The sequence below is a fragment of the Acetobacter estunensis genome, assembly GCF_011516945.1.
Classification (GTDB): Bacteria; Pseudomonadota; Alphaproteobacteria; order Acetobacterales; family Acetobacteraceae; genus Acetobacter; species Acetobacter estunensis.
The window spans coordinates 1-57671 of sequence record NZ_WOTH01000014.1; the positions used below are offsets into that span (position 1 = coordinate 1).

45 protein-coding genes, 1 tRNA gene and 1 pseudogene (1 of these 47 running past the window's edge) are annotated in these 57671 nt (G+C 61.3%); 24 read left to right on the top strand and 23 right to left on the bottom strand.

Annotated features, from left to right (window positions below; all coding sequences use genetic code 11):
- Window positions 1-456 precede the first annotated feature (456 nt).
- Window positions 457-1236 (bottom strand): AraC family transcriptional regulator, encoded by a 780-nt coding sequence (locus tag GOB87_RS08390; protein ID WP_166315138.1) that lies wholly within the window; start codon window positions 1234-1236, stop codon window positions 457-459.
- A 275-nt stretch (window positions 1237-1511) separates the two neighbouring features.
- A tRNA-His gene (locus GOB87_RS08395) sits at window positions 1512-1587 on the bottom strand.
- Window positions 1588-1800: 213 nt separating this feature from the next.
- Between GOB87_RS08395 and GOB87_RS08400 the strand changes: the two genes are divergently transcribed.
- Together GOB87_RS08400 and GOB87_RS16775 are read left to right on the top strand one after the other, a co-directional pair.
- Window positions 1801-4173 (top strand): TonB-dependent receptor, encoded by a 2373-nt coding sequence (locus GOB87_RS08400; protein WP_166315141.1) that lies wholly within the window; start codon window positions 1801-1803, stop codon window positions 4171-4173.
- Window positions 4174-4431: 258 nt separating this feature from the next.
- Window positions 4432-4725: pseudogene (locus tag GOB87_RS16775) on the top strand (tetratricopeptide repeat protein); the annotation flags it as partial.
- A 252-nt stretch (window positions 4726-4977) separates the two neighbouring features.
- Here GOB87_RS16775 and GOB87_RS08410 read toward each other — a convergent pair.
- The gene (locus GOB87_RS08410) at window positions 4978-6213 is read right to left on the bottom strand and encodes an aminotransferase (RefSeq protein WP_242006251.1); all 1236 of its coding nucleotides are present in this window, start codon (window positions 6211-6213) and stop codon (window positions 4978-4980) included.
- 245 nt (window positions 6214-6458) lie between these two features.
- On the opposite strand from GOB87_RS08410, the gene GOB87_RS08415 reads away from it, so the two are divergent.
- The 3 genes from GOB87_RS08415 to GOB87_RS08425 all read left to right on the top strand — a co-directional run bounded on the left by GOB87_RS08415 (window position 6459) and on the right by GOB87_RS08425 (window position 9225).
- Window positions 6459-6797, top strand: coding sequence for a P-II family nitrogen regulator (locus GOB87_RS08415; RefSeq protein ID WP_166315144.1), 339 nt, complete (start codon window positions 6459-6461; stop codon window positions 6795-6797).
- 113 nt (window positions 6798-6910) lie between these two features.
- Window positions 6911-8353 carry a type I glutamate--ammonia ligase gene (gene glnA, locus GOB87_RS08420; protein ID WP_166315294.1) on the top strand — a complete coding sequence of 481 codons (1443 nt, stop codon included), beginning with the start codon at window positions 6911-6913 and terminating at the stop codon, window positions 8351-8353.
- A 113-nt stretch (window positions 8354-8466) separates the two neighbouring features.
- A complete protein-coding gene (locus tag GOB87_RS08425; protein WP_242006252.1) occupies window positions 8467-9225 on the top strand; it encodes a DNA/RNA non-specific endonuclease in 759 nt (252 codons plus the stop codon).
- 60 nt (window positions 9226-9285) lie between these two features.
- Here GOB87_RS08425 and GOB87_RS08430 read toward each other — a convergent pair whose 3' ends face one another.
- From GOB87_RS08430 to GOB87_RS08450, 5 genes are all read right to left on the bottom strand, one after another.
- Window positions 9286-10212 carry a hemolysin family protein gene (locus tag GOB87_RS08430; protein WP_166315150.1) on the bottom strand — a complete coding sequence of 309 codons (927 nt, stop codon included), beginning with the start codon at window positions 10210-10212 and terminating at the stop codon, window positions 9286-9288.
- Window positions 10209-10694 (bottom strand): rRNA maturation RNase YbeY, encoded by a 486-nt coding sequence (ybeY, locus tag GOB87_RS08435; protein WP_166315296.1) that lies wholly within the window; start codon window positions 10692-10694, stop codon window positions 10209-10211. Before ybeY ends, GOB87_RS08430 begins: the two co-directional genes overlap by 4 nt.
- A gap of 82 nt (window positions 10695-10776) precedes the next feature.
- Window positions 10777-11916, bottom strand: a complete 1140-nt coding sequence (locus GOB87_RS08440) for a PhoH family protein (RefSeq protein WP_166315153.1) — start codon at window positions 11914-11916, stop codon at window positions 10777-10779.
- Window positions 11913-13253, bottom strand: a complete 1341-nt coding sequence (gene miaB / locus GOB87_RS08445) for a tRNA (N6-isopentenyl adenosine(37)-C2)-methylthiotransferase MiaB (protein WP_166315299.1) — start codon at window positions 13251-13253, stop codon at window positions 11913-11915. The genes GOB87_RS08440 and miaB overlap by 4 nt, the downstream gene beginning before the upstream one ends.
- 273 nt (window positions 13254-13526) lie before the next feature.
- Window positions 13527-14612: a lysophospholipid acyltransferase family protein gene (locus GOB87_RS08450; protein WP_166315156.1), complete on the bottom strand. Its 1086-nt coding sequence runs from the start codon at window positions 14610-14612 to the stop codon at window positions 13527-13529.
- A gap of 276 nt (window positions 14613-14888) precedes the next feature.
- Here GOB87_RS08450 and GOB87_RS08455 point away from each other — a divergent pair, with 276 nt between their 5' ends.
- Window positions 14889-16841: an autotransporter assembly complex protein TamA gene (locus GOB87_RS08455; protein ID WP_166315302.1), complete on the top strand. Its 1953-nt coding sequence runs from the start codon at window positions 14889-14891 to the stop codon at window positions 16839-16841.
- Window positions 16841-21043, top strand: coding sequence for a translocation/assembly module TamB domain-containing protein (locus tag GOB87_RS08460; protein ID WP_166315159.1), 4203 nt, complete (start codon window positions 16841-16843; stop codon window positions 21041-21043). Before GOB87_RS08455 ends, GOB87_RS08460 begins: the two co-directional genes overlap by 1 nt.
- On the opposite strand, the gene GOB87_RS08465 is transcribed toward GOB87_RS08460, so the two are convergent.
- The 6 genes from GOB87_RS08465 to GOB87_RS08490 all read right to left on the bottom strand — a co-directional run bounded on the left by GOB87_RS08465 (window position 21044) and on the right by GOB87_RS08490 (window position 27740).
- Window positions 21044-21538, bottom strand: a complete 495-nt coding sequence (locus GOB87_RS08465; protein ID WP_166315162.1) for an RNA pyrophosphohydrolase — start codon at window positions 21536-21538, stop codon at window positions 21044-21046.
- 25 nt (window positions 21539-21563) lie between these two features.
- Entirely contained in the window at window positions 21564-22856 is a 1293-nt protein-coding gene (locus GOB87_RS08470; RefSeq protein ID WP_166315165.1) for a divergent polysaccharide deacetylase family protein, read from the bottom strand.
- A gap of 4 nt (window positions 22857-22860) precedes the next feature.
- Window positions 22861-24318, bottom strand: coding sequence for a S41 family peptidase (locus GOB87_RS08475; protein ID WP_166315168.1), 1458 nt, complete (start codon window positions 24316-24318; stop codon window positions 22861-22863).
- A gap of 185 nt (window positions 24319-24503) precedes the next feature.
- On the bottom strand, window positions 24504-25856 hold the full coding sequence (locus tag GOB87_RS08480) for a murein hydrolase activator EnvC family protein (RefSeq protein ID WP_242006259.1): 1353 nt from the start codon (window positions 25854-25856) through the stop codon (window positions 24504-24506).
- 52 nt (window positions 25857-25908) lie between these two features.
- The gene (gpmI, locus tag GOB87_RS08485; RefSeq protein ID WP_166315174.1) at window positions 25909-27444 is read right to left on the bottom strand and encodes a 2,3-bisphosphoglycerate-independent phosphoglycerate mutase; all 1536 of its coding nucleotides are present in this window, start codon (window positions 27442-27444) and stop codon (window positions 25909-25911) included.
- Window positions 27445-27542: 98 nt separating this feature from the next.
- Complete coding sequence (locus GOB87_RS08490; RefSeq protein WP_166315177.1) at window positions 27543-27740, bottom strand: hypothetical protein; 198 nt, start codon at window positions 27738-27740, stop codon at window positions 27543-27545.
- 189 nt (window positions 27741-27929) lie between these two features.
- Here GOB87_RS08490 and msrB point away from each other — a divergent pair, with 189 nt between their 5' ends.
- Both msrB and upp read left to right on the top strand, forming a co-directional pair.
- Window positions 27930-28337 (top strand): peptide-methionine (R)-S-oxide reductase MsrB, encoded by a 408-nt coding sequence (msrB, locus tag GOB87_RS08495; protein ID WP_166315180.1) that lies wholly within the window; start codon window positions 27930-27932, stop codon window positions 28335-28337.
- A 28-nt stretch (window positions 28338-28365) separates the two neighbouring features.
- Window positions 28366-29013 carry a uracil phosphoribosyltransferase gene (gene upp, locus GOB87_RS08500; RefSeq protein WP_166315183.1) on the top strand — a complete coding sequence of 216 codons (648 nt, stop codon included), beginning with the start codon at window positions 28366-28368 and terminating at the stop codon, window positions 29011-29013.
- Between the two features lie 55 nt (window positions 29014-29068).
- Here the strand turns inward: upp and GOB87_RS08505 are convergent, their stop codons facing one another.
- From GOB87_RS08505 to carA, 8 genes are all read right to left on the bottom strand, one after another.
- On the bottom strand, window positions 29069-29491 hold the full coding sequence (locus tag GOB87_RS08505) for a flagellar biosynthesis regulator FlaF (protein WP_166315186.1): 423 nt from the start codon (window positions 29489-29491) through the stop codon (window positions 29069-29071).
- A 53-nt stretch (window positions 29492-29544) separates the two neighbouring features.
- The gene (locus tag GOB87_RS08510) at window positions 29545-31176 is read right to left on the bottom strand and encodes a flagellin N-terminal helical domain-containing protein (RefSeq protein WP_166315189.1); all 1632 of its coding nucleotides are present in this window, start codon (window positions 31174-31176) and stop codon (window positions 29545-29547) included.
- 74 nt (window positions 31177-31250) lie between these two features.
- Window positions 31251-31682, bottom strand: coding sequence for a flagellar biosynthesis repressor FlbT (locus GOB87_RS08515; protein ID WP_166315192.1), 432 nt, complete (start codon window positions 31680-31682; stop codon window positions 31251-31253).
- Between the two features lie 104 nt (window positions 31683-31786).
- Window positions 31787-32983 (bottom strand): threonine ammonia-lyase, encoded by a 1197-nt coding sequence (locus GOB87_RS08520; protein WP_166315195.1) that lies wholly within the window; start codon window positions 32981-32983, stop codon window positions 31787-31789.
- Between the two features lie 10 nt (window positions 32984-32993).
- Entirely contained in the window at window positions 32994-33467 is a 474-nt protein-coding gene (greA, locus tag GOB87_RS08525) for a transcription elongation factor GreA (protein ID WP_166315198.1), read from the bottom strand.
- A gap of 120 nt (window positions 33468-33587) precedes the next feature.
- Window positions 33588-36842, bottom strand: a complete 3255-nt coding sequence (gene carB, locus GOB87_RS08530) for a carbamoyl-phosphate synthase large subunit (protein ID WP_166315201.1) — start codon at window positions 36840-36842, stop codon at window positions 33588-33590.
- A gap of 2 nt (window positions 36843-36844) precedes the next feature.
- Window positions 36845-38050, bottom strand: coding sequence for an ATP-binding protein (locus GOB87_RS08535; RefSeq protein ID WP_166315204.1), 1206 nt, complete (start codon window positions 38048-38050; stop codon window positions 36845-36847).
- A 10-nt stretch (window positions 38051-38060) separates the two neighbouring features.
- Window positions 38061-39479: a glutamine-hydrolyzing carbamoyl-phosphate synthase small subunit gene (gene carA, locus GOB87_RS08540; RefSeq protein ID WP_166315207.1), complete on the bottom strand. Its 1419-nt coding sequence runs from the start codon at window positions 39477-39479 to the stop codon at window positions 38061-38063.
- Between the two features lie 129 nt (window positions 39480-39608).
- Between carA and GOB87_RS08545 the strand changes: the two genes are divergently transcribed.
- The 8 genes from GOB87_RS08545 (at window position 39609) to GOB87_RS08580 (ending at window position 47628) form a co-directional block, all read left to right on the top strand.
- Window positions 39609-40082, top strand: a complete 474-nt coding sequence (locus tag GOB87_RS08545) for a GatB/YqeY domain-containing protein (RefSeq protein ID WP_166315210.1) — start codon at window positions 39609-39611, stop codon at window positions 40080-40082.
- Window positions 40083-40097: 15 nt separating this feature from the next.
- Entirely contained in the window at window positions 40098-41954 is a 1857-nt protein-coding gene (dnaG, locus tag GOB87_RS08550) for a DNA primase (protein WP_166315213.1), read from the top strand.
- A 147-nt stretch (window positions 41955-42101) separates the two neighbouring features.
- Window positions 42102-44108, top strand: a complete 2007-nt coding sequence (rpoD, locus tag GOB87_RS08555; RefSeq protein WP_166315216.1) for an RNA polymerase sigma factor RpoD — start codon at window positions 42102-42104, stop codon at window positions 44106-44108.
- 4 nt (window positions 44109-44112) lie between these two features.
- Window positions 44113-44670, top strand: a complete 558-nt coding sequence (locus tag GOB87_RS08560; protein ID WP_166315219.1) for a GNAT family N-acetyltransferase — start codon at window positions 44113-44115, stop codon at window positions 44668-44670.
- 160 nt (window positions 44671-44830) lie between these two features.
- Window positions 44831-45325 carry a 30S ribosomal protein S6 gene (gene rpsF, locus GOB87_RS08565; protein ID WP_166315222.1) on the top strand — a complete coding sequence of 165 codons (495 nt, stop codon included), beginning with the start codon at window positions 44831-44833 and terminating at the stop codon, window positions 45323-45325.
- Between the two features lie 5 nt (window positions 45326-45330).
- Entirely contained in the window at window positions 45331-45606 is a 276-nt protein-coding gene (gene rpsR, locus GOB87_RS08570; protein ID WP_166315225.1) for a 30S ribosomal protein S18, read from the top strand.
- A gap of 14 nt (window positions 45607-45620) precedes the next feature.
- Window positions 45621-46217 carry a 50S ribosomal protein L9 gene (gene rplI, locus GOB87_RS08575; RefSeq protein ID WP_166315228.1) on the top strand — a complete coding sequence of 199 codons (597 nt, stop codon included), beginning with the start codon at window positions 45621-45623 and terminating at the stop codon, window positions 46215-46217.
- A gap of 133 nt (window positions 46218-46350) precedes the next feature.
- A complete protein-coding gene (locus GOB87_RS08580) occupies window positions 46351-47628 on the top strand; it encodes an SAM-dependent methyltransferase (RefSeq protein WP_242006254.1) in 1278 nt (425 codons plus the stop codon).
- Between the two features lie 3 nt (window positions 47629-47631).
- Here the strand turns inward: GOB87_RS08580 and ubiG are convergent, their stop codons facing one another.
- On the bottom strand, window positions 47632-48435 hold the full coding sequence (ubiG, locus tag GOB87_RS08585; protein WP_166315231.1) for a bifunctional 2-polyprenyl-6-hydroxyphenol methylase/3-demethylubiquinol 3-O-methyltransferase UbiG: 804 nt from the start codon (window positions 48433-48435) through the stop codon (window positions 47632-47634).
- Window positions 48436-48710: 275 nt separating this feature from the next.
- Between ubiG and GOB87_RS08590 the strand changes: the two genes are divergently transcribed.
- The 7 genes from GOB87_RS08590 to GOB87_RS08620 all read left to right on the top strand — a co-directional run.
- Entirely contained in the window at window positions 48711-49964 is a 1254-nt protein-coding gene (locus tag GOB87_RS08590; protein WP_242006255.1) for an aspartate kinase, read from the top strand.
- A gap of 12 nt (window positions 49965-49976) precedes the next feature.
- Window positions 49977-51050 (top strand): NAD(P)H-dependent flavin oxidoreductase, encoded by a 1074-nt coding sequence (locus GOB87_RS08595; protein ID WP_166315234.1) that lies wholly within the window; start codon window positions 49977-49979, stop codon window positions 51048-51050.
- A gap of 2 nt (window positions 51051-51052) precedes the next feature.
- A complete protein-coding gene (locus GOB87_RS08600) occupies window positions 51053-52357 on the top strand; it encodes a helix-turn-helix domain-containing protein (protein WP_264805039.1) in 1305 nt (434 codons plus the stop codon).
- Window positions 52358-52531: 174 nt separating this feature from the next.
- On the top strand, window positions 52532-53692 hold the full coding sequence (gene ispG / locus GOB87_RS08605) for a flavodoxin-dependent (E)-4-hydroxy-3-methylbut-2-enyl-diphosphate synthase (protein ID WP_166315237.1): 1161 nt from the start codon (window positions 52532-52534) through the stop codon (window positions 53690-53692).
- Window positions 53693-53760: 68 nt separating this feature from the next.
- Window positions 53761-55020, top strand: coding sequence for a histidine--tRNA ligase (gene hisS, locus GOB87_RS08610; RefSeq protein WP_166315240.1), 1260 nt, complete (start codon window positions 53761-53763; stop codon window positions 55018-55020).
- Window positions 55017-56075, top strand: coding sequence for a peptide chain release factor 1 (prfA, locus tag GOB87_RS08615; RefSeq protein WP_166315243.1), 1059 nt, complete (start codon window positions 55017-55019; stop codon window positions 56073-56075). Before hisS ends, prfA begins: the two co-directional genes overlap by 4 nt.
- A 56-nt stretch (window positions 56076-56131) precedes the next feature.
- On the top strand, window positions 56132-57671 hold the 5' portion of the coding sequence (locus GOB87_RS08620) for a diguanylate cyclase domain-containing protein (RefSeq protein ID WP_166315246.1). The gene runs 1424 nt beyond the window's last position; the window shows 1540 of its 2964 coding nt (coding positions 1-1540); its start codon is at window positions 56132-56134; its stop codon lies off the right edge, out of view.

Here is a 57671-nt window from a genome sequence, read left to right on the forward strand (position 1 = left end):
GAACAATCAGAGACCATTCTTCGTCGCTGATATCAGACGGATATGGTTTGCGTGCAGTATTCATCAATCTGTTCTGCAACACTCACGCCAGAAAGTACATAACACCCTTTAGGTCGGCTGCGCGGGCCGTGTCGTTCAGGGCGAGAGAGAAAAGAACCGCGTACATAATCCTGCTGCGCTGCATACCTAACTCATTTCGATGCCGGCTTCTGCTTGCAGGAGGAGCAGGGTTTGGCGTTGAGAGTGATAATGAGAATGAGTTGCGTCCGTAACTGCGTTCGAAAGCCCCTTCAAGTGACGAGTTTCGTCTTGGCCCAAACGCAAGCGGATTCCGCCTGATCGCCTAATCTCGGGATGCAGACGGTCCAATTGTGCGGTCAGTGATGTGGGTGTTTTTTATGTGTTTGGGGGAAGCAATGAGGCCACAACGCGGATCGCGGCGTGACGAGCCCGTATCTATGTGTGTGATGTGGACGATGAATTTAAGCGCAGCGTCCGGGGCGCGACCCCGAAGGTTCGATGGAACATGGTGCTGAAGCTGCTGGCATTGTCATAACCGAGATCGAATGCAACCTGTGCGATCGGCTGGCCCGCCGCGATGCGTGACGCCGCTTCGATCACCCGCACCCTGCGACGCCACGCTGCAAAACCCATCCCCATTTCCTGTTGAAAGAGGCGGGTGAAGGTGCGCCGCGCCATACCGGCTTCACGCGCCCAATAATCAATATCGTGGCAATCCCCCGGTTGAAGAGTAATGGCTTCGCACACGCGGCGCAGTCGGGAATCTGATGGGAAAAGCAGACGATTCGCGATTCGGGGTGCGCGTCCGATTTCATCGACCAGAAGCCGGGCGATGGCCGACATGCGCTCGTCCATGGTGAACTCGAACCGCATGGCGATGATTTCGTCTATAAGACCTCGGATCAGGGTGGAAGCCTCAAACATCTTGAAGGGCAGGTCGGTGCCCGAGAGACAGGAATCGACATAGACGACCTGAAACATCAGGTCGGTGCGGCAGTTCACCTGATGAAGGGTATTGGCGGGAATCCACATGCCTTGACCGGGGCGGAGCACGAAACTGCCATCCAGCGTGTTAACCGTCACACTGCCCGCCAGAAATATCGACAATTGCGCTCGGTCATGCGTGTGGAACCCGTCCACAAAACCGCCGATGTAGCAATCTTCGAAACCCACGATGGGCGGTGGCTGAGGGGGAAGGTCCGCTGTGCGCTTCATGACGCGATGATCGCGTTGGACGAACTCTCGAATGCTCGACTGACGTTTGCCGTCAGATCCATGAACACAGGCGCACGCCCCATATGATAATCCCCTGTTAGCCACAGGATTATCATACGAACTTTGTGGTCAGGATATTGAGACTAATTTTTTCTTGAATCTAACCATCTAATTTTATTGAAAATAAAATCAGATGGCCAAAAACAAAGGCATGACGCGCTTTGGATTTGTGCGCTCTATCTGAACACTCAGTGTCTTGATTTTAGGGAAAATGCTGGGGCGAACGACGGGGATTGAACCCGCGACAACCGGTACCACAAACCGGCGCTCTACCAACTGAGCTACGTCCGCCACACAGCGAGCGCACACCTAAAATAAAGCTACCGACACGTCAACACCGATCTGCATCGGAGGGATGATTTTTTCTGTTCTGGAGCGTCTCCAGCGTAGTGAACGGTCAGTGGAAAAAGGGTGAAGTCGAGATCTTGACAGGAAATGAAATTGAGAATAATTCGCAATAAATGGTTTGACACAGTTTTTTCATGTCATGAAAGAAATGGGGCAATGAGCGTTTCCTCTCGGGATGGTCGGGTTCATCTGGTGCCGCTTTTTGCGGGTCTTGCGCTTTCGTGTTCGGGAGTATGGATGCCGGCAGAAGCGGCCGTGGGCGAGGATGCCACGGACCCGCGAGATGTGCCTGTTGCTCCCAAGAAAGTCTCCAGCAAGGCGGCTCACTCAAAGGGCACGCACGCACATGATGAGACGGTTCCGGGCACTGATACGTCTCCCGGCTCGACACATGTGGTTGTGACCGGCAGTCGGATGAACATCCTGCATGAGTCCGTCGGCCTTGCTCGAATACCTCATGATGTCATGCACACGCCCCAGTCCATCAATGTTGTGCCGCAGCTTCTGATGGAACAGCAGAATGTGAAGTCTCTTGATGAGGCATTGCGAAATGTTCCCGGTATTACGGCATCGGTGGGTGAGGGTGAGGGAGGTATGTCAGGGGATCAGTTCCTGATCCGTGGATTTCAGGCACAGAACGATATTTATGAAAACGGTCTGCGTGATTTCGGTGTCTATTCCCGTGACAGCTTCAATTACGATCATGTGTCCGTCATCAAAGGGCCGTCTTCAGAAGTGTTCGGTAATGGCACGACCGGTGGTGCCATCAATATCGTGACCAAGACGCCGCATGCCGGATCATCTTATCAGGCGAATTTCTCTGGTGGCTCGGCGCAGTATTATCGCGGCACTCTCGATATTAATCAGCAGATCAACGAAACGACAGCGGCGCGCCTGACCGCAATGGGCAATGAAAACAATGTCAATGGGCGCGATTACATCTATTCGCATCGTTGGGGTATTGCCCCGTCGATCACGTTCGGTCTGAACAAGAAAATTTCTTATACTGTCGAATATTTCCATCAAAATGATAATCGTATCCCTGATTATGGTGTGTCGGTGGTCACCAAGCCGGGGTCTTCCGTTGGAAAGCCCATTACGGAATACGGCGTGAACCGGAAAAACTGGTATGGCACGACGTTTGATCAGGATAATGCCAGCACGGATATGCTCAGCGGTCGTTTAACGGCAAAAGTCGCGCCGTGGATAACGCTGTACAACGACACTCGGGGCGGTATTTATCACCGTTATTACTCGGCGTCGCAGTCAACTTGCGGCACGGCCTGTACAAACGATTTCTTCTCTGGAGATGCAATAGCCGCAACGACCACTCGAAATGGCGGTCTTGGCGGTCCTAATCCCTATCGTCAGAGTGACTGGTCCTTTCAGGATGTGTTTTCTGCAACGGCTGAGGTCAATACAGGCAAGATTCATCATGAGATTATTTCCGGATTCGATATCGAGCATGTCGAGGATCATCGGAAAAGTTATGTCTATAACCAGACCCGAACGGGAACGAGCCTGCTCAATCCGTCCGCGACGGTTGCAGGTCTGCAGCGTTTAAACTGCAATCAGGCGCCTCAAAATCTCGCCAACCTTCCCGATGGAGTGGGCAGAAAATGTTACAAGGACGGTGCCGCGACAGATATCGGCTTTTTTCTCTCGGATCGTGTGCAATTGGTGAAATGGTTTTCCATCAACGCCGGATTCCGACTGGATCATTGGTACAGTTCGTACGCGGCAACCGGCGGTGTGTCTTCTACACCTGATACCCACATCAATCAGTCCCAGACGACGGTCAATCCGAACGTGAGCCTGATGTATACGCCCAATGATGACCTGATGGTCTATTTCAACTGGGCTGAATCCACTACGCCGACCAGTTTGTATGTGACCAACAGCAATACGCCGTACCAGGCAAATTCGCATTATGCGCCCGAGCGTAGTCGGTTGTATGAAATTGGTGCGAAGTACAATGCTTTTCAGGGACGTATGGGATTTACGGCCGCTCTGTTCCGTCTGGAAAAGAATAATTCCACCATTACGGATCCAAGTACGGGAGATGTGTCCGCGTCTTCGGACAAACAGCGCAATCAGGGGTTGGAACTCAGTGCGTCTGGAAACATCACACGCAACTGGAGTGTGATCGGCACGTACGCCTTTTATGACAGCCGTACCACGGGTTCCCTCACGGCTGCGGATGTGGGTAAGCGGATTCAATATGTTCCAAAAAATTCGGCAACACTCTGGACGACATACACGATCGGTCGGGACACCGAGCATAACGTGACGTTCGGTGGTGGCATCACATGGCGCGAGCGCGTGTGGCTGGACGCTGCCAATACCGCCAGAGTTCCGGCGAATGTGACGTTCGATGCGATGGTTTCGCACACTATTGGCAAGAACTGGCGGCTGGCCATGAATGGCTACAACCTCGCCAACAGGCTGAATTACAGTAACCTGTTCACCAATCGCGTTACGCCGTCGATCGGACGCTCGTTCCTTTTCAACGTGGCGGCGTCTTACTGATACGGCAGATGAAAGGTCATGGCATGACTGTTCAGGCGATCGCACATGAAACGATGGCGAATTAGCAAAAGGATATCTTCCGCGTCCCTGCCGGATTTTATGATGGCAATCCGCAAGCGAGCCTGGGACGGAGACGTCGCGGCTCAGGTGCAATGGGGCGACATTCTGATGAGTGAAGCCTGCGGTCCACCGGAGCCGGCGCGCGCGAAGCAGTGGTACGATATTGCGGCGCTGCGCGGCTATGGACCCGCTCTGAATATGGTGGGCCGGTGTTTCCAATTCGGCTGGGGCTGTGACAAGGACTTGCAGGAAGCGGCGCGTTACTACGAAGCCGCCGGACAGGCGGGCGATATGTGGGGGATTTACAACCTCGGCATTCTGACCATGCGGGGCATCGGGATGCAGGCGGATCTGAAAGCCGCACTCTCTCTGTTTCGTCATGCTGCGGACAATGGGCACGCAAAATCCATGAACCTTGTTGGGCGGTTCACGGAAGAGGGTTGGCATACTCAGCGTAATCGCGAGATGGCCATTGAGTGGTATCGCCGTTCAGCCGAGGGCAGCGATTACCGGGGGCAGCACAACTACGCCACCGTACTCCTCGATCAGGAAAAAAGAGAAGACGCTCTGGAATGGTGGCGCAAAGCGGTTGAAGAAGCCACGTCCGACATTCTTCTGGCCATGCGTGGGCACTTGCTTCGGCTTGGCGAACAGGGCGATGCAGCACTGCTTGCCAGAACAGAAGAACGGCTTGGGGCGATGCACATTCCCCGTGTCGTACTGGAGGATAATGCCCGAGAGGCGTTATCCCCGCGCGATGCGGTCTCTCAACCGTGTCACGGCCTGCTCAAGGATGTCGGGTTTCTTGCAGAAAGCGAAACGGACGAGGTTGCGGGGTGGCGGACCACCAGCGGCGTCGTAGAACGCTGAAACGGGGATCAGGGCGACGCCCGCTTCCTGTGTCATGCGCTTGCACCACGCGATATCGTCCTCACCCGGCTGCACGATGGAGCCGAGTCTACTGATGTCAGCAGTGAGAAAATAGGTGCCGTGACACGGCAGCACGTCAAAGCCGATCTCACGCAGACCGCTCGCCAGAATATCGCGACGCAGCCGCATGTCGTCGGCAAGCATTGTGAAATAGGACGTGTCCTGCTCAAGCCCTGCGGCGACCGCGCGCTGGAGATTGGGGGGCGTGGCGAAAGTCAGGTTTTGATGCGCCTTGGCGACGACAGAGGCGAGGGGGGCTGATGCGGTGATGTAGCCCACCTTCCAGCCAGTCATGGAGAAGCTTTTGCCCGCACTTCCGATGCGGAGGCAGCGGTCGCGCATGTTCGGCAGGGTCATGAGCGGAATATGCGGCGCGCCGAATGTCAGGTGTTCATACACCTCATCACAGATGGCGTAGGTGTCATGCTGCGCAACCAGACCTGCGATGAAGTCCAGCTCTTCCCGCGTAAACACCTTGCCGGTGGGGTTCATCGGAGAGTTCAGCACGATGGCTTTGGTCTTCGGACCGAAGGCGGCGGCCAGTTCCTCGCGGGGCAGGCTCCATTCGGGCGGCGTGAGACGCACCAGCCGGGGCACGGCGCCGAGCAGCCGGATGATGGGCAGATAGGTGTCATAGGCCGGTTCGATGACCACAACTTCGTCACCGGGCTGGAGCAGGGCGGCTAAGCAGGCGGCCAGTGCCTCCGTGGCGCCGGATGTCACCACAACTTCGCGCGCGGCATCGATGATGAGGCCGTGGAACCGGCTGTTGGAGCGTGTCACCGCTTCGCGCAGTTCAGGCAGGCCGGTGAGGGGCGCATACTGGTTGCGCCCGTCAAGGAGGCTGGCGGCGGCCACTTCGGCCAGATGCCGTGGTCCTTCGGTGTCGGGAAAGCCCTGTCCGAGATTGATGGCGCCATGTTCGGAGGCCAGGGCGGACATGACGGTGAAGATGGTCGTGGGCAGTGAGGAAAGCTGGGAATTGAGCGTCTTCACGGCGGTTTCCGGCGCAGAATGATGAAGGGGCTGCATCTTCCGGTCGGCAGACATGAGATCGCGGAATACAGCACGCTACATAAGCGTCCGCCCGGTCTTTCCGTCAATCGTTTCCCTTTGGTGGGGAAGGGGGAGGGAATTATTTCGGTGTCAACCCGATTGCCCCGAAAGCCAAGCCGTGCGAACCTGCTGACGGATCGAAATGCGCCGGGTCCGTTGAAGGCTCCTGCCATTCGATCCGGACGTTCCCGGCGTGCTGCGCGCGCCTCATGCAATCGAGTTGGTGTGACGACGCGGACATGAAGAAGATCGAGGCCATCATCAAGCCGTTCAAGCTCGACGAAGTGAAGGACGCGCTTCACGAACTCGGCCTTCAGGGAATAACGGTGATTGAGGCGAAGGGATTCGGGCGCCAGAAAGGCCATACCGAGCTTTATCGCGGCGCAGAATACATCGTGGACTTTCTCCCCAAGATGAAGATCGAGGTGGTGTGCCCGGACGATCTGGCCGAGCGCGCGGTCGAAGCTATCAGTGCTGCCGCCCGTACGGGGCGAATCGGGGATGGCAAGATCTTCATTATTCCTGTCGATGACGCAATCCGCATCCGCACTGGCGAGCGTGGAGAGGAAGCGATCTGAGACTGTGCCCCACAGGTTTTTCATTGTGACGCTTCCTTGCGGGAGTGTCCCAGTGATGGATGGTGTCAACCGGGGTGTCGCGTCGCGACATCCATAATTCAGGCAAGGACGACATGGCCAAGAAAGAAACGGGTGCGAAGAGCGCTTCGGAGGCTATTGCTCGGGTTTTCGAGCTTATCAACGAGAACTCCGTGGAAATGGTGGACCTGCGTTTCACGGATCCGCGTGGCACCTGGCACCACACGACGCAGTACATCACGACCATTGAGGAAGACACCTTCACCGAAGGTTTCATGTTCGACGGTTCCTCGATTCCGGGCTGGAAGGCCATCAACGAGAGCGACATGGTGCTCATGCCGGACGCATCCAGCGCCGTCATGGACCCGTTCTCGGCCAAGCCGCAGCTTATCCTGATCTGTGACATCGTCGATCCGGCCACCGGCCAGCTCTACAACCGTGATCCGCGTTCGACCGCCAAGCGCGCCGAGCAGTATCTCCAGTCCACCGGTCTGGGCGATACGGCGTTCTTCGGTCCCGAGGCCGAGTTCTTCGTTTTCGACAACGTCCAGTTCGGCACCGGCCCCAACTATGGCAAGTACCAGCTCGACAGCATCGAAGGACCTGATGCATCCCTGAAGGCCTATCCGGAAGGCAATCTCGGTCATCGTCCAGCTGTAAAGGGTGGTTACTTCCCCTGTGCGCCGGTGGACAGCGAGAGCGACCTGCGCGCCGAGATGCTGACGACCATGGGCGAGATGGGTCTGCCCATCGAGAAGCACCATCATGAGGTGGCGCAGTCCCAGCACGAGCTTGGCACGAAGTTCGACACGCTGGTGCGTTCGGCCGACTTCATGCAGATCTACAAGTACTGCGTCCACAACGTGGCCGTGTCCTACGGCAAGTCGGCTACTTTCATGCCGAAGCCGATCTTTGGCGACAACGGATCGGGCATGCATGTCCATCAGTCCATCTGGAAGGGCGGCAAGCCGACCTTCGCTGGCAATGGCTATGCCGATCTGTCCGACACGGCGCTGTATTATATCGGTGGCATCATCAAGCACGCGAAGGCTCTGAACGCTTTCACGAACCCGTCCACCAACTCCTACAAGCGTCTGATCCCGGGCTTTGAGGCTCCTGTGCTGCTGGCCTATTCGGCCCGTAACCGTTCGGCTTCGTGTCGTATCCCGTATGCGACGAGCCCCAAGGCCAAGCGCGTCGAGGTCCGCTTCCCCGATCCGACCGCCAATCCCTATCTGGCGTTCTCGGCCATGCTGATGGCGGGTCTGGACGGCATCAAGAACAAGATCCACCCGGGCGATGCCATGGACAAGGATCTGTATGACCTGCCGCCGGAAGAACTGAAGCAGATCCCGACGGTTGCGGGCTCCCTGCGCGAAGCTCTCGAATCCCTTGCGGCCGATCACGAGTTCCTGCTTGCGGGCAACGTGTTCACCAAGGACCAGATCGAGAGCTATATCGAACTGAAGTGGAAGGATGTGTATCGTTTTGAGCACACGCCGCACCCGGTCGAGTTCGAGATGTACTACTCCGTCTGATTTCGCTTTTTGCAAAACGGACTATGTGGAAACGCGGCCCTCGGGTCGCGTTTCTTCGTTTGAGGGGGAGCCGTGTTTACGGTTGGGTCAGGATGCGGGCACATCCTTCCTTCATGACAATGCGCGTGTTTGCTCTTCTTGCTGTTCTTTTTCCGCTTTCGGTTCACGCAGCCTGTCCGGAACATTTTGCGGGAGGCGTGCCGCCGTCGTCCACCATGCCAGTGGTGGAATTGTGCTCTCAAATTTTCGCCGTCGGATATGCCCCGGCCGATCATGAGGCGCTTTGGAGCGCTGAGCATCTGACGGCTGTGAGCATCGCTCAGGCAGAGCACCTGCATGGACGTGGCCAGTTTCATGAGGATTTGCGCCTGCCGGTCGAACAGCGCTCGGAGCCCTACGATTACAAACGTTCAGGCTGGTCGCGGGGGCATCTCACACCTTCAGGAGACGCGCCCACTCGCGCTTCACGCGAGGAGACGTTTGCGCTTTCCAACATTGTTCCGCAGGCGACCCGGCTGAACGAAGGAGCGTGGAGCCATATCGAGATCAATGTGCGGCAACTGGCGAGACAGGCAGGAGAGGTGCATGTCGTGACAGGACCAGCGTTTCGCGAAGGCATGGGACGGATAGGGGCCGATCATGTGCGCGTGCCGTCTTCATTGTGGAAGGCGGTGTATGTGCCCTCACGACACGCTGTGGCGGTCATCGTGTGCAAAAACATCAAGCCATTTGTGTGCAATGCCGTGGGGCTGGAGTCTTTGTCGCGGGTAACGGGCATCGATCCTTTTCCCGGGGTTCCGGCAGAGAACAGGAAACGGATGGCGCAACTGGAACGCAAGTTATTGAGTTCGATTACCCGTCACAAGGATTAGACCGGACGGCGTGATGAAGACATTCAACTTCTGCGAAGGTAGGAGGTAAGAAAGAGAGGTTTACTCCTCCTTCTTGCCTTCTTCTGCTTCCACCGCCGGTTTGCGCACGCGCACCTTGCGGATATGTCGCGCATCTGCGTCCAGAACCCGGAACACAAAGCCGCTTTCATGCGTCAGCACTTCACCGCGTGTCGGCACATGCCCGGCCAGTCGGAACACCAATCCACCGATCGTCTCGATCTCGGCTTCGCGTTCGGCTTCCGTCAGGATCGGGCCGATCTTCTCCTCGAACACTTCGACCGGACAGCGGGCGTCCACATCGAAGGAGCCATCGGGCCGCTCCACGATCATGTCAGCCTCAGGCTCATCATGTTCGTCGGAGATATCGCCCACGATGGTCTCGATCAGGTCCTCAATGGTCACCAGCCCGTCGATCCCGCCATATTCGTCGATCACGAGCGCAAGATGCATATGCCGCTGGCGCATCATCAGAAGCAGATCGAGGACCGGCATCTGCGGGGCGATCATGAGCGGCTGACGCAGCAGCGGATCGAGGCTGAAGGCCTCGCTCGTGCCGACATAGGCGATCAGATCCTTCACATGGATCATGCCGATGATGTCATCGAGTTGTCCGCGATAGACCGGCATGCGGGAGTGGTTTTCGCGGCGCATCATGGCCAGTGCGTCATCGCGGCTGATATCGGCCGGCATGGCCACGATGTCGGCGCGTGGCACCATCACGTCGTCAGCGCTCGTTTCGCGCAGGCGCAGGATGTTGGCGATCAGCGCGCGTTCCTGCCGGTCCAGTTCGGGCGCTTCATCGCCGTTGTCGCCGGCCTCGGCAGCTTCCTGCACGAGAGCCGCGATGGAGTGACGGACGCCCTGCTGCTCGCGCTTGCGGCCCAGAAACGAAAAAAGACCGCGCTTGTGACGCCCATTGGAAGACTCGTCGCCAGAGGTGGAGACATTCTGCTCTGTGGTGCTCATATGCGCGGCTTCCAAGGGTTGGGGACGCCGAGCGTTGCGAGAACGCGCGTCTCTTCCATTTCCATGCGGCGGGCTTCCCCGGCCTGATGATGATCGTGTCCGCCCAGATGCAGGATGCCATGGGCGATAAGATGGGCCAGATGCTCGGCCACCGGTTTGCGGGCGGCCTGAGCTTCCCTGCACACCGTCTCGAAGGCGAGTATGATCTCGCCGCCCGGAAGACCGGGGGCGGGCGGCTCGAATGTCAGCACATTGGTGGGTTTGTTACGCCCGCGATGGCGGTCGTTGAGCCGCTTCACCACCCGGTCCGAAGACAGCACGATGCTTTCAGGTGGAGCGAGCGGCGCCCCTCCCGGGGTGCGTCCGCGCAGACTCGCGGCGCAGGCACGGCGGACCAGACGCTCGACGGCGGGGACGACACCCCGCCACCTTCTGTCCTCGACGATGATCTCGGGATCATCGCTGCTGTCCACATGATGCATCCCCCAGTCGAAGGGGGAGAAAAAAGACCCGTTTCCGTGGGAAGGGTCGGGATCGGCCCCGGCGCTCTCGGCGCGGGTGCGGCTACTGGGCGGTTCCATTGTTCTCCCGGCGGAACCTGCTGTTGTGGGAGGACTCCCGTTCCGCCGTCTTCCTGTCATCATACGCCTCGACAATGCGGGCGACCAGCCTGTGCCGCACCACGTCGTTGGCGTCAAAACGATTGACCGCGATGCCCTGCACACCTTCGAGTGTTTCCAGCGCGTCACGCAGCCCGGAGGTGGTGCCTGATGGCAGGTCCACCTGGCTCAGATCACCCGTCACGACCATGCGGGTGCCATTGCCCATGCGGGTGAGGAACATCTTCATCTGCGCGGGCGTGGTGTTCTGCGCTTCATCGAGAATGACATAGGCGTGGGCCAGCGTACGTCCCCGCATGAAAGCGAGGGGTGCGACTTCGATGTCACCGGTGGCCATGCGGCGCGTGACCTGTTCTCCGGGCATCATGTCATGCAGGGCATCATACAGGGGGCGCAGATAAGGATCGATCTTGTCCTTCATGTCGCCGGGCAGAAAGCCCAGACGCTCACCGGCCTCCACGGCGGGGCGGGAGAGGACGATACGATCCACCTGTCCGGACTGGAGCATGGCGACGGCCTGCGCCACCGCCAGATAGGTCTTGCCCGTACCGGCCGGACCTACGCCAAAGACCATCTCGTTGCGGGCCAGCATCTCCATATAGGCGGCCTGACCGGGAGAGCGCGGTTCGATCGCGCCGCGCCGTGTGCGGATGGCGGGGAGGTCGTTGATAAGCAGGCGTGGGCCATGGGAGCGCGGGGGCGTTTCGGTCACGGCAGGAGCCTCCGCAGGCGCCTGCTCACGCAAGGCGGCGTGGATGTCGGACAGGCGGATGGCGGCGTCGATTTCGGCGGTGTCGATAGCGGTTCCGCGTTCGAGCTTGCGGTACAGCGTTGTGAGCGCGGAGTGGGCGAGGGCGGTGCGCCCCGGTTGTCCCGTGATGGCGATCCGATTGCCCCGGCAGGCCAGTTTTATCCCCAACGCCTCTTCCATGTGGCGCAGATGTCGGTCGCGATCCCCGACCAGTTGCGCCAGCAGGGCGTTGTCTCCGAACTGGAGGGTCGTCGTTTTCGACGTGTCCTTGCCGGAGAGGTGAGAGGCGCCCCGGTGGGCGTGCGAGGTTGGGGATGCGTTGGGCTGGGTCAAGCGGGCACACACTCCTCGACAAGATTGCCGACCAGCGAATTGCTGAGTCGTTGTGTGATCAGCACAGGACGGATCGTGCCAACCAGATCGGCCGGTCCATCGACATGGACCGGCTGAAGCCACGGAGACCGTCCGACCATCTGGCCGGGCTTGCGGCCATGTCCCGTGAACAGCACGGGAGCCACATCGCCTATGACGGAATCGTTGAATGCGTCCTGCTGCTCGCGCAGCAGCGCCTGCAGGGCATAGAGGCGCTCATCCTTGAGGGCCTCTTTCACCTGCAACGGCGCACCCGCCGCCGGGGTGCCGGGGCGAATGGAATATTTGAAGGAGAACGCCTGCGCGAATCCGACATCGCGGATCAGTTGCATGGTCGCTTCGAAATCCGCATCCGTTTCGCCCGGATGTCCGATAATGAAATCCGAGGAAAGGGCGAGGTCGGGACGTGCGGTCCGCAGGCGGTCCACCAGCCGGCGGTAGTCATCGGCCGTATGTCCCCGGTTCATGGCGCGGAGAATGCTGTCCGAACCGGATTGCACGGGCAGATGCAGAAACGGCATCAGGGCGGGCAGATCGTGGTGGGCGGCAATCAGATCGTCGCCCATGTCGCGCGGGTGGGAGGTGGTGTAGCGGATGCGTTCCAGACCCGGAATCTCCGCTAACGCGTAAGCCAGTTGGGCGAGCGCCCATGTGCCGCCGTCCGGTCCTTCGCCGTGATAAGCGTTCACGTTCTGACCGAGCAACGTCAATTCCCGCACGCCACTGGCCACGATCCGTCGCGCTTCCGCCAGCACGGAGGCCACGGGACGGCTGGCCTCCGCGCCGCGTGTGTAGGGCACGACGCAGAAAGAGCAGAACTTGTCACAACCTTCCTGCACGGTGAGGAAGGCTGTGACGTTTTCAACGGTCTGCGGTGCTTCCGCTTCGGGCAGGAAGTCGAATTTCTGCTCTGCGGGGAAATCCGTCTCAATGACGGAGCCACCGGCGCGTGCGGCCTTGGCCACCATCTCCGGCAGGCGGTGATAGGTCTGCGGCCCGAGCACGATATCCACGTAAGGTGCGCGCTTGAGAATCTGCTCACCCTCGGCCTGCGCCACGCATCCCGCCACAGCGAGGACTGTCTTGCGTCCCTGTGCCTCGCGCTCGTCCTTGATGAGTCGCAGACGCCCCAGTTCCGAAAACACCTTTTCCGCTGCCCGGTCGCGGATGTGGCAGGTGTTGAGAATGATCATTTCGGCCGCTGCCGGATCCGCCACGGGCGTGTAGCCCAACGGACGCAGAACGTCGGTCATGCGGGCGCTGTCATAGACGTTCATCTGGCAGCCCCACGTGATCATGTGCAAGCCACGGGGCGACGCCTTGGCGTCCGGCAGAGGAGAGGGGGCGGTTGTCGGGGCGAAATCGGTCGTCAAGGGTCAGGCTCGTTCCGGCACGCCGCCGGACCATTCCGGGCGACGGGACGGAGGAATCCCGACAGATGGCGTGCGGGTCAAGAGCGCGTGCCCGCAACACCGATAAAACCGGGTGGACAGGAGTGGGGTGCGGGCATGGCGGCGCCTCTCCTCTGTCTGTAGTGGCTCAGCGGTCATGTGCGACCTCCGATAACCTCATCAGGCAAAGGATGGACGGCTTTTGTCAAGTGTATCGGAGGCATCCTCACGTTTCCGTGATTCTTCGGATGGTCCCCTCAGGCGCGCCTCCCATTGGGGCGCATCCGGGACGTCGTTCTGGCGCAGTTGCGCCGCACCTTGGGTGACGGCGCGCCATGTAGCCTGTGCCAGCGCCTTCCGACTCGGGAAATCTTCCGGATCGAGCGGTGGATGCAGCAGCACGGACGCGCGCAGGGAACGCCATTGGGCGAGTTGCCACACATGGGGTCCAAGATCCATGTCACCATACCACGCAAAGACAGGACGACGCGCCCTGCCGATGGGCAGACCGTCGATACGGTCATAGACCAGCGAGACGGGCTGGATCAGCGGCGTCATTCCCGAAGGGAAGGTCTCACCCATTTCGGACGGGTCTACGCCCCGCAGACGCGGCGGCTTGGCAATGGCGAAGAAGGCGGACATGAAGGGCAGCACGCGCGAGCCGTCGGACGAGGTGCCTTCCGGGAACAGTACCAGATTGTCGCCTTCGGCCAGCCGCGAGATCATCTCGTCACGCTCGCGGCCTGTGGAATTGCGCTGTCGGCTGACAAATATGGTGCGACCGATCTTGGAAATGAGCCCCATGACCGGCCAATTTTCGATGTCGCCTTTGGCCACGAAAACAGAAGGCAGGATGGTGCCCAGCACCGGCACGTCGAGCCAGCTTGAGTGGTTGGAGATGTAGATCACCGGGCGTTCGCCCTTCGCGCGGGCACGCTTTCCACCAAAGCCACCGGCGCGGCGGCCGATGGTGTTGATCTTCAGCGACAGGCAGCGGCACAGGACACCCCAGATCACGCGGGTCCAGCGGATCTTGGCAGTGCCCGGCACGAGCAGCAGAACGGCTTCGAATCCCACCGAGAGAGGAACCCAGACGGCGATCGCACTCAGTCTGAGAGCCGCACGCAGGCGACGGCCGCGACTTTGGGCGGCCTGTTTGCGCTCCAGGGCGTCGGCCCGGTCGAGTTCGCGGGCATCGACGCGGAAAGGCGGTATGCGTCTCTTGAGAAACGGCTGGGCGGCCGTGTGGCTACTGGCCGCGCACATACGCTTCTCCATGGAGGGATGAGGATGACGGAAACATGGCTGTTTCATAGCCTCAAACAACAAAAGCGGACAATGTGGAGAAGCGAAACAAAAAATCGACATATATCATGACCAGAACCCGACATTCAGGGGTCGCGCCGAAGAGCGGATGTGTTCATTAAGAGGCGGATGGAAGAGCCTGTTGTCTTCTTGCGGGTGAATCGGATGGTTGCGGAACGGGAGGCACGGGCTGTCATTTCCCGAATGGCGCCAGCACGTTCATTGCGCGGAGCCGCCATGCAATCGGTGCGGGTTCTGGCTGTGCTCGTGGCGGCGGGACAACCGGTGCTGGGGGCCGACTCCTCTTCCACATCCGGCAAGGGGGGCGCAGACCCCAAGGGTGTGGTGTCTCCGGCCGGTCTGCCCTACACGACAAAGATTGATCCCACGGGCAACAGCGATCTCGATGCCGCGCTGACCTCATCTTCCGACCTGCTCTCGCTGCAAAAGACGCACGCTGTCGGTCCGTTTGCGCTGGCGGGTCGAATCCGCAACGACTACGCGCGTTTGACCACTGCGCTGGAAAGCTTCGGCTATTACGATGGACAGGTCACGATCACGGTGTCTCGTCCGAAAGGGGCGAGTACGTCGGTGCAGGCGTCCATGGACGGACAGGACATCGGCCTGCCGCTCTGGCTGGCCTCATTGCCCACCAGTGAAACACTGACGATTGCCATCAAGGCAAAGACCGGCCCGCTTTATAAACTTGGCGCGGTGCAGACAGTCGCGGCCGATCACAAGACGCCCGTTGTGCTGACACCTCCACAGCAGCAGGCATTCGGTCTGAAAACCGGTGCGCCGGCAGTAGCGTCCGATGTGCTGGCGGCGGGAAACAATCTTGATAATGCCCTCCAGGAAGAGGGCCACCCACTGGCGAAAGTGGATATTCCCACGGCCTTTCTGCGTCCCACGACACACACGCTGGATCTGCTTTATCCCATCACGATCGGGCCGAAGGCCGATATCGGACCGATCGGTCTGACGGGACTGGACTACACCAATCCGCGTTTCGTGCGCAGACGGATGACGGTGAGTTCGGGGCAGCTTTATCAGCCCTCCAAAATCGAGGCGGCGCGTCAGGATCTGGCTTCACTGGGCATTTTTTCCAATGTGGGCGCGAAAAGCCCCGACAAGCTCGCCCCCGATGGCTCCATGCCGCTGACCTTCACCTTCAAGGAAGCCAAGCGTCACACGGTTGGCGCGGAAGTGGGCTATTCCACGGATCTTGGCGGTCGTGTGGGTGGGACATGGACGCATCACAACCTGTTCGGCAATGCCGAGCGGTTGAAGCTGACAGCGCTGATTACCGGCGTTGGCGGCACGGCGCAGCAAGGATTGGGCTATGACGTATATGCCGATCTCTTCAAACCCGATTTCCCCGGACGACACCAGAACGCCAGCTTCCGGCTGGAAGGCATCCGCCAGCTTTTCTATTCCTACCGACAGACCGCTCTGATCGCGCGTGCGGGCATCGTGCGGCAGCTCAGTCGTCGATGGAACATGTCCTATGGACTGGCTGGTGAGCAGGAAAAGATCGACCAGTTCGGGGTGACGCGCTCCTATACGCTGGTGTTCGCACCCATCAGCCTGAACTATGACAGTACGGATGTACCTTCGCCATTGGCTCCCGCGACCCATGGCGTGCGTGTGTCTCTCAGCGGCACGCCGTCGGCTTCTTTCGATCATGGCACGACCTTTTTTGCGCTGTTGCAGGCCAATGCTTCGACGTATTTCGATCTGGCCAATCTTGGTATTTCCGCGCCGGGACGCAGTGTTTTCGCGTTCCGTGGCATTGTCGGCAGCGTGCAGGGCGCGTCCACTTATGACATTCCGCCCGACCAGCGGTTGTATGGCGGCGGCACGGCGACCATTCGCGGTTATCGTTATCAGGGGGTGGGGCCGCAGTTTCCCCACAGCAAATACGCTATCGGCGGCACCTCGCTAGACGCGGGGACAGTGGAGTTCCGGCAGCGTTTCTTCAAGAACTGGGGCATGGCCACGTTCGTCGATGCGGGGCAGGTCGGTTCGGGCAGCGCGCCATTCACCGGAACCGTGCGTGTCGGCGCGGGCGCGGGGGCGCGGTATTTCACTCCCATAGGCCCGGTGCGCGTCGATGTGGCCGTGCCGCTCAACCGTCCCCCACGTGGCGACAAATGGGAACTCTATATCGGTCTGGGAGAAACATTCTGATGGCCGCTACAACGCCGGATGCTCCTAAGCCCCGTCGCTCTCTGCCGCGCCGTATCGCCAGAGGCGTCGGCTTTGCAGCGGGTGGTGTCGCGGGTCTTGTGGCGCTCACGCTGGGCGTGGTGCTGGTGGGGGCCAATGTCGATCCCGGCCGACATTTCATTGAGCGGCAGGTCGCGTCGCTCACGGGCAATACAGTGGTGGTCAACGGCCTGTCAGGGCGTTTTCCGGACGCGCTGCACATAGCCCGCATTGAGTTGCGCGACACCAAAGGCACCTGGTTGACGCTGGAGAATCTGACGCTCGACTGGTCACCACTGCGCATGGTGGGGAAAACCGTGCGGGTTGATGCGCTGAACTTCGACAGGCTGGCCATTCCACGTCTGCCTGTGTCGGACAGCACGAAAAAAACCACTTCCAGCGGCCCCACCAAAACCGGCTTGGCCATCGACCTTCGCCATGTGAACGCACGCCGGATCGAGGTGGGCGCATCGCTGGCGGGTCTGCCCGCCGTGTTCGCGCTGGAAGGTCATGCCAGCGTGCCGGAATTGGACGCGCTGCTGAATGGCCTTTCGTTTCAGAAGTTGCCGCGCGCGGATGTGCTGATCGACCTCAAACGGCTGGACGCAACAGGCGCGCTGAAAGTCGCGGCAACAACCGACAGTCGGGCGCTGGCGCTGGATCTGTCTGTGCAGGATGGCGTGGACGGCATTGTCGCCAGTCTGAGCCACATGCCGGAACTGGCCCCGGTGACGCTCGATCTACATCTCAAGGGGCCGACAAGCGCGGCGGCGCTGGATCTGAAAGCGGCAGCTGGGGCGATCACCGGCACCATCAATGGCAAGCTCGATCTTCTGGCCAGCACAGCGGATGTAACGGCTGCCGTGAATGCGCCTGCGATGACGTTGAGCAACAGCGTAAGCTGGGCGTCCATTGCACTTGCCACGCATCTGACCGGAGCGTGGACCGCGCCTGCCGGCACGGGCAAGCTCACGGTGCGGCAACTGGTGGCCGGTGGAGCGCAGATCGGCACGCTGGACGCGAATTTTGACGGCACGGATAATGGTGTTCCGCAAGATCGGCTGCATCTTGCGGCGGTGGCGGATGGGGTGCGTATTCCGGGTGGAAGCCCGACGCTTCTGGCGGCCGCCCCGCTGAAACTCGATGCCACTTACGCTCCGCATGCGCCAACACGGCCTGTTGTGGTGAATCTCTCTCATCCACTGGTTCAACTCGATGCCAATGCGGACACACTTCCTGCTGTGAAGGGCAATGCGAAGCTGAATCTGCCGGATCTGGCGCCGCTGGCGGCCGTGGGTGGGCAAAAACTGAGTGGGCATGCCGATCTTGCGGCGGATTTCGCGTTGCCGGATGCCAAGGGCGATACGACAACGGCCGCCCTTTCGGGCAATATCGCGGTGTTGGGCGGTCTGGCGCAGGCCGTGGGGCTGATTGGCAAAGACGGAAAGCTCGCGGCGCATGCGACTTTGCGCAAGACGGGCGATGCAGCGTCCGGGCAGGCACAGGACATTCGGCTCGACAGTTTCACGCTCGATGGGCGCACCCTGCATCTTGTGGCGGGAGCGCACGCGGTCGCGAAAGATGGCAAGACGACTCTGGACGATACGAAGGCCACGCTGAACCTGACCGATCTGGCGGCAGCACTCCCCAGTTTGCGCGGCACGGCGGCGCTGGATCTCACGGCGTCCGGTCCGACGGACGATCTGGCCGCTAAGGCGCATCTGACCAGCGATTTCGGCACGGCCACAATGCCCAAAGGGCCGCTCACCCTCGATCTGGACGCGCAGCATGTGCCGTCCGCCCCACAGGCGCATCTGACGGCCAGCGGCAAGCTCGACCGCGCGCCGCTCACGCTGGATGTTTCGGCGGCGCAGGACAAGGACGGCAATCGACACGTCGAGATCGCGAAGCTCGACTGGAACAGCGCGCAGGGGGCCGGAAAACTCGATCTTCCCGCTGGCCGCAAGATCCCGCTCGGCAATATTGATCTTCGGATCAAACGGCTGGCGGATCTGAAGAACCTGATCGGTCAGCCCATCAGTGGCGCGCTTGTGGCGGAATTGGGCACGACGGCGGCCAATGGCACGGCACCCGTGAAGGCCACGATCAATGTCAGCGGGGATGTGGCCGTCTCCCCCTACCGTGTGGGCGCGCTCAAGCTGACAGGCTCGGTGCTCGATCCGGAAGGTTCACCCAGCGCCGATCTGGCGCTCACGCTCGACCGTGTGGCCGCGCCTTCCATTGCGGGCAGTCTGCGCGCGACCGTGAAGGGGCCGCAGACCGCGTTGGCAACACAGGCGCAGGCCCGTTTTTCTGAACTGTATGGCGCGCCGGGGATGCTCGATCTCGCGGCTGTAGCGGACATTCCGGGCCAGAAAGTGCGCGTAACGCGACTTGCCGCCACCGCGCGCGGTGAGGATGTACGACTGCAGGCACCTGTCACGGCCTCTTGGGGCAAAACGATGGGCGTGGATCATCTGCGGGCCACGGTGGCGCCGCCGGGCGTGCCAGTGGCCTCCATCGACGCGGCAGGAACCATCAAGCCCGCGCTGGCGCTCACGGTGTCGCTGAGGAATGTAACACCTGCGTTGGCAAAGCCGTTTGCGCCGACGCTCCGTGCGGCAGGTACGGTGTCGGGCGATGCGAAATTGTCCGGCACACTCGCGGCTCCAAAAGGGCATGTTCAGCTTACCGGACGTGGGCTGAAAATGCTGACAGGCGATGCGGCGGCGCTCCCCCCGGCTCAGATTGACGCGACGGCGGATCTGGGGGGAACGAGTGCTCGTATCGATGCGCGCGCCAGTGCGGGTAGCAAGGCGACTGTGCAGGCCAGCGGCACGGTGCCCACGTCCAGCACGGGAGCCATCGCGGTGCAGACACGCGGGCAGGTGGATCTCTCACTGGCCAACGGCATGTTGGGGGCCAGCGGCCGTCAGGCGTTGGGGCAGCTTGCCTTCGACATGAATGTGCGGGGAACGATGGCGCGTCCCACCGCCACCGGGACTATCACGTTGCACAAGGGCGATGTGCAGGATTTCGCGCAAGGGTTTCATCTGGGCAATATCGAGTCCACGGTGCTGGCGCAGGGCGACAGCCTGACCATCCAGTCCTTCACCGCGCAGGCGGGCAAAGGCACGATGGGGCTGACGGGCAATGTGGGCCTGTTCCGCCCCGGCATGCCGGTCGATCTGCATCTCGTGGCGGACAAGGCGCAGCCGGTGGCGAGCGATCTGCTGACGGCCATCATGAACGCGGACATCACGGTGAAAGGGCAGGCGGACACACGACTGGATGTGGCAGGCGGGATCGATCTTCCCAAGGTGGAGGTGAACATCCCCAACTCCATGCCCAGTTCTGTCGCGACGTTGAACGTGGTGCGCCCGGGTGAGAAGCCACCGGCTCCGGAAGCGGCAACCTCCACACGTGTGATCGGTCTGGATCTGAAGGTGAAGTCACCGGGTGAGTTCTTCGTGCGCGGGCATGGACTGGACGCGGAAATGGCGGGCCTTCTGCATGTCGGCGGCACGGCGGCCACGCCATCCATCACCGGCGGCTTCAACATGCGGCGTGGAATGTTCAGTCTGGGCGGCATCACGCTGAACTTCACCGAAGGGCATGTCGGCTTCGATGGTACCGGCGTGAGTCACAAGCTCGATCCGACACTCGATTTCACGGCGGAGCGCAATGCCAACGGGCAGACCGCGATGCTGAAGGTGGGCGGCTATGCCAGCGATCCGAAGATTACGTTCGCATCGGTGCCATCCCTGCCACAGGACGAGATTCTGGCCATGCTGCTTTTCGGGACGGATGTGCATTCGCTTTCCACCACCCAGAAGGCCGAACTTGGTGCCGCGCTTGCCACGCTGGCCGGTGGCGCGGGTTTCGATCCGCTGGGCACGATACGCAAGACGCTGGGACTTGATCGTCTCGCGGTTGGCGGTGGCTCGGGCGTGGGCAATGGCGGTGCCAGCATCGAGGCTGGAAAATACGTGATGAAAGGCGTGTATGTGGGCGCCAAGCAGGCAACGTCCGGCAGCGGCACGCAGGCGCAGGTGCAGGTGGACCTCACCAAGCATCTCAAGCTGAACACGACGGTGGGAACGGGCGGAAACGTGACGGGTTTCACCACGCCCGAGAACGATCCGGGCAGCAGCGTCGGTCTGATCTGGCAGTATAGCTACTGATCAGACGAGGTGGGCGAAGTCCCGCACGATCTGTTCATAGACAGGTTTCTTGAAGCCGACGTTTAGAAGGGGGAGTTGCGCGAGTGGCACCCATTTCCACGCATCGAACTCCTGATGCTTCTGAAGATCGAGGCGGATTTCGGTTTCAGCGCCTGTAAAGCGCAGAGCGAACCATTTCTGCGTCTGTCCCCGATAACGTCCTTTGAGCGCCTTGCCGATCAGGTCGGCTGGAAGATCGTAGGACAGCCAGTCCGGGCGTTCTTCCAGCAGGGTAAGAGATGTCATGCCTGTCTCTTCCTCGACTTCACGGAAGACAGCGGTCTCAGGGGCTTCATGCGCGTCGATGCCGCCTTGTGGGCACTGCCATACACCTTCATCCGGGCCTCCGCCTGCACCGGGCATATCGGTGCGGCGGGCGACGAAAACGGCCCCCACAGAGTTGAGGATGACGGCTCCGACATTGCGGCGATAGGGAAGGGAAGCAGGATCTGTCATGCTCGTTTTCTTGCGCAATGTGGGCTTAGGGCGATGCTGGCGGGGCATCAGGAGGTGGAAGAGGGGTAGCCGTCACGGCTGATCCGTGGCGCGAAGGTGGAGAAGACGTGTCCTTCACCGGAGTCGGAACTGGCCCTGCAGGCGTAACTGGATGCCCTTCCGTGGAAAGGGCGCCGTTGGAGGTCCGGTTGCACAGTGAACTGACCGGCACAAGCGTTACGTCACGCCCGGTCAGTGTGTGGGTCCATTCTTCCAGACGCTGGAGAAGAACCGGACGCATCGGACCGGCAATGGCGATGGCTGTGCCGTTTTTCTTTGCCAGTTCCACCAGATGAGCAAGCTGCCCGTCGATTCCCGTGCTGTCGGCGTTCGTGTCCATGGACAGTGTCGCATCTCCCCCCATGACGGGGCCGATGCGCTGGGCGCCCGGTGTGGCGTTGAGGTAGAGCAGTCCGCGCTGGTCGAGAGTTTGGGCGACCATGGAAAAGTCAGGTGACTGCGCGTAGGCATCCCCATCCAGCCCCGAGAAGGCGTTCGTCACGCCAACATAGCCATCGAAACGTGACAGGGACCAGTTCAGATTGTCCTGATCGGCTTTTGAAGAATGATCGTAGCCGAGGGCTTTCGGGCCTTCATCGTCCAGAGGTGCGGTGGAAGGCTGCATGGGCAGGGAGAGGAAAATCTCATGTCCAAGTTCATGCGCGCCATCGAACAGCGATGTCTTGGCCGGTGCGTAGGCAGGGATGGCAAAGGAGATGGAAGACGGCAGATCCTGCACGGCCTCGCGTGAGAGATCGTCGGAAAGCCCGAAGCCGTCGAGCAGGATGGCAATACGGGCATTGCCGGGCGGGACGGCAGGCACCGCCGCGGCATAGACCTTGCGCGGCAATTCTCCGTTGGGGCCGCGTTTGGGAAGGTTGTGCCCCGGTTCACCGGCGACGGGCTCCAGCATATTTGCCTGAGGTAAAGCGACAGGAATTGTGCCGGGCGGGACATTGAATGACGATGCCGGAGGTGTTTCCGGTGCCTCGGCAGGCGCGGACGATGCTTTTTCGGGAGTCGCAGCCGACGGTGGCGCAGGAGGTGGCGCGTTACTGGCAGCGTTCTGAGCGACAGCAGGTTGCGCGCGCGGCGCCACCGTCAGACGGTCACGATGCAACGCCGCCCATTCCTGAAGGCCGATCGCGCCCAACAGGGCAAGCAGCGACGCTCCACCCCAGAAACGAACAAACAGACGACCGGAAGGAGGCAGTCGGCGCCACAGCCCCGGCGGGATATCCGGAGCAGTGGGCGGCTGGTGCATGTCGGGCGAAGACACGTCGTTAATGGGAGGCCTCGTTCTTGGCAGGAGTGGTGGTGGGTGCCGGCGGCAGGGAGGCAACCGGGTCCGGTGCGGGAACTCCGGCCATGCTGCGCACAAGGCGCAGACCTTCCTGAAGCTGGAAGTCAGTTGCTGGCTTGGTGATGTCGAAGGTCGGCCAGTTTGCGGGCGGCTCATGCGGAATGGAGGCCGAGAGCGCGGGCAGGTCGTTGCGTGCAGGTGGTTTGGTCTGGTTGCCCCCCTGATTCTTCAGGATGTGGGACAGATCCGCCTCACGAATGCTGAAGACCGGATCTTCACGGCTTTCCTTGACCACGATGTCCGGTGCAATGCCCAGTCCCTGAATGGAACGGCCGGAGGGCGTGTAATACCGCGCTGTCGTCAGGCGGACGGCGCCGTTCCCCGGAATGGGCATGATGGTCTGCACCGAGCCCTTGCCGAAGCTCTTGGTGCCGATCAGCACGGCGCGGTGATGATCCTGCAACGCGCCGGATACGATCTCACTGGCAGACGCTGAACCGCCGTTGATGAGCACCACGATGGGCAGGCCGTCCGTGGCGTCAGTGCCCTTGGCGTCCCAGCGCTGGCTGTCCTTGGGGTGACGCGCCCGCGTGGAGACGATTTCACCGCTGGGGATGAAGAAGGACGAGACGTCGATGGCCTGTGTCAGCAGACCCCCCGGATCGTTACGCAGATCGAGAACCAGTCCGCCGGTCAGCTTGCCGCCCGCCTTGCGCTTGAGTTCGGCATAGGCCTTGCGCAGTTCTTCGGCCGTGTCCTCAGTGAACTGCGGAATCCGGATGTAGCCGGTCTTGTCGTACAGTTCGGCCTTCACGGCTTCGATACGGATGATTTCGCGTGTCAGCGTGACGATGATCGGCTTGGTCGTCTTGGCGCGAATGATCGTCAGAGTAATCTTGGTGTCGGGCTTGCCGCGCATCTTCTCGACGGCGTCATTGAGCGGACTGCCGTCGATGTTGTGCCCGTCGATGGCCACGATGTAGTCGCCAGGCTTGATGCCGGCCTTCCACGCGGGTGTGCCGTCAATGGGAGAGACGACGCGCACATGCCCGTCCTCACCCTGCACTTCCAGCCCCAGACCGCCGAACTTGCCGGAGGTCTGCACCTGCATGTCCGCATACTGCTTCTCGGTCATGTAGGAACTGTGCGGATCGAGTCCGCTGAGCATGCCGTTCAGCGCATTGGTGATGAGTTCGCGGTCCGAGACCGGCTCCACATAGTTGGCGCGGACCAGATCGAAGATGCTGCCGAAGAGTGTCAGCAGGCGATAGGTTTCGGCGTGGTTGCCACTGTCCTGTGCGGGAGTGGAGGGGGCCGCCTCGGCATGGGCGACGGGGATGAGGACGCCAGTGGCGCCAACTGTCGAGACAACCCCCGGGGCCGCCATGATTCCCGACAGGAAAGCGGCTCCGAACAGCAGGGCGTTGCGAAACGTCATTGTAAGCGGTCTCCTCCGCCGGCCTCGCAGCAAGCCAGCCGTCCTTCTTTCAGCTCGAATCGTTCCGGTCAGACCGCATGATCGGGTCAAGGTCTTACCAAATCGGATACGAGGTTCTTAGCGGCAATCGCGCCGGTGGAAAACCGTTGCCGATCCATCAATTCGCAACCGGCCTGTCGGAAGGGTCACAGAGAGGTCGATGGATCGACGGGTTTGGTGCCGCGACGGAGTTGCACGAGCAGGGTGGGAGAGCCACTTGCGGGCATCGCGCCGACCGCAGCACCGCGTGCCAGCGATTGTCCTGTCGCGACGTTGAGCGACCCCAGACCGCCGAGCACGAAACGGTAACCACGTCCACAGTTGAGAATCAGCATCTGCCCGTAGCTGCGAAAAGGAGAGGCGAATTCCACCGAGCCCGAGCACGGGGAGCGCACGCTCGCGCCAGCAGCGGTGGCATAGGTGTTGCCGGAGGCCGGTCCAGCCTCCGTCCGCTCTCCCCATCCGCTGAGAAGTCGTCCGGCGACGATGGCGTTGCTGCTTTGGCGGCCTGATGAATGGACGGGCGGGAGAGAGGCGGCGGGAGTGGACACGGACCGGGCGCGCGCCGCGGCGGCTGCCGCTTCGCGTTTCCGGCGCTCACGCTCAGCCTGTTCCGCTTCTCGCTGGAGTTGGGCCATTGCCGCGGATTCTGTCGCCACGATATGCGCGAGTTCAGCCTGAAGCTCCCGGTTGCGACGGGCCTCATCGGCTGAACGGGACGCGGCTTCTCTCGCTGCGGCGTTTGAGCGTAGCTGCGCTGCCCGCGCTGCATCGGCCTGTCGCGCCAGAGCGTCCTTCTGCGTGGTCTGGCGGCTCTCGAGTGCTTCGAGATCGTGCTGCTGCTCCGCAAGGGTGCTGTTGAGTTGGGTAAGTTGCGCCTGATGTGTCCGCAGGGTTTCGGCACGGTTTTCGATGGTGGTGGAAAGACCGCGAAGGACCAGCAGGCCACGGATCGTGTCATCGGCTGGCAGGGGTTGGGTCAGCAAGGTATCGACAGGATACAGTGAGAGACGCTGGGCCACTGGAAGCACCGGTGCCAGTGCCTGTGCATCGGCATGAAGTTCGCTTTCCACCTGCCGCCGCTCTTCCTGAAGATCGGACATGCGCGATGTAATATCCTGCATTTTCTCTTCCGTGTCCTGCAACTGCCCGGCTGCCGTCACAGTCGCGGCGGAAAGGCGGGTGGCACGGGCGCGGTCCTGACTGGCCAGAGCGCTAGCCTGAGCATCGGTTTGCCGCGCATTGGCCAGACGCCGCGCTTCCTGCTGCTGTTGCTGGCGCAGCGCGATTTCACGGGCGCGTGCCGCCTCAAGCGCTGCACGGGAGGCGGAGGGTGGCGTGAGGGACGGATGACGACTTGCGCCATGCCGATGGTGCACAGCGGCCTGCCCCGGATGCCCTGACAAGACGAGGACAAACAGCAGCACGCCGGAGCGCGCGAGCATGACCCGCGCCGCTGCCGATGATCTGACGACAGCGTGGCCGGAGAGAGGATTCATCACGCGCGCAGGTTCTCGCGACGTGGAGAGACTGACAAGCTGGAAAGTTGTTTCAGTGTTCGATCAGGGATGTTCCGGTCATGGCCTTGGGCTGGGGAAGTCCCATCAGTTCGAGCAGGGTCGGGGCCAAATCCGCCAGACGCCCGTGACGCAGCTTCACGGTCTTCGCGCCCACCAGAACGCACGGTACCTCATTGAGTGTGTGGGCCGTGTGGGGCGCGCCGGTGTCGGGGTCTTTCATGGTCTCGCAGTTGCCGTGATCCGCCGTGGCGATGAGAGCGCCTCCTTGGCGTTCGACGGCTTCAACCAGACGCCCAAGTCCGGCGTCCACCGTTTCCACCGCCTTGATCGCGGCGGACAGGATGCCGGTGTGCCCCACCATGTCCGGGTTGGCGTAGTTCAGGACGATCAGGTCGTAATTTCCACTGTCGATGGCTTCCACCGCGCGGTCCGTCAGTTCCGGTGCCGACATTTCGGGTTGAAGATCGTACGTCGCGACCTTGGGGGAGGGGACAAGGATACGGTCTTCGCCCTCGAACTGCGTTTCGCGACCGCCGTTGAGAAAGTAAGTGACGTGCGGATATTTTTCCGTCTCGGCCATGCGGAGCTGCTTTTTGCCGGCTTCCGCCACAACATCGCCCAGCAGATCGCCCAGTTCCTGCGGCGGAAACAGCACGGTGATGAGTTCCGCCAGCGCGTCACTGTAACGTGTCATGCCGACAGTGGCGCGGAACTGCTTCACGGTCTTGCGGATAAAGCCAGAGAAGTTCGGATCAATCAACGCGGTGAGCAGTTCGCGGATGCGGTCTGCGCGGAAGTTGAAGGACAGAATGCCATCTCCGTCTTTCGCTCCTGCAAAGCCATTGATTACGGTCGGGATCACGAATTCGTCCGACACATCTTCGCTGTAGGCCTGTTCCAGAACCGCCAGAGGTGAAGCGGCGCGCGGACCTTCAGCGGCTGTGATGACGTCATACACCTTTGAGACCCGCTCCCAGCGGTTGTCGCGGTCCATGGCGTAATAGCGCCCCGAAACCGTGGCGATCTGCACTTCCGGCGGCAGTTCGTCCATGAGGCGTCGCAGATACTCCAAGCCGGAGCGGGGCGGTGTGTCGCGTCCATCGGTGAAAATATGCAGAGCGACCGGAACTCCGGCCGCCGTCAGAATCCGCGCGAGAGCTACGGCGTGGTCCTGATGGGCATGAACACCGCCCGGAGAGATCAGTCCCATGAGATGGACCGTGCCCCCGGACGTTTTCATGGTGTCGATGAACGTCCCCAGCACGGGGCTGGCGGCAAGACTGCCGTCGCGGATAGCGCGACCGATGCGCGGAAGTTCCTGCATGACGACGCGGCCCGCGCCGATATTGAGATGCCCGACCTCGGAATTGCCCATCTGACCTTCGGGAAGACCCACATCCTCACCACTCGTATCGAGAAACGTGTGCGGGGCTGTGGCCCAAAGCCGATCGAAGGTGGGTGTGGCCGCAAGACGCACGGCGTTGTCGGAGTCATCCTCGCGCCAGCCGAACCCATCGAGAATGACGAGCATGACGGGGCGTGGTGTGGTGCGGTCAGAAACGGGCATGGGGCGGACCTTTTTTATGGTTCTTATTGGGACTGAATATGACACTCCCGGTCCGCCCTTCCAACCCGCCATGCGGCATCATGCCGCGGGGCAGGAACTCATTCCACCTTGTCGTCCTTGCCATCGGAGGCAGGGGGATGAACGCAGTCATTCGCGCCCGTGACCTGACCGGAGCCCGGCGCGTCACTGGCGGGGAAACTGTCCTCGCTGTTTTCGTCCACGACATGCTCCTGTCCTTTGCTGGATGAGGAAACGCCGCAGGTGGGGGGCTGCTTCTGTGGTGTGTCTTCGGACATGGTGTCCTCCCTTGAAGCTTGAGGAGCCTGTCCCTTCAACGCCGGTGCCTCTCACCCGTTCACAGCAATGGGGAGGAGAAAGATCACAAGGGTGTGACAGATGCGCGTTGCCATGCTCCAGCGGCAAGGTGCGTTATGGAACAAGGTGAGTTTCTGGCTCCGCCATCCGGTTTTGAAAGGAACATTGTCATGACCGACACATCACGTCCGGCTCCCGTATGCGGGACGCTCACGCCCGAGCAGGCCTACATCCTACGTGAGCATGGAACCGAACGCCCGGGATCGAGTCCGCTGAATTTCGAGAAGCGTGAAGGGGTCTATCGCTGCGCTGCCTGCGGCACCCCGCTGTTCTCGTCCGCGACGAAATATGAGAGCGGCAGCGGATGGCCTTCTTTTTTCGCACCGCTACCCGATGCTGTGGAAACCACCACCGATACGTCGCATGGAATGGTGCGCACGGAAGTCCATTGCGCGAAGTGCAAAGGGCATCTTGGGCATGAGTTTCCCGATGGGCCGGAGCCGACCGGTCTGCGCTATTGCATGAATGGGCTGGTGCTGGACTTTCAGCCGATAGATGCCGACAACGCGGCATCCTGATGCACAGCTTTACCTGTCTGGAGACTGTATGACCGCCTTCGTTCTGCCTTCGTCCGTGACCGTCGTCGATCACCCGCTGGTGCGACACAAGATGGGGCTGCTTCGTGATGTCCGCACACCCACGGCGCTGTTCCGTCTGCTGGCGCGGGAACTCAGCCTGCTGCTGACCTATGAAGCGACGCGCAATCTGGCGCTTGAAACGGTGGAGATCGACACACCGCTGGAGCCGATGCAGGCCGAGCGTCTGTCGGGGAAAAAGCTGTGCTTCGTCTCAATCCTACGCGCGGGGAATGGGATTCTCGATGGAATGTTGGATCTCGTGCCGTCCGCGCGCGTGGGGCATGTGGGGTTGTTCCGTGATCCGCAGACACTTCGGCCTGTCGAGTATTACCTCAAACTGCCGGACGACTTGGTGAACCGGGACTGCATCGTCGTGGACCCGATGCTGGCCACGGGACACAGCGCGGTGGCGGCCATCGACAGCGTGAAGAAGGCGGGAGCGAAGAACGTCGTGTTCGTCTGCCTGTTGGCCGCGCCGGAGGGCGTGGAATGTCTCACGCAGGCACATCCAGACGTGAAAGTCGTCACTTGTGCAGTGGATCGCGGGCTGGACGATCATGGGTATATCCGGCCCGGTTTGGGAGATGCGGGGGATCGGCTGTTCGGGACGAAATAAAAAAAGCGCCGCGGAAGGGCGGCGCAACATTGAAATCCGGAAAAGGGAAAGACTGTCAGGCGGAGACGAGCTTGAAATCTGCTGGCAGGACCGATGTGTTCGTCGGAGCAGCCGTCGCAGTTTGCGCCGGAGCGTTCTGCTGGGCGCGAAGGCCGTCGAGAATGTCCTGATTAACGCCAAGCAGCGGCTTGAGGCCGATGTCGTGCAGCATGGCGCGAATGCAATAGCGCGTGGCCCAGACACCGAGTTTCGTGAGATCGCCGCGCAGAATGTCGGACATGCCGTTGTTGTCGATTGCGACTTCGCGGAGGACGGCGGACCAGAGCTTCTGGTTCATGGACAGGGCATGAAGGCGGCTTTCCTGATCTTTCGCGTTTTTCAGCAGCGCGATGGCCTGACCGAAGGCCATGATGTCCACCTCACGCGGTGCCATGGTGGCTGCGGTGCTGCGGTTATAGCGTTGGATGCCGTAATTCATGAAACCCCCAAAAAAAGAAGGGGATCAGGAAAAATCCTGATCCCCACTTGCCCTTAGCGGAACAGCGAGAGAATGTTCTGCGAGGACGACTTGGCGATCGACAGCGTGGAGATCGCAAGCTGCTGCTTCGTCTGAAGCGAGGTCAGCTTGGCGCTTTCCGCCGCCATGTCCGCGTCCGTCAGAGCGCCCACGCCGTTCGTCAGCGCGTCGCTGAGGTTGGACGTGTACGTCTGCAGACCCGTGATCTGGTTGCTGTAGTTGCCCAGCGTCTGGGCCTTGGAACTGATCGTCGTGATAGCGCTCTGAAGAGCGGTGACCGCCGTAGAGACACCACTTTTGAGACCGATAGCCAACTGGTCAATAGCCGAACCTGCGGAAGTCGAGAAGTCAGAGACTGTGGTGCCTGCGTCGGTAGCTGTCGTTTTGACAGATTGCCCGCCAATACTTCCTGCGGTTATAGCGGAAGTAGAGGTGAGTTTTCCTGTCGAAGTGTTATAAGAGACAGCGCCGTTTGTCGCAGTAGAAAGAGCTGAAAGTGCATCTTTGACGGTGGCACCGGTGGCAAGTTTAATACCAACATTTCCAGTGCCGGTGACGCCATTTGTCAGCGTTGCCGTTGAAGATACAAATTCGTAAGTGGTACCCCCAACAGTGACTTTATCACCTGCAGATGTTCCGCTGCCATCGCCAAGTGTGACGGCACTTTCATCGCCTGTACTGCCACGTGTGATGGTCGCAGAGTTGACCGCCGCACCGGAAGTCATTGAAATTTCACCGGAGCCAGCGCCCACAGACAGAGACCCATCGCTGTTGAGCGTGGCACTCACTCCTGCGCCGTTCATTGCGCTGACAAGTGCGGACATGGCCGACTTCACAGACGAACCAGCATCAACAGATACGGCGATATTACCGTCAGTGCTTACGTTGTCTCCTGTTGTGACAAATTCGAAAGTTTTGCTACCAACAGTTACTAATGTTCCTGCCGAACCCGTCGTCGTTCCACTGGAATCGGTCGTCGTCGTCCCAAATGTAATATCGCTGCTGGTCAGTGCGGAGGTATCAATGTGTGCCGTATTGGCGGACGTCATGTTGGCGTAAATGCTCTGCGTGGATTTTTCCACCGTTGAGCCCGCCGACGAGTCAGACGTAAGCCCCAGCGCATCGACGAGCGTGGTGCTGCTTCCCGACATTGTGCTGAAAGTCTGAGTCGCGCCCTGAAGATTTGTCAGCGTATTGAGAGTGGTGCCGTTATAGGCATTGGTTGCATCGCTACCGCTGGTCAGCAGATTGACGCCATTGAATGTGGCATTGCGTGCATAGGTGTTGACAGAGTCGAGTGCGCTCATGATCTGAGAGGCCATGGCATTGGCGTCGATACCCGTCTGTCCCGACTGCGTGACAGTCGCCTGCAGCGTTTGAAGCGTAGACGTAATACGATCAACGGCTGAGGTTGCTGTCGCTACCGTTGAAGCGCCAAGGGACAATGAATCACTAACCGCGGATAGACCGTTGATATTGCCTGTCATGGACGCACCGATGGCATACACCGCCGGATTGTCGGCCGCATTACTGACTTTCTGACCCGTCGAAATGGTGTTTTCGGTGTTGGTCAGATCATTGGTCGTTGCATTGAGGTTCTCAAGGGCAACGGCCGCAGCGGCATTGGTGTTGATCGAAAGAGACATGTTGGATTTTCTCCATTGGGTTCACTGCATTTTTCGCAGTGAACCCATGAAACGGCGGAAATCCTAAGCTTGGGTTAATGCTCCTGAGATTCGTCCGAAAAAATGGACGATGCCGCCTGTTTCAATACGGCGTCCTCATGTCGCACGACGCGTCGGGCAAGGCGGATGGCCTTGTAATAATCGCCCGCCAGTGTGGCTTGCATGGCTTCCGTCAGCAGGAACTTTGCGTGCGCGGACGTGGTCTCCTGCATGAACGTCGCGATGTGCAGACTCGCTTCCGCCAGTGCGGTGACACGCTCTTCCGGCGTGCCGACATAGGCCGTCTGGAGTGCGTAATAGATCAGTCGTGCCGGAGTCGTGGCTTCATCGGGTGGCATGATCTGGCGACCGAAGAGGAAGTTTGCTCGGTTGGTCAGCCGGATCTGCGCGGGGGTGAGGAAATGAATCCCCGCGCCATTGATGATCATCCGGTCTTCGGCTTCGAGTCGGATTCCCAGTCCCGCCATTTTCGGTCTCCTGTCGGCGTGTTTCGCTACGACGGGACTATCGGCAGGGAAAGTTTACAGGGTGTTATCGACTCGGGCGGGGCGATAACCTCGCAACGCTTCGTTCAGGCGCGGCGCACCACGTAGTGCTCGCGCAGGGCTTCGGTGATCTGCTCGGCGTGTTGCGGATCGCGCGCCTCGATCATCACTTCCAGTTCGGCGGCCTGCACCGAGGGGGCCGCGAACAGGCGCTGATGCGAGACCTCGATGATATTGCCGCCCGCCTCACCGATGATGCGTGAGATGTCGGCCAGAACGCCCGGGCGGTCCGGGATTTCCATGACAAGCCGCAGCAGTCGTCCGTCACGCAGCATGGCGCGCAGCAGCGTGTTAGCGAGGATGCGCGTATCGATGTTGCCGCCCGAAACCGGCAGCCCTACGCGCTTGTCCTTGAACTGGGAGGAATGGCTCATCACGGCGGCGAGTCCCGCCGCCCCCGCGCCTTCAGCCACCTGCTTCGCACCTTCGGACATCAGGGTGATGGCGTTTTCGACCTCACGCTCCGAAACCACCAGCACCTGCGACACAAGCTGCTGGATCACCTCATACGGGCGGCGGCCGATCTGCATGACGGCGATGCCTTCCGCGATGGTGGCTCCACCCGGAGGCATGATCTCGGGGCCGGGGAACTCGGCAAGCGAGGAAAAGCTTTCCACCTGCACGCCAATCAGTTCCACCTCGGGGCGCATGGCGCGGGCGGCAACGGCACAGCCCGACAGAAGGCCGCCGCCGCCGATGGGGACGACCAGCGCGTCCAGTGGGCCAGCGTCTTCCAGCATTTCCAGCGCGCAGGTGCCTTGGCCCGCCATGACGGCGTCGTCGTCATAAGGGGGGATGAAGACGCGCCCCTCGCGCTGTTGCAGATCGCGGGCGAAGAGGGAGGCTTCCGTGAAATTGTTGCCTTCCAGCACGACGCGTGCACCCCAACTCGCGGTGCGCGTCACTTTGCTGGCGGGGGTGAAGCGCGGCATCACGATCACGGCGTCGATGCCAAGCAGGCTGGCGTGACGCGCTACACCCTGCGCGTGATTGCCCGCCGAGACGGCGATCACGCCGCGCTCACGTTCTTCCGGTGTCAGCAGCGCGAGACGGTTGGCCGCTCCACGCTCCTTGAAAGATCCCACGGCCTGGAGATTTTCCAGCTTGAGCGTAATGTCCGCGCCGGTCGCCAGAGAAAGCGAGTGGGAGGGGATGGTGGGCGTGCGGAGCACGTGCCCCCGTATCCGCTGGGCTGCGGCCGTGATGTCCTCGAACGTGATCACGTATCGGCTTTCAGGAATAGATGACGGAGACGATCTCGTAGGTGCGGTCACCGCCCGGCGCGGGCACGGAGACAGAATCGCCCAGAGATTTACCGATCAGCGCCTTGGCGAGCGGGGAGGAGATGGAGAGCAGACCCTGCTTGATATCGGCCTCGTGCATGCCGACGATCTGATAGGAGGACTCTTTCTCCGTTTCTTCGTCGATCAGTTTGACGCGCGCGCCGAATTTCACCTGATCGCCCGACAGGGTGGAGGGGTCGATCACCTCGGCGGTGGAGATGATTTCCTCAAGTTCCTGCAGGCGTCCCTCGATGAAGGACTGACGTTCGCGCGCGGCGTGATATTCCGCGTTTTCCGAAAGATCCCCGTGTTCGCGGGCTTCGGCAATGGCGCGGATGACGGCGGGGCGTTCGTCGCTTTTGAGGCGGCGAAGCTCCTCCTCAAGGCGTTGCAGGCCAGCGGCGGTCATCGGAGTCTTCTGCAAGGTGGCAATCCTCGGTACCGGAAACACGGAAAAGAGGCCGAAGAGCGTATGCCCTCCGGCCATGGGACGTCATGGCCTCACCGAGACCGGCGTCTGCCGGAGAGCAGGCGCCGTCTGACGTCAGAACGATCCACTAAAGTATGACTGAAGCGGCGCGACATCAAGCGGACCTTCCCGCATGGCCGCGATGGCGTGGGTCGCGGCGCGCGCGCCCGCCATGGTCGTGTAGTGCGGAACGCCCATGTTCAGGGCCGAACGGCGGATGTCGTAGCTGTCCTTGACGGCTTGCGCGCCCTGCGCGGTGTTGATGACCATCTGCACCTCGCCCGAGCGGATCGCATCCACGCAGTGGGGCCGGCCTTCCAGCACCTTGTTGACCACCTTCACCTCAATTCCGGCCTCGCGCAGGCAGGCGGCCGTGCCGCGTGTGGCGAGAATGGTAAAGCCCATGTCGGCCAACTGGCGGCCCAGACGCGGAAGTTGCGCCTTGTCGCTTTCGCGCACCGAAAGGAACACCGTGCCCGAGAGCGGCAGCTTCACACCCGCGCCAAGCTGGGACTTGGCGAACGCCCGCTCGAAAGAGGTGTCCAGTCCCATGACCTCGCCCGTGGAGCGCATCTCTGGGCCGAGGATCGTGTCCACGTCCTGAAAGCGATGGAACGGGAACACGGCTTCCTTGACCGCGACATGCGGCACGACCGCGCGGTCATCGAGCGTGAACTCGCTCAGCTTCGCACCGGCCATCACCCGTGCGCCGATCTTGGCGACCGGGACGCCGGTGGCCTTGGCGACGAACGGCACGGTGCGGGACGCGCGGGGGTTCACCTCCAGTACGAAGATGTCCTGTCCCTTGATGGCGTACTGCACGTTCATCAGCCCGACGATGCCAAGCTCGCGGGCCATGGCTTCGGTCTGTTCTTTCAGTTCCGTCACGATGGCGGGCGAGAGGGTATAGGGCGGAAGGGCGCAGGCGCTGTCGCCGGAGTGAATGCCCGCTTCCTCAATGTGCTCCATGACGCCCGCGACATAGACATTCTCGCCATCGGCGATGCAGTCCACGTCGGCCTCGATGGCGTCGTTCAGGTAATGGTCGATCAGCACGGGGCCTGAGGCGACCTCAGCTCCGGCAAGCTGGAGGGCGACCTTCATGTAGCGCTGGAGGCTCGGGCGGTCGTACACGATCTCCATGGCGCGGCCACCCAGAACGTAGGACGGACGCACGACGACGGGATAGCCGATCTTCTCGGCGATATCCTCGGCTTCCTGAAGGTTGCGGGCGATGCCGTTGTCGGGCTGACGCAGACCGAGCTTGCGGAGAAGCGCCTGAAAGCGCTCGCGGTCCTCGGCGCGGTCGATGGCGTCGGCCGGTGTGCCCAGCAGCGGGATGCCGGCGGCTTCCAGCGCGTGGGACAGCTTGAGGGGGGTCTGCCCGCCATACTGCACGATGCAGCCAAGCACTTCGCCCTTTTCCTGCTCGCGGCGGATGAGGGCGATGACGTCCTCGGCCGTCAGCGGCTCGAAGTAAAGACGGTCGGAGGTATCGTAATCGGTGGAGACGGTTTCGGGGTTGCAGTTGACCATGATGGTCTCAAGACCGGCTTCGCGCAGGGCGTAGGCGGCATGGACGCAGCAATAGTCGAACTCGATGCCCTGACCGATGCGGTTCGGGCCACCGCCGAGAATGACGACCTTCTTCTTCGCTGTCGGATCGGCCTCACACACTGGCTGGCCGAACATGCCTTCATAGGTGGAGTACATGTAAGGGGTGGCGGAGGCGAACTCGCCCGCGCAGGTGTCGATGCGCTTGTAAACCGGCTTCACGCCTGCCGCTTCGCGCAGTGCGACCACTTCGGCGGCCTGCGTGCCGGACAGCCGTGCAAGCTGCACATCCGAGAACCCCATCGCCTTGAGACGGCGCAGACCCTGCGCGTTTTCGGGCAACCCGTGATCCAGCACGTCCTGCTCGGCTTTGACGATCTTTTGCAGTTCGCGCAGGAACCACGGCTCGAAACGGCAGGCTTCCGCTATGTCTTCCACAGACAGGCCCGCACGCAGGGCTTGGGCGGCCATGAGGATGCGCTCAGGGCGCGGTTGGGAAAGAGCCGCGCGGAAAGCGTCCACGCCGCCATCGCCGGGGGCTTCCACCGGATCGAGACCCGCAAGGCCGGTCTCCATGGAGCGCAGGCCCTTCTGGAGCGCTTCGGGGAAGGAACGGCCAATGGCCATGGCCTCACCCACCGATTTCATGGAGGTGGAGAGCAGGGCCGGAGTGCCGGGGAACTTCTCGAAGGTGAAGCGGGGAATCTTCACCACGACATAGTCGATCGTCGGTTCGAAGGAGGCGGGCGTGGAGCCGGTGATGTCGTTGGTCAATTCATCGAGCGTGTATCCCACGGCCAGCTTGGCGGCGATCTTGGCGATGGGGAAACCCGTGGCCTTGGAGGCCAGCGCGGATGAACGCGAGACGCGCGGGTTCATCTCGATGACGACCATCCGGCCGTCTTTCGGGTTGACGCCGAACTGCACGTTCGAGCCGCCTGTCTCCACGCCGATGGCGCGCAGACACGCGATCGAGGCGTCGCGCATCCGCTGATATTCCTTGTCGGTCAGCGTCAGCGCAGGGGCGACGGTGATGGAGTCACCCGTATGCACGCCCATCGGGTCGATGTTTTCGATGGAGCAGACGATGATGCAGTTATCCGCCTTGTCACGGACCACCTCCATCTCGAACTCTTTCCAGCCGAGGACAGACTCCTCAACCAGCACCTCGGTCGTGGGGGAGGCGTCCAGACCACCCGTGACGATCTGGTCAAACTCTTCCTTATTATAGGCAATGCCACCGCCCGCGCCGCCCATGGTGAAGGAAGGACGGATGATGGCGGGCAGGCCCACGTTTTTGAGCGCGCCACGGGCTTCTTCCAGCGAGTGGGCGATATAGCTCTTGGGGCTTTCGATGCCGATGGCATCCATTGCCTCACGGAACTTCTGGCGGTCCTCGGCACGGTCGATCACATCTGCCTTCGCGCCGATCAGTTCCACGCCGTGCTTTTCAAGAAAGCCCGAGGCGTCCAGCGCCATGGCGGCGTTGAGCGCGGTCTGACCGCCCATGGTGGGCAGTACAGCGTCGGGCTTTTCCTTGAGAATGATCCGCTCGACGAATTCGGGCGTGATCGGCTCGATATAGGTCGCGTCCGCAAGGCCCGGATCGGTCATGATCGTGGCCGGGTTGGAGTTGAGCAGGATGACCCGATACCCCTCCTCACGCAGCGCCTTGCAGGCCTGTGCGCCGGAGTAATCGAACTCGCACGCCTGGCCGATGACGATCGGACCGGCGCCGATGATGAGGATGGAGCGGATGTCTGTCCGTTTGGGCATGATCAGTCCTCTGTCTCGGCCGGGTCGGAACCCAGGGCGCGGATGCGGTGAAGATAGTTTTCGAAAAGCGGAACGGTGAAGGCGGTCACGCCGTGCGACGGGCTGTAGACCATGCCCTTGCGCACGAGCGCGTTGCGGATGGGCGCGACCGTCTGTGTGCGGGCGTCCATCTGAGCCGCGATTTCGCGGGAGCGGTGCGCACCGGGGCCAAGATCGGCCATGGCGAGGCAGTATTCCCGCTCGCGTGGGGTGAGGCGTTCATAACGCATGCGAAAGAAGCCACCGTCGAGCGAGGTGAGCGACACTTCGGTCGCCACGCTGATGTCGCCCACGAGGATGCGGTCGCCATGCGCCACATTCCACGCGTGATAGGCCCACTCCTGAAGGAAATAGGGATAGCCCTGCGTGATGCGGATCACTTCGTCCACGGCATCCGACGTGAAATCCACGCCCTCGCGCTCGGCGGGGGTGTGCAGCGCGTCGCGGCACTCTTCGGCTGTCAGTGGACCGATGGCCGGAAATTCGAACAGCCGCTCGGCATAGGACTTCGTCTGCCCCACCAGTGTGATGACATGCGGCAGACCGGCTCCGGCCAGCACCACGGGCAGGCCTTCGCGCATGACACGGTGCATGGCCATGATGAGCGCACCAAGATCCTTTTCCGGCAGGTTCTGGATTTCGTCGATAAAGAGCGCGACACCGGTATGCCGTGACTGCGCGGCATGGCCGAGAGCCGCGATCATGTCAGGCAGGTCGATTTCGAGATCACCCGTGTCGGCCGTTCCACGTTCGGGCTCCACATCCAGTTCGATGACGAAGCCCAGCGGATGATGGATACGCAGGCCACTGGCGAAGCTCTTGAGCACACGCAGGCCACGTTTAACCTGCACGGTCACGGCACCGAGTCGATCCAGTTCCAGCAGCATCCGGCGCAGATGCGGCGCAAGCTGCGTACCGAGCGGCTTGTCCTCCTGCGCTTCAATGAAACAGGTCAGGAAGCCTGCGCTGCGCGCAAGCTGCTCGACGCGGCCAAGGATAACGGTTTTCCCCACGCCCCGCAGTCCGGTCGCGATAAAGCTGCGTGCGCTCTTGCCGCTAAGCGCGCGCTGCAAGGCGATTCCGGCCTGCGTGAACAGCTCCTGCCGTCCCGCCAGTTCCGGGGGCGAAGCCCCGGCGCCGGGCACATAGGGATTACGAACGGGGTCCATGAGGGAGGACTCAGGCCGCCTTCGTGTGCTGGTCGATCAGGGCGACGAACCGCTCGAACAGGTAGAAGCTGTCGGACGGACCGGGGCTGGCCTCGGGGTGATACTGCACGGAAAACGCTGGCAGCGTGTCGGAGGCGATGCCCTCGTTCGAGCCGTCGAACAGGCTTACATGCGTGACGCGCACATCGTTGGGCAGAGAGTGGGCGTCCACCGCGAAACCGTGGTTCTGGCTGGTGATTTCCACGCGCCCGCTGGCGATGTCTTTTACCGGCTGGTTCGCACCGCGATGGCCGCGTTCCAGCTTGTAAGTTTTCGCGCCCAGCGTGAGAGCTAGAAGCTGGTGGCCAAGGCAGATGCCGAACACGGGCACGCCAGCGTCCAGAACGCCACGAATGGCGGGCACGGCGTAGCTGGCGGTCGCGGCCGGATCACCGGGACCGTTGGAAAGGAACACGCCTTCCGGCTTGAGGGCGAGGATTTCGTCGGCTGAAGTCGTGGCGGGCACGACTGTCACGTCACAGCCCGCTGTGGCGAGGCAGCGCAGGATGTTGCGCTTGGCACCATAGTCCACGGCCACCACGCGGCGACGCTTGGCGGGCAGGGGCTTCGTGGTGGACGGCCATTCCCACACGCCTTCCGCCCATGTGTAGGGCTTGGCGCAGGTGACGGTCTTGGCGAGGTCCATACCTTCCAGACCGGGCCATGCGGCAACGGTCTTCCGGGCTGCGGGAAGGTCGATCTTGCCGTTAATGACCGGAACGATCATTGCGGTCTGTGCACCGTGATCGCGGATACGCAGCGTCAGGGCGCGCGTGTCCACGCCGCAGATTCCCGGCACGCCACGTTCCTTGAGCCATGCGTCGAGGCTCTCGGTGGCGCGCCAGTTGGCGGGTGCTGTGAGATCCTGCTTGACCACAAGGCCTCGCGCGGCGGGTTTGGTCGCCTCATTATCCTGTGCATTCGTGCCCACATTGCCGATATGGGGGAACGTGAAAGTGATGATCTGGCCCGCGAATGACGGGTCCGTCAGTGTTTCCTGATAGCCGGTCATGCCAGTGGAGAAGCAGATTTCACCCAGACTTTCGCCATTTGCGGGGGCGCCGAAGCCAATGCCCCACAGGACGGTGCCGTCGGCCAGAACGAGAGCCGCCGTGGCGTTCTCCGGGACTTCGGTGGAGGCTGTGCCACTCTGTTCGGACATGGTCGGTTTCCGCGTCTGGGGGTCGGAGGTTGGGGAGGAAGAGGCATCCGAATGCAGATCATCGAGCGACAATCCGGCGGCCCGCGCCACAACGGGCCAGTGCTTGGGCGGGATCGCCCGCGCCTGACGCCATTTACGCACGGCCTCGGTGCCGACGCCGGTAAGGGTGGCGATCTTCTCGGGACCGCCGACACGTTCGATGATATCGTCCACGCTCAACAGAGGCATTGCGCTTCCTCCTCTGGTGCGGTTTCTATCAGGCCGCATGGCGTGTGGGAAGAAAATTCCCACATGAAATTGCGGTCAGGGGTTGGGAAATTTCTTCCCGATCCGCCGCCTGAATACTGGAGATGTCCCATGACCGAGTCCACCAGCCTGCGCACCCGCGTGATGGATGAGACGAAGACCGCGATGAAAGCGGGTCAGAAGGAGCGCGTGGCCGTTCTCCGCATGATCGGCGCCAAGATCAAGGACGCGGACATTGCCGGACGCGCGCAGGGCAAGGAAGGCTTGTCGGAAGATGAAATCATCTCCGCGCTGCGTGGCATGGTGAAGTCCCGTCAAGACTCGGTGCGCCTCTACCGTGAGGGTGGCCGTGACGAACTGGCGGCCAAGGAAGAGAGTGAGATTGCGGTCATTCGCGAGTTTTTGCCGCCCGAAATGGATGATGCGGCACTGGAGGCGGCTGTGAAAGCGGCCATTGCCGAAGCCGGTGCGACCAGCATGAAGGATATGGGCAAGGTCATGGGGGCGCTGAAAGCGAAGTTCGGTGCCAATCTCGATCTCGGTCGCGCCAATGGGCTGGTGAAGGCCGCACTTTCCGCTGGCTGAGGGTGGCACTGATATATGGCGCTTGATTCCGCCTTTCTTGACGAGCTTCGCGCCCGGACACCGATCGTTCCTCTGATCGGTCGGCGCGTGAAGCTCGCGCGCTCAGGGCGGAACTGGAAGGGGTGCTGCCCCTTCCACGGCGAGAAGACGCCATCTTTCTATGTATATGACGATCATTTCCATTGCTTCGGCTGCGGGGCGCATGGCGATGCGATCTCCTTCGTCATGCAAAGCGAAGGAAAAGGTTTTCCCGAGGCCGTGGAAGAATTGGCCTCGGCTGCCGGGTTGGAGGTGCCCAAGCCCGATCCGCGGGCGCGCGAGCAGGCAGCGCGGGCCCGGTCCCTGGGCGATGTGCTGGAGGCGGCCCAGCGCGTGTTTGCTCGCGATCTGCACGAGGCGGGTGGCCGCGCAGGGCTGGATTATCTGCGGCGTCGTGGACTGACGGACGCGACAATCGCGTCGTTCGGACTCGGCTGGGCGAGCGAGCGGCGTGGCTATCTGACGGAGGCGCTGAAGGAGCAGGCGATCACGCCCGAGATGATGGCGGAAGCCGGTCTCATGCGAGTCGATGAGAACGGTCGCGCCAAGGGTGAACTGTTCTGGGGACGTGTGACGTTTCCCATCCATGACCGGCGGGGCGAACTGGTGTCCTTCGGTGGCCGGACGTTGGGGGACGGTCAGCCAAAATATCTTAACGGTCCCGAGACGGCGCTGTTTTCCAAAAGACGGCTGCTGTTCGGTTTCGACCGCGCGCGCGCAGCGTTGCGGGCGGTGCGCCCGAAGAATGCGCCGCCTGTGGAACCGGTGGTGGTCGAAGGCTACATGGACGTGATTGCGTTGCATCAGGCGGGCTTCGTGGGGGCGGTGGCACCGCTCGGCACGGCGCTGACGCCCGAGCAGATGGAAATGCTGTGGCAGGTCACGCCCGCGCCCATTCTGTGTCTCGATGGCGATGCGGCGGGCCGTCGAGCCGCGGTGAGGGCGGCCGAGACGGCTTTACCGCTCCTTTCGGCGGAACGGGGGTTGCGCCTCTGTCTTCTGCCCGAAGGAGAAGACCCGGACAGCCTGCTGCGGGGCAAGGGGCGCGATGTCATGGCGGATGTGCTGGCGGGCGCGAAGCCGCTGGCGGACATCCTGTTTGATCTGTTGTCGGAAGGAGTGCCCGCGTCGCCCACTCCTGAGCAACGGGCGACGTTGCGGCATCGGTTGGTGGAGGCAGCGGGAAAAATTCCCGATAAGGCGCTGGCGGGTGAATATCGCTCCACGCTTCTGGATCGCTTCTTCAAGACATACCGTTCAGGCGGGCGTCCGGCTGGCGGCCGTCGCCGGGAGAATGGAAAGACGTTTGTTCCTGCGGTTGATGTCGATCTGGGAACACGCGCGGAGCGTCCGTTCGATGGACGGCGCGCCGGATTGCAGAAGCTGGCGGATATTGTGATGCGATTTCCAGCGATTGCATCGAGAGTTGGGGATGCGTGGTGCCGACTTGATCTACCGCCGGATCTGTCGGAGTTGCGCGAAGCCATCCTCTCCTTTGCGGAGGAGGCGGATGATACGCCGGAGAGCGATCTTGCGGCGCGTCTGATGGCGCGGCTGACGGAGGAGGGGTTGCGTGAGCGCGCGGAGGTCATTCTTCGGGAAGCCTGCAACACACGCCCCCGTGGAGATGAGGCCGTTTTCGGGGATGAAGCCCCCGAGGCGCAGTGGTGGCATTTCTATGCGGGCGTCAATCGCGATGGGTTCGAAGCCGACATCGCACGAGATGCGGAAATCTGGGTTGCGCAGGGGATGGACCCGCAGGCATGGGACAGATTGAAATCCCGCATCGAGGCATTGCATGCCTTGCGCAGCATGGATGTCGGCTCCATCTGAAGGAAGTATGGCGGGGAACTGCGGCAGCGTTCAGGTCTTGACTTCCGGGGCAGGATCGACCACCTCGACGCTGCCTTATTCTTTTGCTGCAGATGAGCCGTTCTGCCTTCCGTTCCCTGGAAGGCGGACAGGGGGGATTTTACGGGAATGGCGACAAAGACGGCTGCCGGGACTGCTGCGACCTCAGGTGACCAGGACGGTGACAATACGCTCCTCGATACCCGGTCTGGCGCCGTCAAACGCCTGATCGCGAAGGGGCGTGAGCGTGGTCACATCACGTTTGACGAACTGAATGCGGTCCTTCCGCAGGATCAGATGTCCTCCGAGCAGATCGAGGACGTGATGGCCATTCTCTCGGAGATGGGCATTCAGGTCGTTGAAGGTGAGGAGAACGAGGACGCGGAAACTCCAGCCGCCAAGTCGTCCACGTCTTCCTCCTCGTCTTCCGATGATGAAGAGGAAGACGAGGAGGAAGAGGAAGAAGCTGAACCAGCCGAGGCTGGCACCAGCGCTTCCGGCAATGTCAGCGAAAATCTGGGACGTACGGACGATCCTGTGCGTATGTACCTCCGTGAGATGGGTTCGGTGGAACTGCTCTCGCGTGAGGGCGAGATCGCGATTGCCAAGCGCATCGAGGCCGGTCGCAACGAGATGATCGGGGGGCTGTGTGAAAGCCCGCTGACCTTCCGCGCCATCATTTCGTGGCATGAGCGCCTGAAGGTTGGCGACATGCTTTTGCGCGATATCGTCGATCTGGAGGCGATGCAGGCCGAGCAGAATGGCCCCGAGGTTGTCGCTGAGGGAGAAGAAGGCGAAGAGGCGGCCGAGGAGTCCGATGAGGACGAGGCGGAGGATGCGGACGCCGCCGAGGGCGAAGGTCCGGGTCTTTCCCTGTCCGCGCTCGAAGAAAAGCTCAAGCCCGACATTCTTGCCCAGTTCGATGAGATCGAGCCTCTCTACGAGAAGCTGCAGAAGATGCAGGACAAGCGTCTTGAGGCGCTGGTCACGGGTGGAGAGACAACCGACAAGACCGAGAAGGCGTATCAGAAGCTCCGTCTGGAACTGGTGGCCAAGGTCGAGCAGGTCCATCTGCACAACAACCGCATCGAGGAACTGGTCATGCAGCTCAAGGAGCTGTTCAGAAACCTCAACGCGCTTGAAGGACGGATGCTGCGTCTGGCCGAGAGCTGCAAGATCTCGCGTGACGATTTTCTGCTGAAGTATCGCGGCCATGAACTTGAGCCGGCATGGATGGAAATGGTTGCCACGCTGCCGGGCAAGGGCTGGAAAAACCTGCTCGCCAAGCATTCCGAGACCATGCAGAATCTGCGTAATCAAGTTGCCGAACTGGCACAGGATACGGGTCTGGCGGTGGGCGAGTTCCGGCGTGTCTATGCCACCGTTGGGCGCGGTGAGCGCGATTCCGCGCGCGCCAAGAAAGAGATGATCGAGGCGAATCTGCGTCTCGTGATCTCTATTGCCAAGAAATATACCAACCGTGGTCTTCAGTTCCTCGACCTGATTCAGGAAGGCAACATCGGTCTGATGAAGGCCGTGGACAAGTTTGAATATCGCCGCGGTTACAAGTTCTCGACCTACGCCACATGGTGGATTCGGCAGGCGATCACGCGCTCGATTGCCGATCAGGCGCGCACGATCCGTATTCCGGTGCATATGATCGAGACGATCAACAAGCTCGTGCGCACTTCACGCCAGATGCTGCATGAAATCGGGCGTGAACCAGCCCCTGAGGAACTGGCCGAAAAGCTGGGTATGCCGCTTGAAAAAGTGCGCAAGGTTCTCAAGATCGCCAAGGAACCGATCTCGCTGGAAACGCCGATCGGTGATGAGGAAGACAGCCATCTCGGTGACTTCATCGAGGACAAGACGGCCATCATTCCGCTGGATGCCGCAATCCAGACCAATCTGCGCGAGGCGACGACCCGCGTGCTGGCTTCGCTCACCCCGCGTGAAGAGCGTGTGCTGCGTATGCGTTTTGGCATCGGCATGAACACCGACCACACGCTGGAAGAAGTCGGACAGCAGTTCAACGTGACACGTGAGCGTATCCGCCAGATCGAAGCGAAGGCGTTGCGTAAGCTCAAGCACCCGAGCCGTAGCCGCAAGCTGCGTTCCTTCCTCGACGACAACTGATCCAATGGAGCCGACAACGCGGATCGTGGTGGATGTCACCTTTCTCGACATGCCCCATCCGCCGCGGAGGCCGGTTCCCGTTCTGCCCGAAGGGTGGTGGATCGAGCAGCAGTTCGATCTCTCGGTCGCGGAGTATCGCGCGATCCATGGACGGGTAGGGCGCGATTACTGCTGGTGGATGCGGCAGGTGCGATCAGATGCGGATCTGGCTCACATTCTGGCCGATCCCTGCCGATCGATTTTTCTGCTCAAGGAACGCGATGAGGCACGCGGCTTCTTCGAGTTGGAAATCAAGGCGCCCCGCACCGTCAATCTGGCCTATTTCGGTCTGTTCCCCGAGAACATCGGACGCGGCATCGGGCGGGCTTTCCTGTATGCCGTGGTCGCTGTGGCTTGGTCGGCCGAGCCCCATCGTCTGACGGTCAACACCTGTACGGCGGATCATCCACGTGCGCTGCCGAATTATCTCGCCGCCGGTTTCCGCATCATTGGCGTGGTGCGGGAAGAGTGGAATATCCCCGATCGGCTTGGAATGCCCATCCCGGAACGCCTGCGGGCCTGAGAAAAACCTTGTCTTGCGGGTGCATTCATGCTTGATGCGCCATCTTCCCTGCTGGCGGCGTGGCATCGCTGCCGGCTATACCCGAGGCGTGTGTCCCTGCGGATGGCGCCATGTTGTGGAACGGTTCGCAACGAACGGGTTGAACAATCCGGAGGGCTGAATGCCACTGTACGAAACCGTGCTGATTGCACGTAACGATATCAACCAGCAGCAGGTCGAGGCTATCGCCGATATGATCCGCAGCCAGCTCGAAGCTGACGGCGGCTCGGTGAAGAAGCAGGAATACTGGGGACTGCGTTCGCTCGCTTACCGCATCAAGAAGAACCGCAAGGGGCATTATCTGCTTCTCGGTCTCGATGCGAAGCCCGAGACGATGCGTGAGGTCGAGCGTCTGCTCAGCCTGAACGAAGACGTGCTGCGTGTTCTCAACCTGCGCGTGGAAGAGATCGACGAGAATCCGTCGCCGGTTCTGACCCGTAAGGATGAGCGCGGTGAGCGCGGCTTCCGTGGTCCGAAGCCGTCAGGTCGCTTTGACAGCGGTCGCTCCTCGCGTCGTGGTCCCGAGGATCGTGACCGTGAGGAATATCGTGCCCGTGAAGAGCGCGAGAACAAGGCGCAGGCGGCTCAGGCCGATGCCCCGGCTGCTGCGGAGTAAGAGATATGTCCGACACGAACCAGGTCAATCCGGGCGAGCGCCGTACAGCTGTTGGTGCCCGCCGCCCGTTCTATCGTCGTCGCAAGTCGTGCCCGTTCTCGGGTCCGAATGCGCCGAAGATCGATTACAAGGACGTTCGTCTGCTCAGCCGCTTCCTGTCCGAGCGCGGCAAGATCGTCCCCAGCCGTATCACCGCAGTGTCTGCGAAGAAGCAGCGTGAACTGGCTCAGGCCATCAAGCGCGCCCGTTTCCTTGCCCTGCTGCCCTACGTCGTGGGCTGAGGAGAGAAGCGATCATGGCTGCTACAGAAGTCATCCTGCTCCAGCGGGTCGAGCATCTCGGCCAGATGGGCGAACTCGTGAAGGTAAAGCCGGGCTATGCCCGTAACTTCCTTCTGCCGCAGGGCAAGGCCATCCGTGCGAACGCCGCCAACCGCGCGCGTTTCGATCAGGAGCGCGCTCAGCTCGAGGCCCAGAACATCAAGCGTCGCGAAGAGGCCGAGCGTCTCTCTGAGCGCATGGAGGGTCTGTCCGTCATCCTGATCCGTCAGGCTGGCGACAGCGGCAACCTGTATGGTTCGGTCTCCACTCGTGACATCGCTCAGGCGACGACCGAGGCTGGCCTGACCATCACTCGTAATCAGGTGTTCCTGCCGCACCCGATCAAGACGCTGGGCCTGTACGACGTGCGCGTCGCGCTGCATCCGGAAGTCTCCATTCTGGCGCGCGTCAATGTCGCTCGCTCGAACGAAGAAGCGGAGCGTCAGGCACGTGGTGAAGTCATCGGTCTCGATGACGAAGAGGAAGAAGAAGCCGAGCCGACAATTGCCGGAGTGACCGGCGAGATTGTCGAGACGGCTGAGCCTGCGGAAGGGGAAGAGCCCGTCGCCTGACGGTTTCTCCTCTTTTTCCAAAGGACAGACAAAAAGGCCCGGGCGGTGTGCGCTCGGGCCTTTTTGCGTTGTAGCGGCCGGACTTGTTCTGAAGATCGCTGTTGCGGACGTGCATTTCGGGAAGCATCGCCGTATGGGAGACGCAGCGACCCAGCAGAAGGCGGACCCCATGCTCACGACGTCGATTCTTGATCCCATCCTGTCGCGGTTTATTCGTGAAGGCAGTCTGGACGTCACGTTCGCGGACGGAAAGGTCACACGTTACGAGGGCAGCAAGCCCGGTCCCCATGCGGGACTGCGTTTTGTGACCAAAGCGGCCGAACGCGGGTTCTTCCTCAATCCCGGTCTTGCGTTCGGGGAAGCCTATATGGATGGCGGTGTTGCGCCGCAGGGTTGCACGTTGTACGATCTGCTGCATGTCCTGATGCTCAACGCCATGTACTCCTCCGGTCATGTGGGGGAGGCGTTGTCAGCGGCCACGCGAATGGTCCGCCGTCGCTGGATCCAGTTCAATCCCGAATCCCGTTCGCGCCGTAATGTGGCGCATCATTACGACCTCGATGAGCGGCTTTACCGGCTCTTTCTCGACCGTGACTGGCAGTATTCCTGTGCCTATTTCCGCACGGGCAATGAAACGCTCAATGAAGCGCAGGACGCCAAGAAACACCACATTGCCGCCAAGCTGAAACTGGATCGTCCGGGGTTGTCGGTGCTCGACATCGGCTGCGGTTGGGGTGGTATGGCGCTGACGCTGGCACGCGATTACGGAGCTGTCGTGACTGGGATTACTCTTTCAACCGAGCAGCTTCAGGCAGCGCGTGCGCGGGCGGCGGAAGCGGGCCTGAGCGATCGGGTGCGGTTCGAGCTTCTGGATTACCGGCAGGTCTGCACACGCTACGACCGTATCGTGTCCGTGGGCATGTTCGAGCATGTGGGCATCGGCCATTACCGGACTTTTTTCGACAAAGTGCGTGACGTGCTGGCCGATGACGGTGTAGCGCTGATCCACTCCATCGGACGCAATGACGGGCCGGGTACCACCAATCCGTGGATTGCTAAATACATTTTCCCCGGTGGGTATTCCCCGAGTCTGAGCGAGACGTTCGCGGCCATCGAGCATAGCGGCCTGTGGGTGACGGATTGTGAGGTTTTGCGGCTGCATTATGCCCGCACGATCAGCATCTGGCGCGAGCGGTTCGCCGCACATCGCGCGGATGCGGCAAAGATCTACGATGAACGTTTCTGCCGCATGTTCGAGTTCTATCTCGCGGGCGCGGAACTGTCCTTCCGCGTGCAGGGACACATGAACTTCCAGCTTCAGTTGACGCGCAGCATCGACGCTGTGCCGTTCACTCGCGACTACATGGTGGATGAGGAGCGGGCCGCGCTTGCGCGCATTGCCCGCCCATAGAGGTCAGGAACGCGAAAACGCCGCGATGTAATTGACGGCCAGATCCCGGCTTTCGCGCCAGTGATTGCCGAGTAAGTCGGGCGTCATTCCGGCGGCGTCGTCCAGCCGCAATCCGGCCTTGCGACCGAAGGCCGCGAGTTCGCCCGGTGTGATGAACTTCTTCCATTCATGTGTGCCTATGGGCAGCAGCTGCATGACGTATTCCGCGCCAATCTTGGCGAAGGCCAGCGCGCGGAGCGTACGGTTCATCGTGGAGATAAAGACATGGCCGCCCGGCCGGGAAAGTTGCGCCAGCATGGCGACGAAGGCCGCCGGATCCGTGACATGCTCAATGATTTCCAGCGCCACCACAGCATCGAATGTCTCACCTTCCTCTACCAATGTCTCCGCGCTGCCTACGCGATAGGTGAGGGAACCGGCGGACGCGGGTAGCGGGTTGGCGGCCAGATGCGCACGCGCGGCCGCGATGCCTTCGGCGGATGCATCCAGTCCCAGAACGTCGTGACCGGCTTGGGCCAGAGCCTCGCTGGCAAGGCCCGCGCCGCAGCCGAGATCCAGCACGCGCAGGCGCGGCTGCTTGCGGCTGCGAAGAGGCAGGTGACGGTCGATCCAGCCGATGCGTAGCGGGTTCATGGCGTGGAGCGGGCGCATGGGGCCGGTCGGATCCCACCACTGGCGGGCCAGCGCGCCGAAGCGGGCGATTTCCTCGGGAGAGACCGAGCCACCATCGGCGTTGTGTTCTGTCGAGACCGGTGTTGGTGTCGCGACGCCGGTTTCGGACCAGTCTCCGCCATGTGCCGAATGCATGAGAACGAACCCTTTCATCTGTCAACGCGGCTGGACGTAAGCCGGGGGCGAGGTTATGTGACGCGCTTTGCACGCCTTCGCAATGCTTCGTCGTGGCGAACGTCCGGGTTCAGGGACTTTTCTGACGCCACGGACGCTCCACGAAGCTGGCGGATATTTCGGTCACGGCGCGCGTGACGGCATAATGGACCGGCGATTCCGTATGTAAACGGGACGGTCGCGGACACGATCCTCCCGGCGGGGCCGGGAGGCGCAGAGTGGAGACGGGTTGGATCATGGAGCGCAAGGCAGGCCGGATCGTGATGAAGTTCGGCGGCACGTCCGTTGCCGATCTCGATCGTATCCGGGCAGTGGCCGACCGCGTTCGCGCGCAGGTCGAAGCAGGAGCACAGGTTGCGGTCGTGGTGTCGGCCATGTCGGGCACCACCAATCGTCTGGTTGGATACTGTGAGTCTCTTTCTCCGCTCTATGATCCGAGAGAATATGACGCCGTGGTGGCGACCGGTGAGCAGGTGACGAGCGGCCTTCTGGCCATCGCCCTGCAGAATCTGGGGGTGGCGGCGCGGTCGTGGCAGGGGTGGCAGGTGCCCATCCGCACGGATGAGGCGCATGGCAAGGCCCGCATCGACTCCATCGCCGGCGATGCGTTGATCGCGAGCATGCAGGCTGGCGAAGTCCCGGTTATCGCCGGTTTTCAGGGCGTGGCGCCGTCCGGGCGTATCACCACATTGGGGCGTGGCGGTTCGGACACGTCGGCCGTTGCCATTGCGGCGGCGGTCAAGGCGGATCGGTGCGACATCTATACGGATGTGGACGGCATCTACACCACCGATCCGCGTATCGTGCCGAAGGCGCGCAAGCTTGAGCGTATTACCTACGAAGAAATGCTGGAATTGGCGTCCGTAGGTGCCAAGGTGCTCCAGACCCGCAGCGTCGAGTTGGCGATGAAGGAGCATGTGCGTGTTCAGGTGCTTTCCAGCTTTGTTGACCAGGCCCCCGCAGCAGACGGTCGTCTGCCCGGATCGCTGGTGGTAGATGAGGACGAAATCGTGGAACAGGAACTCGTTACCGGCATTGCCTATTCGCGTGACGAAGCGAAGATCTCGATGCGCCGCATCCCCGACCGTCCGGGTATTGCTGCCGCCATTTTCGGGCCGCTGTCCGAAAACAACATCAACGTCGATATGATCGTGCAAAGCACGGGTGAAGACGCCTCCACCAATATGACGTTCACCACCAGCAAGACCGACCTGCCGCGTGCGGTCGCGGTGCTGGAGTCCCTGCGTGACGATATCCAGTATGGTGAACTCGCGACCGACGACGCCGTGACCAAGATCAGTGTCGTGGGTGTCGGCATGCGCTCGCACGCGGGCGTGGCCAGCACCATGTTCCGCACCCTGTCCGAGCGCGGCATCAATATACAGGTGATCTCCACCAGCGAGATCAAGGTCTCGGTACTGATCGCGTCCGAATACACCGAACTTGCGGTGCGGGCCCTACACACAGCCTACGGGCTGGATGCGGCGTAATCGGCAGATTCAATGAGCGACATTTCCACACAATCTGCGGATTTTACGGACAGCGAACGTGCCGCCGCCCGGTTGGAACTCGATCGTCTGTGGGCGCGGGGAACGGCTTTCCTCGGCACCGAGTTCGCCATTCTTGGTGGCGCGATGTCGTGGGTGAGCGAGCGTAATCTCGTCGCCGCGATCTCGAACGCCGGAGGATTTGGTGTCATTGCCTGCGGGGCGATGACACCAGAGCTTCTGGAGGCCGAGATTTCTGGCACGCAGGCGCTGACGAAGAAGCCTTTTGGCGTCAACCTCATCACCATGCACCCGCAACTCGATGAGCTTGTGCAGGTCTGCCTGCGGGCTGGTGTCGGGCATATCGTGCTGGCGGGAGGCATCCCACCTGCCTCGGCTATTCGGATCGCCAAGGACGGCGGCGCAAAAGTGGTGGCGTTCGCGCCGGCTCTGGTGCTGGCAAAGCGTCTGATCCGCATGGGGGTGGATGCACTGGTGATCGAAGGCGCGGAAGCGGGGGGGCATGTTGGCCCCGTGTCGCTGACCGTGCTGGCGCAGGAGATCCTGCCGCATGTGACGGATGTGCCTGTGTTCGTAGCGGGTGGCATTGCCCGTGGCGATGCGATCGTGGGCTTCCTTGAGCAGGGAGCGGCGGGCGCACAGATCGGCACACGGTTTGCTGCGGCGGAAGAAAGCATTGCCCACCCCAAGTTCAAGGCGGCTTTTGTGCGGGCCAATGCGCGTGACGCCATGACGTCGGTGCAACTCGATCCGCGCTTTCCGGTCATTCCCGTGCGCGGGTTGGTCAATGAGGGAAGCCGGAACTTCCTCGCGCATCAGGCGGACGTCGTGCGTCGTGTGCAGGCCGGTGAGCTTGAGAAGGATGCGGCCCAGCTTGAGATTGAGCATTTCTGGGCCGGTGCCCTGCGGCGCGCGGTGATTGAGGGAGACGTGGAAAACGGCTCCGTCATGGCGGGCCAGTCCGTGGGGATGGTGAAAACGGTGCAGCCTGTTCGCGAGATCATCGGAGAACTTGTCGAGCAGGCGGTGACAGCCCTTGCGCATCGGAGCAGCAGACGGGGAAACTGAGTGTGAGCGGGAGCGCCGATGAACGGAACGGACAGGATGCTGCCGGTCCGGGCGATGGCCCGATGACCGTGGGAGACGTGACGGAGACTGGGCCGGCAACGGAGACCGCTTCCGTGGATCCCGCGAATATTCCATTGCCGGATTTTCACGCACTCGGCGTAGGGCAGGCGCTTCGCATCCGCCGCGAGAGTTTGGGCTGGGCGCTTCCCGATGTGGCGGAATGGTTGCGAATCCGCGCGGACTATCTGGATGCGCTCGAACATAATCGCGCGGACGGCATGCCTGCGGGTTCTTATGCGATTGGTTTCCTGCGGACCTACGCGGCGGCGCTGGGCTTTCCCGCCGAAGAGATGGTTCGACGGTTCAAGCACGAAGTACGGGGGGCTGCCCGTAAAGTCGATCTGGTTTTTCCCGCTCCGCCGCCCGAGAGGACCGTTCCCGCAGGCGCGCTTGTTCTGCTCGGTCTGGTGGTGATCGTGGGAGCCTATGCGGGTTGGTACACGCTCGTCGGCCATGATCCCGTGCCGCTGGAGCGCGTGCCGCCTGTTGCGAGTGTTATTCCCGGCATGGGCAAGTCCGCGTCTCCCTCGCCACAGATCGCTTCCGTCATGCCGCAGAGCGGTCCATCGCCCTTGCCGCAGGCTCCCTCCGCCAACACGTCCCCGCCTGCGCCGGTCGCGGCTGGAAACGGAAACATGCCGGCTGCCTCTGTCATGGCGGGGACGTCAGACGCAGATACTTCTCTCCCGGTCACTACGCAGGCTTTTCCTCCTCAGCCAGTGGATGAGGCTGCTAAACCGGCAGATGCCGCCTCGTCTGCTCCGCCGAGCGATGCACCGGTCATTCGTGCTGTGGCGGCAAGCTGGGTGCAGGTGCGCGACGGGGAAGGGCACAGCATCTACGATCACATCATGCAGCCGGGCGACACATGGTCCCCGCCGGAAGAGGGCGGCCCCTTCACTTTTACCGTGGGTAATGCGGGTGGAATCCGGCTGGCGTCAGGCTACATGACGACGGCGCCGCTCGGTCGAAACGGGGCGGTCCGGCGCAACATGCCGCTGTCGGCTGAGGCCATTCTCGACGGCACTCTGGCGGCGCCGGCCCCACCGGGAGATGTGCCTCCGCCCGTTCTCCCCGTTGCACATCCCCCCGATGATGCGGCATCTTCCGAGGCGACGGCGGATGTGCCTCTGCCCCCACCGCCGGTGCGGCCCCGGATGCGTCAGCCGAAAGTCGAGCATCACGAGATGTCCGCCGATGATCTCAACGCCCGGCAGTTGAAGGGAATGGGAACTGTGCGTCCCTGATGACCGGTCCGGATACGGGACATGAATGTCACACAGGCCGGGCCTGATGGAGCTGTTGCCCTTCCTCTCTGGCTTTTGTCCTGCAAGTTTGGCAGGAAGACCCCAAATTCACGCGCGTGCCGTCCGGCGCGTCTCACTTGGCTTCGGCCGTCGCCTCGACAGGAGGATTGAACGATGAGTGGCTATCGCCCCTACCAGCAGATCGAGCGCCGCAAGTCGCGTCAGATTCACGTCGGCAAAGTTGCCGTGGGTGGTGACGCGCCGATCTCGGTGCAGACCATGACCAACACACTGACCAGCGACGCGCAGGCCACGATCGCCCAGATCCGTCGCGCTGAGCTGGCGGGTGTGGATATTGTCCGTGTTTCCTGTCCCGATGAGGAAAGCACGGCAGCGCTTGCCGAGATCGTGCAGGAAGTGAATGTTCCCATCGTTGCGGATATCCACTTCCACTACAAGCGCGCCATCGAAGCGGCGAAAGCCGGTGCGGCGTGCCTGCGCATCAATCCGGGCAATATCGGCAGCGCCGAGCGTGTGCGCGAAGTGGTCAATGCGGCCAAGGATCACGGCTGCTCCATCCGCATCGGCGTGAACGCCGGTTCGCTGGAGAAGCATCTGCTTGAGAAATACGGTGAGCCGAACCCCGATGCGCTCGTGGAAAGCGCTCTGGAGCACGCGAAGATTCTTGAAGATCATGACTTCCATGAGTTCAAGATCAGCGTGAAAGCTTCGGATGTGTTCCTTGCCGTGGCCGCTTATCAGCAATTGGCCGATGCATGTGACCATCCGCTTCACATCGGCATTACCGAGGCGGGCAGCCGCCGTGCGGGCACGGTGAAGTCCTCCATTGGTCTAGGCAACCTGCTGTGGGCTGGCGTGGGTGACACCATGCGCGTCTCCCTGTCCGCCGAGCCGGAAGAAGAAGTGCTGGTGGGTTGGGATATTCTCAAATCCCTCGGCCTGCGTCATCGTGGCGTGAAGATCATCTCCTGCCCATCCTGCGCGCGTCAGGGATTCAATGTGATCCAGACCGTGCAGACGCTGGAAGACCGTCTGGCGCACATCAAGACGCCTCTTACGCTCTCCATCATCGGTTGCGTGGTGAACGGGCCGGGTGAGGCGCTGATGACCGACTTGGGCGTGACCGGTGGTGGATCGGGGCGTCACATGGTGTATTCGGCGGGCAAACAGGATCACACGATCCCGGCGGATTCCATGATCGATCACATCGTCGATCTGGTGGAAGAACGTGTTGCCAATATCGAAGCCGAGGAAGCCAAGGAAAAGGCGGAAGGCGTCGAGGCCGCGCTGCCGGATCTCGCAAGCGCGAAATAAGCAGTTACGGGAACGGCAGGCCGTTCCCGTCTGTTCTTACTGTTTCCCCTGAAGTCCGGAGAATGTCCTTGAGCGCCGTTCAGCCAGTACGCGGAACCCACGATCTGATCGGTGAGGAGCAGCGGCGTCATGCGCATGTCATTGAGACAGCGCGTCGCATCACGGGCACATACGGCTTTGAGGAATGGTCCACACCGATTTTCGAGGACACGGGTGTTTTTGCCCGTTCGCTCGGGGATACCTCGGACGTCGTGTCCAAGGAAATGTACACGTTCACGGATCGTGGTGGTGAGTCGCTTACACTGCGTCCTGAAGGCACGGCCGCAATTTGCCGGGCACTTGTCACCAACGGTCTGACACAATCGCTGCCGCAGAAGGTGTTCTACGCGGGGCCGATGTTTCGTTATGAGCGCCCGCAGAAAGGTCGCTACAGACAGTTCCATCAGATCGGGGCCGAATTGATCGGTCCGGCCGAGCCTCTGGCCGATGCCGAGGCGATCGCCATGGGGCGCGATGTGCTTGAAGCGCTCGGATTGGTGGACGAGGTACGTCTGGAACTGAACACGTTGGGCGATGTGGCCAGCCGCACCGCCTGGCGGGATGCGCTGGTGGAATATTTTTCGGATTTCCGTGATCGCCTGTCGGAAGACAGTCAGGTTCGGCTGGAAAAGAATCCCTTGCGTATTCTCGACAGCAAAGCTCCAGCCGATCAGGAACTGGTGAAAGACGCCCCGACGCTAGAGCGCTATCTCAACGATGAGTCGCGGCGTTTCTGGGACGAACTTCGCAAGTCTCTGGACGCCTTTGGGGTGGCTTATCAGGAAAACCCACGCATTGTCCGCGGGTTGGATTACTACAGTCATACAGCGTTTGAGTTCGTGACGGCCCGTCTGGGCGCACAGGGCACTGTTCTGGCAGGAGGGCGCTATGACGGCCTCGTGGCGGAAATGGGCGGTCCCCGGACTCCTGCCATCGGGTGGGCCGGTGGAATCGAACGTCTCGCAATGATGCTTGATGACACGCCGGCGGTTGTCGCGCCCGTGGTTGTCATTCCCGCAGGTGATGACGCGCAGATTGCGGCGATTGCTGTGCTGAACCGTTTGCGTGCAGCCGGTGTGCGTGCGGAAATGGGTTATCGCGGCAATATGCGCAAGCGCATGGAGCGGGCCAACAAGGTAGGCGCGTCTCATGTGGTGATCCTTGGTGAAGCGGAAATCACCAATGGCACCGTGCAGTTGCGTAACCTTGGGACGGGTGGCCAGATCGAGATTGTGCAGGCCGATCTGGTGGGTGCGATCAGGAGCGATCGGAGCGGAGAGGCAGAGTGAGTCTCGACGCTCGTCTGGATCAGATCGTCGCGCGGTGCGAGGAACTGGAAGCACGGCTTGCCAGTGGAATAACCGGCGAGGAGTTTACGGCAGCCTCGCGTGAATACGCGGAACTGGAGCCGCTCGTGGCGCGCATCAACGCCTTGCGGACGGCGCAGGTGGAGCAGCGCGAAGCGGAACAGATGCTTGCCGATCCGGACATGAAGGCGCTGGCCGAGGCGGAACTGCCGGTGTTGCGCGAGCGCATCGGTTCCTTGCAGCAGGAAGTCCGGTTGGCCATGCTGCCAAGGGACGCGGCGGATGAGCGCAGCGCCATCTTGGAGATACGTCCGGCGGCGGGTGGAGACGAAGCGGCATTGTTCGCCGCCGAACTGTTCGGCGCTTATCGACGCTATGCCGATTTGCGTGGCTGGCGCTTCGAGATCATGGAATATGACGAGAGCGAACTGGGCGGACTGCGTGAAGGCATCGCTACGATCAGTGGCAAGGGTGTGTTCGCGCGGCTGAAATACGAATCCGGTGTACACCGTGTGCAGCGGGTTCCCTCGACGGAGAGTCAGGGCCGCATTCATACCTCGACCGTCACGGTAGCGATGTTGCCGGAAGCGGAGGAAGTGGACGTCCAGATCGATGAGGGCGATCTGCGCATCGATGTTTACCGGGCGTCCGGCGCGGGCGGTCAGCACGTCAACAAGACCGAGAGCGCCGTGCGGATCACGCATCTGCCGACGGGTGTCGTCGTGGCGATGCAGGAAGAGAAGAGCCAGCACAAGAACAAAGCCAAGGCGATGAAGATTCTGCGTTCGCGTCTTTATGAGCAGCAGCGTCTCAGCCTGCATGAAAGCCGGGCGGCCGATCGCCGGTCGCAGGTGGGGACGGGAGACCGTTCCGAGCGGATCCGGACCTATAATTTTCCTCAGGGACGGGTGACCGATCATCGTATCGGGCTAACCCTGCATAAGATCGACCGCGTCATGCTGGGCGAGATGGATGAGATCGTGGACGCGCTCATTCAGGAAGATCAGGCAGCGCTTTTGGCATCGGAAGGACTTTGATCAGCCCTTAACCTTGCGACAAGGTGCAGTCTTTAGGTTCGAGCCGTATTCATTTCATGAAGGCAGTTCGAGCCGCCGTGCGTCATTCAGGACATGTAGATTATCCGAGGCGTCTTCAGGGAAGGCGTGCATGGGGTCGAAAGAGAACAGCGCTTTCGATTGCCGCTCTGACACTTGGTGTCTTGCTGGGAGCCGGCACAGGAAACCCGGCCGCCGCTCAAACCGTGAGGCTGTTCGATGGACAGGGTGGGCTTGGCACATCGGCGGTGCAGGCATTTGCTCAGGACCGGGACGGCTTTTTGTACATAGGTGGCCATGCGGGTCTCTATGTCAGCTCGGGTGGAGAATTCACGCGCGTCGATGTCGGCGATCATGGAAATCTGACGGATGTGGGCGCCCTTGCAGCCTCGGAGACGTCCGATCAGTTGATGGTGGTCGCCCATGATGGCGTGTGGTTGCGGGCGGATGGCGCTTTCCGGCATGTGTCTCTGCCGGTGTCTGGCCATCGGATGCGGGTGGCCGCGCTCGCTCATGATTTTATCGTCATGGATGAGCGAGGTGCGCTCTGGCGTGTGCGGTCCCGGAAAAACGAAGACCCACTCGTTGAACGGTTTGCATTAACTGCTCCTGGTAATTCTACGCTTGTCGATGATGTGGCTCTGGATGCGTCTTCGCTGGGAAGTCTGGCGGTTCAGGCAGACACGTTGTGGATGGGATGCGGAGGCGGTGCTCTGTGTCGCGTGCGGAATGGTGCGTTGGTTGTTTTTGGAAAACAGCAAGGTGTACCTGCGGAGACTTGGAGCGCGTTGACGGCCGCTTCCGACGGAGGAGTTATCGCACGCGGTGCCGCACATTTGCTGCGTATCGGCGCCAAGGACGATGTGCATGCCGAACCTCTTCCCTCCCGTTCCAGTAATGTAGGGAATTCCCGGCCTTCTTTCGTCGTCGAAATGCAGGACGGTTCAATGGTGACGTCGATTGGCGAAGCCCTGATGGCCCGTTCGCCGGATGGCGCATGGCGTGAGATGGACTCGTTGCCGGGTTATGGGCGGCGGGATGTGACGGCGGCCTTTGTGGACCGTGAAAACGGTTTGTGGCTGGCGGGTGCGGAACGTGGGGTCATGAGAGTGGCGGGCTTTCCTTTCTGGAAATCCGTCTCGCTGCAGGATGAACACGCTCCCTCCCATGTCAGCATCGTTCATCGAGAAGGAGGCAACGCCGTATGGCTGGCCGCTTCGAACGGTTTGTTCCGTTATGCGATTTCCGAGGGAGGTGATCTGACAACACCGCTTGCGCATTTCGATATTGACGTAAAGTCGATGGTGCGCAGCACGGATGGCGCCCTGTGGATTATTGAAAAGAGTGGCACGCTCCTGCGACTGGATGTTCTGACGGGCCGTGTGCAGCGTCTAGCTTCGCTCTCGTCCCTTACTGGCGCTCTTGACGTCGATAGTGCTGGTCGTCTGTGGATTGGCACGATGACGGGCCTCGTCAGGCTGGATGATCCGGTACATCCGCCTGCCAGATTGCCGCGTCCTCTGAGTTTGCGGGATCGGCGCGTCAATGCGCTGTCTCTCGATCAGTTCGGTCGTTTGC

Bases quoted from the DNA above. Each gene is read 5' to 3' on its own strand.
- GOB87_RS08390 (WP_166315138.1), bottom strand. From the start codon at position 1,236: ATGAAGCGCACAGCGGACCTTCCCCCTCAGCCACCGCCCATCGTGGGT.
- GOB87_RS08400 (WP_166315141.1), top strand. From the start codon at position 1,801: ATGAGCGTTTCCTCTCGGGATGGTCGGGTTCATCTGGTGCCGCTTTTT.
- GOB87_RS08410 (WP_242006251.1), bottom strand. From the start codon at position 6,213: ATGTCTGCCGACCGGAAGATGCAGCCCCTTCATCATTCTGCGCCGGAA.
- GOB87_RS08415 (WP_166315144.1), top strand. From the start codon at position 6,459: ATGAAGAAGATCGAGGCCATCATCAAGCCGTTCAAGCTCGACGAAGTG.
- glnA (WP_166315294.1), top strand. From the start codon at position 6,911: ATGGCCAAGAAAGAAACGGGTGCGAAGAGCGCTTCGGAGGCTATTGCT.
- GOB87_RS08425 (WP_242006252.1), top strand. From the start codon at position 8,467: ATGACAATGCGCGTGTTTGCTCTTCTTGCTGTTCTTTTTCCGCTTTCG.
- GOB87_RS08430 (WP_166315150.1), bottom strand. From the start codon at position 10,212: ATGAGCACCACAGAGCAGAATGTCTCCACCTCTGGCGACGAGTCTTCC.
- ybeY (WP_166315296.1), bottom strand. From the start codon at position 10,694: ATGCATCATGTGGACAGCAGCGATGATCCCGAGATCATCGTCGAGGAC.
- miaB (WP_166315299.1), bottom strand. From the start codon at position 13,253: ATGATCACGTGGGGCTGCCAGATGAACGTCTATGACAGCGCCCGCATG.
- GOB87_RS08450 (WP_166315156.1), bottom strand. From the start codon at position 14,612: ATGTGCGCGGCCAGTAGCCACACGGCCGCCCAGCCGTTTCTCAAGAGA.
- GOB87_RS08455 (WP_166315302.1), top strand. From the start codon at position 14,889: ATGCAATCGGTGCGGGTTCTGGCTGTGCTCGTGGCGGCGGGACAACCG.
- GOB87_RS08460 (WP_166315159.1), top strand. From the start codon at position 16,841: ATGGCCGCTACAACGCCGGATGCTCCTAAGCCCCGTCGCTCTCTGCCG.
- GOB87_RS08465 (WP_166315162.1), bottom strand. From the start codon at position 21,538: ATGACAGATCCTGCTTCCCTTCCCTATCGCCGCAATGTCGGAGCCGTC.
- GOB87_RS08475 (WP_166315168.1), bottom strand. From the start codon at position 24,318: ATGACGTTTCGCAACGCCCTGCTGTTCGGAGCCGCTTTCCTGTCGGGA.
- GOB87_RS08480 (WP_242006259.1), bottom strand. From the start codon at position 25,856: ATGAATCCTCTCTCCGGCCACGCTGTCGTCAGATCATCGGCAGCGGCG.
- gpmI (WP_166315174.1), bottom strand. From the start codon at position 27,444: ATGCCCGTTTCTGACCGCACCACACCACGCCCCGTCATGCTCGTCATT.
- GOB87_RS08490 (WP_166315177.1), bottom strand. From the start codon at position 27,740: ATGTCCGAAGACACACCACAGAAGCAGCCCCCCACCTGCGGCGTTTCC.
- msrB (WP_166315180.1), top strand. From the start codon at position 27,930: ATGACCGACACATCACGTCCGGCTCCCGTATGCGGGACGCTCACGCCC.
- upp (WP_166315183.1), top strand. From the start codon at position 28,366: ATGACCGCCTTCGTTCTGCCTTCGTCCGTGACCGTCGTCGATCACCCG.
- GOB87_RS08505 (WP_166315186.1), bottom strand. From the start codon at position 29,491: ATGAATTACGGCATCCAACGCTATAACCGCAGCACCGCAGCCACCATG.
- GOB87_RS08510 (WP_166315189.1), bottom strand. From the start codon at position 31,176: ATGTCTCTTTCGATCAACACCAATGCCGCTGCGGCCGTTGCCCTTGAG.
- GOB87_RS08515 (WP_166315192.1), bottom strand. From the start codon at position 31,682: ATGGCGGGACTGGGAATCCGACTCGAAGCCGAAGACCGGATGATCATC.
- carB (WP_166315201.1), bottom strand. From the start codon at position 36,842: ATGCCCAAACGGACAGACATCCGCTCCATCCTCATCATCGGCGCCGGT.
- GOB87_RS08535 (WP_166315204.1), bottom strand. From the start codon at position 38,050: ATGGACCCCGTTCGTAATCCCTATGTGCCCGGCGCCGGGGCTTCGCCC.
- carA (WP_166315207.1), bottom strand. From the start codon at position 39,479: ATGCCTCTGTTGAGCGTGGACGATATCATCGAACGTGTCGGCGGTCCC.
- GOB87_RS08545 (WP_166315210.1), top strand. From the start codon at position 39,609: ATGACCGAGTCCACCAGCCTGCGCACCCGCGTGATGGATGAGACGAAG.
- dnaG (WP_166315213.1), top strand. From the start codon at position 40,098: ATGGCGCTTGATTCCGCCTTTCTTGACGAGCTTCGCGCCCGGACACCG.
- rpoD (WP_166315216.1), top strand. From the start codon at position 42,102: ATGGCGACAAAGACGGCTGCCGGGACTGCTGCGACCTCAGGTGACCAG.
- GOB87_RS08560 (WP_166315219.1), top strand. From the start codon at position 44,113: ATGGAGCCGACAACGCGGATCGTGGTGGATGTCACCTTTCTCGACATG.
- rpsF (WP_166315222.1), top strand. From the start codon at position 44,831: ATGCCACTGTACGAAACCGTGCTGATTGCACGTAACGATATCAACCAG.
- rpsR (WP_166315225.1), top strand. From the start codon at position 45,331: ATGTCCGACACGAACCAGGTCAATCCGGGCGAGCGCCGTACAGCTGTT.
- rplI (WP_166315228.1), top strand. From the start codon at position 45,621: ATGGCTGCTACAGAAGTCATCCTGCTCCAGCGGGTCGAGCATCTCGGC.
- GOB87_RS08580 (WP_242006254.1), top strand. From the start codon at position 46,351: ATGGGAGACGCAGCGACCCAGCAGAAGGCGGACCCCATGCTCACGACG.
- ubiG (WP_166315231.1), bottom strand. From the start codon at position 48,435: ATGCATTCGGCACATGGCGGAGACTGGTCCGAAACCGGCGTCGCGACA.
- GOB87_RS08590 (WP_242006255.1), top strand. From the start codon at position 48,711: ATGGAGCGCAAGGCAGGCCGGATCGTGATGAAGTTCGGCGGCACGTCC.
- GOB87_RS08595 (WP_166315234.1), top strand. From the start codon at position 49,977: ATGAGCGACATTTCCACACAATCTGCGGATTTTACGGACAGCGAACGT.
- ispG (WP_166315237.1), top strand. From the start codon at position 52,532: ATGAGTGGCTATCGCCCCTACCAGCAGATCGAGCGCCGCAAGTCGCGT.